General features: G+C 71.1%; 51 protein-coding genes and 3 pseudogenes. 32 read left to right on the top strand and 22 right to left on the bottom strand.

All coding sequences use genetic code 11. From position 1 onward, the window contains the following. Window positions 1-147 precede the first annotated feature (147 nt). Complete coding sequence (locus WBN91_RS24570) at window positions 148-582, bottom strand: type II toxin-antitoxin system PemK/MazF family toxin (protein WP_337726595.1); 435 nt, start codon at window positions 580-582, stop codon at window positions 148-150. Between the two features lie 105 nt (window positions 583-687). Between WBN91_RS24570 and lepA the strand changes: the two genes are divergently transcribed. After that, a complete protein-coding gene (gene lepA / locus WBN91_RS24565; protein ID WP_337726594.1) occupies window positions 688-2529 on the top strand; it encodes a translation elongation factor 4 in 1842 nt (613 codons plus the stop codon). 275 nt (window positions 2530-2804) lie between these two features. Here the strand turns inward: lepA and WBN91_RS24560 are convergent, their stop codons facing one another. Together WBN91_RS24560 and WBN91_RS24555 are read right to left on the bottom strand one after the other, a co-directional pair. Next, window positions 2805-3026 carry a hypothetical protein gene (locus WBN91_RS24560; protein WP_337726593.1) on the bottom strand — a complete coding sequence of 74 codons (222 nt, stop codon included), beginning with the start codon at window positions 3024-3026 and terminating at the stop codon, window positions 2805-2807. Between the two features lie 100 nt (window positions 3027-3126). Continuing rightward, window positions 3127-3558 carry an HD domain-containing protein gene (locus tag WBN91_RS24555; RefSeq protein ID WP_337726592.1) on the bottom strand — a complete coding sequence of 144 codons (432 nt, stop codon included), beginning with the start codon at window positions 3556-3558 and terminating at the stop codon, window positions 3127-3129. Window positions 3559-3665: 107 nt separating this feature from the next. On the opposite strand from WBN91_RS24555, the gene WBN91_RS24550 reads away from it, so the two are divergent. Next, window positions 3666-5141: a chitinase gene (locus WBN91_RS24550; RefSeq protein ID WP_337726591.1), complete on the top strand. Its 1476-nt coding sequence runs from the start codon at window positions 3666-3668 to the stop codon at window positions 5139-5141. Window positions 5142-5186: 45 nt separating this feature from the next. Here the strand turns inward: WBN91_RS24550 and WBN91_RS24545 are convergent, their stop codons facing one another. Continuing rightward, window positions 5187-6794 carry an alkaline phosphatase D family protein gene (locus WBN91_RS24545; protein WP_337726590.1) on the bottom strand — a complete coding sequence of 536 codons (1608 nt, stop codon included), beginning with the start codon at window positions 6792-6794 and terminating at the stop codon, window positions 5187-5189. A 120-nt stretch (window positions 6795-6914) separates the two neighbouring features. Here WBN91_RS24545 and WBN91_RS24540 point away from each other — a divergent pair, with 120 nt between their 5' ends. After that, the gene (locus WBN91_RS24540; RefSeq protein ID WP_337726589.1) at window positions 6915-7952 is read left to right on the top strand and encodes a nitronate monooxygenase; all 1038 of its coding nucleotides are present in this window, start codon (window positions 6915-6917) and stop codon (window positions 7950-7952) included. 27 nt (window positions 7953-7979) lie between these two features. Further along, a complete protein-coding gene (locus tag WBN91_RS24535; RefSeq protein WP_337726588.1) occupies window positions 7980-9611 on the top strand; it encodes a DUF885 domain-containing protein in 1632 nt (543 codons plus the stop codon). Here WBN91_RS24535 and WBN91_RS24530 read toward each other — a convergent pair whose 3' ends face one another. Then, on the bottom strand, window positions 9612-11069 hold the full coding sequence (locus tag WBN91_RS24530) for an amino acid permease (RefSeq protein WP_337726587.1): 1458 nt from the start codon (window positions 11067-11069) through the stop codon (window positions 9612-9614). It abuts the gene before it with no gap. Between the two features lie 51 nt (window positions 11070-11120). Further along, on the bottom strand, window positions 11121-12050 hold the full coding sequence (locus tag WBN91_RS24525; protein ID WP_337726586.1) for a DMT family transporter: 930 nt from the start codon (window positions 12048-12050) through the stop codon (window positions 11121-11123). A 71-nt stretch (window positions 12051-12121) separates the two neighbouring features. Between WBN91_RS24525 and WBN91_RS24520 the strand changes: the two genes are divergently transcribed. Next, entirely contained in the window at window positions 12122-12970 is an 849-nt protein-coding gene (locus WBN91_RS24520) for a LysR family transcriptional regulator (RefSeq protein ID WP_337726585.1), read from the top strand. On the opposite strand, the gene WBN91_RS24515 is transcribed toward WBN91_RS24520, so the two are convergent. Continuing rightward, entirely contained in the window at window positions 12960-13925 is a 966-nt protein-coding gene (locus tag WBN91_RS24515) for a zinc-binding dehydrogenase (protein ID WP_337726584.1), read from the bottom strand. The genes WBN91_RS24520 and WBN91_RS24515 overlap by 11 nt on opposite strands. 68 nt (window positions 13926-13993) lie before the next feature. Between WBN91_RS24515 and WBN91_RS24510 the strand changes: the two genes are divergently transcribed. Genes WBN91_RS24510 through WBN91_RS24500 form a run of 3 tightly spaced genes read left to right on the top strand, consistent with a single transcriptional unit; the run spans window position 13994 to window position 14986 of the window. Beyond that, window positions 13994-14221: a hypothetical protein gene (locus tag WBN91_RS24510; protein WP_337726583.1), complete on the top strand. Its 228-nt coding sequence runs from the start codon at window positions 13994-13996 to the stop codon at window positions 14219-14221. A gap of 10 nt (window positions 14222-14231) precedes the next feature. Then, a complete protein-coding gene (locus tag WBN91_RS24505) occupies window positions 14232-14717 on the top strand; it encodes a ribonuclease domain-containing protein (protein WP_337726582.1) in 486 nt (161 codons plus the stop codon). Continuing rightward, a complete protein-coding gene (locus tag WBN91_RS24500; protein ID WP_337726581.1) occupies window positions 14714-14986 on the top strand; it encodes a barstar family protein in 273 nt (90 codons plus the stop codon). Before WBN91_RS24505 ends, WBN91_RS24500 begins: the two co-directional genes overlap by 4 nt. Before the next feature lie 58 nt (window positions 14987-15044). Here the strand turns inward: WBN91_RS24500 and WBN91_RS24495 are convergent, their stop codons facing one another. Further along, on the bottom strand, window positions 15045-15821 hold the full coding sequence (locus WBN91_RS24495) for an enoyl-CoA hydratase family protein (protein WP_337726580.1): 777 nt from the start codon (window positions 15819-15821) through the stop codon (window positions 15045-15047). Window positions 15822-15882: 61 nt separating this feature from the next. Between WBN91_RS24495 and WBN91_RS24490 the strand changes: the two genes are divergently transcribed. Both WBN91_RS24490 and WBN91_RS24485 read left to right on the top strand, forming a co-directional pair. Then, on the top strand, window positions 15883-16506 hold the full coding sequence (locus WBN91_RS24490) for a type 1 glutamine amidotransferase family protein (protein ID WP_337726579.1): 624 nt from the start codon (window positions 15883-15885) through the stop codon (window positions 16504-16506). Then, a complete protein-coding gene (locus WBN91_RS24485; protein ID WP_337726578.1) occupies window positions 16503-16964 on the top strand; it encodes a MarR family winged helix-turn-helix transcriptional regulator in 462 nt (153 codons plus the stop codon). Before WBN91_RS24490 ends, WBN91_RS24485 begins: the two co-directional genes overlap by 4 nt. Here WBN91_RS24485 and WBN91_RS24480 read toward each other — a convergent pair. Genes WBN91_RS24480 through WBN91_RS24440 form a run of 9 tightly spaced genes read right to left on the bottom strand, consistent with a single transcriptional unit; the run spans window position 16961 to window position 25235 of the window. Beyond that, complete coding sequence (locus WBN91_RS24480; RefSeq protein ID WP_337726577.1) at window positions 16961-17689, bottom strand: sirohydrochlorin chelatase; 729 nt, start codon at window positions 17687-17689, stop codon at window positions 16961-16963. The genes WBN91_RS24485 and WBN91_RS24480 overlap by 4 nt on opposite strands. Next, entirely contained in the window at window positions 17686-18564 is an 879-nt protein-coding gene (locus WBN91_RS24475) for an ABC transporter permease (protein WP_337726576.1), read from the bottom strand. Before WBN91_RS24475 ends, WBN91_RS24480 begins: the two co-directional genes overlap by 4 nt. Beyond that, the gene (locus WBN91_RS24470) at window positions 18545-19330 is read right to left on the bottom strand and encodes an ABC transporter ATP-binding protein (RefSeq protein WP_337726575.1); all 786 of its coding nucleotides are present in this window, start codon (window positions 19328-19330) and stop codon (window positions 18545-18547) included. The genes WBN91_RS24475 and WBN91_RS24470 overlap by 20 nt, the downstream gene beginning before the upstream one ends. 21 nt (window positions 19331-19351) lie before the next feature. After that, window positions 19352-20434: an ABC transporter substrate-binding protein gene (locus WBN91_RS24465; RefSeq protein ID WP_337726574.1), complete on the bottom strand. Its 1083-nt coding sequence runs from the start codon at window positions 20432-20434 to the stop codon at window positions 19352-19354. Between the two features lie 23 nt (window positions 20435-20457). Next, window positions 20458-21795, bottom strand: coding sequence for a sulfate adenylyltransferase subunit 1 (locus tag WBN91_RS24460; RefSeq protein ID WP_337726573.1), 1338 nt, complete (start codon window positions 21793-21795; stop codon window positions 20458-20460). A 2-nt stretch (window positions 21796-21797) separates the two neighbouring features. Beyond that, a complete protein-coding gene (gene cysD, locus WBN91_RS24455) occupies window positions 21798-22703 on the bottom strand; it encodes a sulfate adenylyltransferase subunit CysD (protein ID WP_337726572.1) in 906 nt (301 codons plus the stop codon). Then, complete coding sequence (locus WBN91_RS24450) at window positions 22700-23401, bottom strand: phosphoadenylyl-sulfate reductase (RefSeq protein ID WP_337726571.1); 702 nt, start codon at window positions 23399-23401, stop codon at window positions 22700-22702. The genes cysD and WBN91_RS24450 overlap by 4 nt, the downstream gene beginning before the upstream one ends. Further along, a complete protein-coding gene (locus WBN91_RS24445; RefSeq protein WP_015098919.1) occupies window positions 23398-23556 on the bottom strand; it encodes a hypothetical protein in 159 nt (52 codons plus the stop codon). The genes WBN91_RS24450 and WBN91_RS24445 overlap by 4 nt, the downstream gene beginning before the upstream one ends. Beyond that, on the bottom strand, window positions 23553-25235 hold the full coding sequence (locus tag WBN91_RS24440) for a nitrite/sulfite reductase (protein WP_337726570.1): 1683 nt from the start codon (window positions 25233-25235) through the stop codon (window positions 23553-23555). The genes WBN91_RS24445 and WBN91_RS24440 overlap by 4 nt, the downstream gene beginning before the upstream one ends. 289 nt (window positions 25236-25524) lie before the next feature. Here WBN91_RS24440 and hemW point away from each other — a divergent pair, with 289 nt between their 5' ends. The 6 genes from hemW to WBN91_RS24410 all read left to right on the top strand — a co-directional run bounded on the left by hemW (window position 25525) and on the right by WBN91_RS24410 (window position 31209). Continuing rightward, complete coding sequence (gene hemW / locus WBN91_RS24435) at window positions 25525-26739, top strand: radical SAM family heme chaperone HemW (protein ID WP_337726569.1); 1215 nt, start codon at window positions 25525-25527, stop codon at window positions 26737-26739. Window positions 26740-27002: 263 nt separating this feature from the next. Next, window positions 27003-28025, top strand: a complete 1023-nt coding sequence (gene hrcA, locus WBN91_RS24430) for a heat-inducible transcriptional repressor HrcA (RefSeq protein ID WP_337726597.1) — start codon at window positions 27003-27005, stop codon at window positions 28023-28025. 79 nt (window positions 28026-28104) lie between these two features. Next, window positions 28105-29253, top strand: coding sequence for a molecular chaperone DnaJ (gene dnaJ, locus WBN91_RS24425; RefSeq protein WP_337726568.1), 1149 nt, complete (start codon window positions 28105-28107; stop codon window positions 29251-29253). Beyond that, window positions 29250-29984 carry a 16S rRNA (uracil(1498)-N(3))-methyltransferase gene (locus WBN91_RS24420; protein ID WP_337726567.1) on the top strand — a complete coding sequence of 245 codons (735 nt, stop codon included), beginning with the start codon at window positions 29250-29252 and terminating at the stop codon, window positions 29982-29984. Before dnaJ ends, WBN91_RS24420 begins: the two co-directional genes overlap by 4 nt. 201 nt (window positions 29985-30185) lie before the next feature. Then, on the top strand, window positions 30186-30857 hold the full coding sequence (locus WBN91_RS24415; RefSeq protein WP_337726566.1) for an alpha/beta hydrolase family protein: 672 nt from the start codon (window positions 30186-30188) through the stop codon (window positions 30855-30857). 10 nt (window positions 30858-30867) lie between these two features. After that, window positions 30868-31209, top strand: a complete 342-nt coding sequence (locus WBN91_RS24410; protein ID WP_121222171.1) for a histidine triad nucleotide-binding protein — start codon at window positions 30868-30870, stop codon at window positions 31207-31209. Here the strand turns inward: WBN91_RS24410 and WBN91_RS24405 are convergent. Continuing rightward, window positions 31206-31985: a GNAT family N-acetyltransferase gene (locus WBN91_RS24405; RefSeq protein ID WP_337726565.1), complete on the bottom strand. Its 780-nt coding sequence runs from the start codon at window positions 31983-31985 to the stop codon at window positions 31206-31208. The genes WBN91_RS24410 and WBN91_RS24405 overlap by 4 nt on opposite strands. A 139-nt stretch (window positions 31986-32124) precedes the next feature. Here WBN91_RS24405 and WBN91_RS24400 point away from each other — a divergent pair. From WBN91_RS24400 to WBN91_RS24335, 14 genes and pseudogenes are all read left to right on the top strand, one after another. Further along, a pseudogene (locus WBN91_RS24400) lies at window positions 32125-32832 on the top strand (PhoH family protein); the annotation flags it as partial. Continuing rightward, a pseudogene (locus WBN91_RS24395) lies at window positions 32821-33597 on the top strand (PhoH family protein); the annotation flags it as partial. The pseudogenes WBN91_RS24400 and WBN91_RS24395, both read left to right, overlap by 12 nt. Before the next feature lie 312 nt (window positions 33598-33909). Next, a pseudogene (locus WBN91_RS24390) lies at window positions 33910-34275 on the top strand (PhoH family protein); the annotation flags it as partial. 5 nt (window positions 34276-34280) lie between these two features. Then, the gene (gene ybeY, locus WBN91_RS24385; protein WP_337726564.1) at window positions 34281-34847 is read left to right on the top strand and encodes an rRNA maturation RNase YbeY; all 567 of its coding nucleotides are present in this window, start codon (window positions 34281-34283) and stop codon (window positions 34845-34847) included. Between the two features lie 13 nt (window positions 34848-34860). Further along, entirely contained in the window at window positions 34861-36162 is a 1302-nt protein-coding gene (locus tag WBN91_RS24380) for a hemolysin family protein (RefSeq protein ID WP_337726563.1), read from the top strand. Continuing rightward, on the top strand, window positions 36155-36487 hold the full coding sequence (locus WBN91_RS24375; protein WP_337726562.1) for a cytidine deaminase: 333 nt from the start codon (window positions 36155-36157) through the stop codon (window positions 36485-36487). Before WBN91_RS24380 ends, WBN91_RS24375 begins: the two co-directional genes overlap by 8 nt. Then, on the top strand, window positions 36488-36811 hold the full coding sequence (locus WBN91_RS24370; protein WP_337726561.1) for a (2Fe-2S) ferredoxin domain-containing protein: 324 nt from the start codon (window positions 36488-36490) through the stop codon (window positions 36809-36811). A 50-nt stretch (window positions 36812-36861) separates the two neighbouring features. Next, entirely contained in the window at window positions 36862-37758 is an 897-nt protein-coding gene (era, locus tag WBN91_RS24365) for a GTPase Era (protein WP_337726560.1), read from the top strand. After that, the gene (gene recO, locus WBN91_RS24360) at window positions 37758-38510 is read left to right on the top strand and encodes a DNA repair protein RecO (RefSeq protein WP_337726559.1); all 753 of its coding nucleotides are present in this window, start codon (window positions 37758-37760) and stop codon (window positions 38508-38510) included. Before era ends, recO begins: the two co-directional genes overlap by 1 nt. Before the next feature lie 38 nt (window positions 38511-38548). After that, a complete protein-coding gene (locus WBN91_RS24355) occupies window positions 38549-39367 on the top strand; it encodes an isoprenyl transferase (RefSeq protein WP_337726558.1) in 819 nt (272 codons plus the stop codon). Next, window positions 39364-39801, top strand: coding sequence for a YbjN domain-containing protein (locus WBN91_RS24350; protein ID WP_337726557.1), 438 nt, complete (start codon window positions 39364-39366; stop codon window positions 39799-39801). Before WBN91_RS24355 ends, WBN91_RS24350 begins: the two co-directional genes overlap by 4 nt. After that, window positions 39801-40073 (top strand): hypothetical protein, encoded by a 273-nt coding sequence (locus tag WBN91_RS24345; protein ID WP_337726556.1) that lies wholly within the window; start codon window positions 39801-39803, stop codon window positions 40071-40073. The genes WBN91_RS24350 and WBN91_RS24345 overlap by 1 nt, the downstream gene beginning before the upstream one ends. A gap of 43 nt (window positions 40074-40116) precedes the next feature. Continuing rightward, entirely contained in the window at window positions 40117-41127 is a 1011-nt protein-coding gene (locus WBN91_RS24340) for a permease (protein ID WP_337726555.1), read from the top strand. After that, the gene (locus WBN91_RS24335) at window positions 41124-41867 is read left to right on the top strand and encodes a TIGR03943 family putative permease subunit (protein WP_337726554.1); all 744 of its coding nucleotides are present in this window, start codon (window positions 41124-41126) and stop codon (window positions 41865-41867) included. The genes WBN91_RS24340 and WBN91_RS24335 overlap by 4 nt, the downstream gene beginning before the upstream one ends. Here the strand turns inward: WBN91_RS24335 and WBN91_RS24330 are convergent. Genes WBN91_RS24330 through WBN91_RS24320 form a run of 3 tightly spaced genes read right to left on the bottom strand, consistent with a single transcriptional unit; the run spans window position 41864 to window position 42991 of the window. After that, window positions 41864-42292 (bottom strand): Fur family transcriptional regulator, encoded by a 429-nt coding sequence (locus WBN91_RS24330; RefSeq protein ID WP_337726553.1) that lies wholly within the window; start codon window positions 42290-42292, stop codon window positions 41864-41866. The genes WBN91_RS24335 and WBN91_RS24330 overlap by 4 nt on opposite strands. Further along, the gene (locus WBN91_RS24325) at window positions 42289-42684 is read right to left on the bottom strand and encodes an ArsR/SmtB family transcription factor (protein ID WP_443217789.1); all 396 of its coding nucleotides are present in this window, start codon (window positions 42682-42684) and stop codon (window positions 42289-42291) included. Before WBN91_RS24325 ends, WBN91_RS24330 begins: the two co-directional genes overlap by 4 nt. Before the next feature lie 43 nt (window positions 42685-42727). After that, on the bottom strand, window positions 42728-42991 hold the full coding sequence (locus WBN91_RS24320) for a hypothetical protein (protein ID WP_337726552.1): 264 nt from the start codon (window positions 42989-42991) through the stop codon (window positions 42728-42730). 17 nt (window positions 42992-43008) lie between these two features. Here WBN91_RS24320 and WBN91_RS24315 point away from each other — a divergent pair, with 17 nt between their 5' ends. Beyond that, complete coding sequence (locus WBN91_RS24315) at window positions 43009-43386, top strand: antibiotic biosynthesis monooxygenase family protein (RefSeq protein WP_337726551.1); 378 nt, start codon at window positions 43009-43011, stop codon at window positions 43384-43386. Here WBN91_RS24315 and WBN91_RS24310 read toward each other — a convergent pair. Then, entirely contained in the window at window positions 43346-44194 is an 849-nt protein-coding gene (locus tag WBN91_RS24310) for a tetratricopeptide repeat protein (protein ID WP_337726550.1), read from the bottom strand. The two genes, WBN91_RS24315 and WBN91_RS24310, sit on opposite strands and share 41 nt — an antisense overlap. A 103-nt stretch (window positions 44195-44297) precedes the next feature. Between WBN91_RS24310 and WBN91_RS24305 the strand changes: the two genes are divergently transcribed. Continuing rightward, window positions 44298-45683, top strand: coding sequence for a glycine--tRNA ligase (locus tag WBN91_RS24305; protein ID WP_337726549.1), 1386 nt, complete (start codon window positions 44298-44300; stop codon window positions 45681-45683). Window positions 45684-45834 lie beyond the last annotated feature (151 nt).

Genomic DNA, 45834 nt, shown 5'->3' with positions numbered 1-45834 from the left:
CCCTTCGGGCAGGCCATACGGGGATGACGGAAGAAGCCCAAGTTGGGAGGTCTGCTGCGCGAGCTACTTCGAAAAGCACGCCCTGCGGGCGTGGGGCCGAGGGAGTGTGGCCTGCGCCTCTGTCGTCCCGACTTGCGCATTGCTCGTCTAGCGCCAGCCCATCGCGCGCAGCGCGTCCACGACCAGGGAGAACCGCTCCGGCTCCAGCACCGAGCCCTCGCGGCGGATGTCGTCCTCGTCCAGTTCGAAGACGCGGTCCAGGCGCAGGTAGGAGACGCGGCCGTCGCGGTCCCAGCGGCCCGAGCCCAGCGGCAGGAAGTCGTCCAGCTCGTTCGGGCGCGGGTCCTTGCTGGTCAGCATCAGGGCCAGCAGGGCGCGGCGGTGGCGGCCGACCACCAGCAGGGGCCGGTCCTTGCCGCGGCCGGGGTCCTCCTCGTAGGGCACCCACGCCCACACGACCTCGCCCGGGTCGGCCAGGCCGTCCAGGTCGGGGGAGTACTCCAGGGTGGCCGCCACTGCCTTCGAGTAGACCTCGCGCACCGCGCCCCGGGCCGGGCGCGGGTCCTCACCGTTCGTGTACACGGCGGGGAAGCTTATGGCCTGGGTCACGTCCGGGTGGGGCGGCAGGTCGGCGTGGCATGAGATGATGGGCCGATCCCCTTTGTCCGTCCCGTGCGAGGAACCTGAGTGAGCACGTTCGCCGATCAGACGTTCACGCCTCCGGAGCTGATCCGGAACTTCTGCATCATCGCGCACATCGACCACGGCAAGTCGACCCTGGCCGACCGCATGTTGCAGCTCACCGGCGTGGTCGAGGAGCGTGCGATGCGTGCGCAGTACCTCGACCGCATGGACATCGAGCGGGAACGCGGCATCACGATCAAGGCGCAGAACGTCCGGCTGCCCTGGCAGCTCGACGGCCAGGACCACGTCCTGCACATGATCGACACCCCCGGCCACGTCGACTTCACCTACGAGGTGTCCCGGGCGCTGGAGGCGTGCGAGGGCACGGTCCTGCTGGTCGACGCCGCGCAGGGCATCGAGGCGCAGACGCTGGCCAACCTGTACCTGGCGATGGAGAACGACCTCACCATCATCCCGGTGCTCAACAAGATCGACCTGCCCGCGGCCGACCCGGACAAGTACGCCAAGGAGCTGGCCCACATCGTCGGGTGCGAGCCCGAGGAGGTGCTGCGGGTCTCGGCGAAGACCGGTCTGGGCGTCGGCGACCTGCTGGACGAGGTCGTGCGCCGCGTCCCGGCCCCGGTCGGCGACTCGGACGCCCCGGCCCGCGCGATGATCTTCGACTCGGTGTACGACACCTACCGGGGCGTGGTCACCTACATCCGCGTGGTCGACGGCAAGATCACCCCGCGCGAGCGGATCAAGATGATGTCCACCGGCGCCACGCACGAGCTGCTGGAGGTCGGCATCATCTCGCCGGAGCCCAAGCCGTCGCGCGGCCTGGGCGTGGGCGAGGTCGGCTACCTCATCACCGGCGTGAAGGACGTCCGCCAGTCCAAGGTCGGCGACACCGTGACCTGGGAGAAGAAGGGCGCGACCCAGCCGCTGGCCGGGTACCGCGAGCCCAAGCCGATGGTCTACTCCGGCCTGTACCCGGTGGACGGCTCGGACTACCCGATCCTGCGCGAGGCCCTGGAGAAGCTCCAGCTCAACGACGCCGCGCTGACCTTCGAGCCGGAGACGTCCGCGGCCCTGGGCTTCGGCTTCCGCTGCGGCTTCCTGGGCCTGCTGCACCTGGAGATCACCCGCGACCGCCTGGAGCGCGAGTTCAACCTGGACCTGATCTCCACCGCGCCCAACGTCGTGTACCGGGTCGTCATGGAGGACGGGACCGAGCACGTCGTCACCAACCCGTCCGACTGGCCCGACGGCAAGCGGGCCGAGGTGTACGAGCCGGTCACCAAGTGCACCATCATCGCGCCCAGCGACTACATCGGCGCGATCATGGAGCTGTGCCAGTCCAAGCGCGGCCAGCTGGGCGGCATGGACTACCTGTCCGAGGACCGCGTCGAGCTGCGCTACACGATGCCGCTGGGCGAGATCATCTTCGACTTCTTCGACGCCCTGAAGTCGCGCACGCGGGGTTACGCGTCGCTGGACTACGAGGAGTCGGGCGAGCAGGACGCCGAGCTGGTCAAGGTGGACATCCTGTTGCAGGGCGAGCCGGTGGACGCGTTCTCGGCGATCGTCCACAAGGACCACGCGTACGGGTACGGCACGAAGATGGCCACGAAGCTGCGCGAGCTCATCCCGCGGCAGCAGTTCGAGGTGCCGATCCAGGCGGCCATCGGGTCTCGGGTGATCGCCCGGGAGACGATCCGCGCGATCCGCAAGGACGTGCTGGCCAAGTGCTACGGCGGCGACATCACGCGGAAGCGGAAGCTGCTGGAGAAGCAGAAGGAAGGCAAGAAGCGGATGAAGATGGTGGGGCGTGTGGAGGTGCCCCAGGAAGCCTTCGTCGCCGCGTTGTCGACCGAGGATTCGGGCAAGGACAAGAAGAAGTAGCGCGCCGCCGCGGCGGGTGTGGCGGTGGGTTCGCCGCACCTGGCCCGGCGGCTTGGCGCGCGTGCTACGGGTGCGCGTGCGGGCAGGGTGCGCATGCGGGCGAATGCCGGTGCGGTCGCGGGGATGCGGTGCCGGCGCGCGGCTGGGCGGTGCGGGTGCTCGGGTGCGGCGGCGAGCGGTCGCCGTGCGGTGGTCCGGCCCGAGGTGCACGGTCCCTGACATGACGAAAGGCCTTCAGGACGCCCCTGTCCCGAAGGCCTTCACAATGCTGCCGGTCAGCTGTAGTTGCGGACCAGGCGGTCGAGCGTGTGGCGGCGGAGGATGGCTTCGATCTCCCGCGTCTCGTGCTCCGGGTGGCGGGCGAGCATCGCCTCCAGGTCCTGCCGGGCGCTCGGGGTGTCGTAAGCGGCCAACTCGCGGGACAGTTCGGCCTCGCGCTTGCGAAGCTCCCGCCGGGTGGCGAAATACGTGCGAACGGACTCCAGTGCCTTGGTCATGTCGCCTTTCAGGTCGGTCTTTCTGTATCGGTTCACCTACTATGATGCCGCATGTCAGAGCAGGTTTCGACCAGATAGCACGTGACCTTGGAGACAACTCCTACGCGAGCGTGTCGAGCAGGTGAAGGGCGCGGGCGTACTTGGCCCGCAGGCGGTCCTGGGTGGACGGATCCAGCTGTGCGATGCGGTGCGGGGAGAGGTTGTCGGCGATGTCGGCCCGCTTGACCTCCACGGCGACCGGATCGGCGACGACCCGGGTCAGGTAGTCCTCTTGCGACTCGCCGGGCAGGTGGCTGAGGGCCACGACCGTGTCGACCACGTGCGGCGGGCAGCCGGCGGCGAGCAGGTCCTGGGCGGTCACGGCGGTGTCCTCGACGACGTCGTGCAGGACGGCGGCCATCTGGGCGTGCTCGCCGGACACGGAACGCATCACGCGCAGCGGGTGCCCGATGTACGGCTTGCCGGACTTGTCGACCTGGCCGTCGTGCGCGGCGTGGGCGATGCGGACCGCGTCTTCGACTGTGAACGTCACGCGCTCATGGTCACACCCTTGACAAGGTCCAGTGGTCTAGTCCATTTTGCCAGTGGCCCACGTCACCTGCTGGGCAAGGCCGCCGACTGGACCTCATGGAGGTGGACGTGGCTTCGAGGACGAGACGCGCTCTGGGCGCGGTGCTGGCCGGTGTGCTGGCCTTCGCGGGCCTGACCCTGGTGGTGGTGGGCAGCGCGTCGGCCGCCAACCTGGTCGCCAACCCCGGCTTCGACACCGGCAACCTGAGCGGCTGGACCTGCACGGGGACCGCGAGCGCGGTCACCTCGCCCAAGCGCAGCGGCACGCACGCCCTGTCCGCGACCCCGGCGGGGTCGGACAACGCCCGCTGCTCGCAGACGGTCACCGTCCAGGCGAACACCGCCTACAAGCTGTCCGCCTGGGTGCAGGGCAGCTACGTGTACCTGGGCGTCACGGGCACCGGCAGCGGCGACAAGAGCACCTGGACGCCCGGGTCGAGCGGCTTCGGCCAGCTCTCCCTGGACTTCACCACCGGCAACACCACCAGCGTCACCGTCTACCTGCACGGCTGGTACGGCCAGCCCACCTACTACGCCGACGACGTCGCCCTGGACGGCCCCGGCACCCCGCCGACCAGCACCACCACGACGAGCACGACGACAAGCACCACGACCACAACGACGACCACCACGACCACGCCACCGGACCCGACGCTGCCCAAGCACGTCCTCACCGGCTACTGGCACAACTTCGACAACGGCTCCCGCCTGCTCAAGCTCGCCGACGTGCCGACCACGTACGACATCGTGGCCGTCGCGTTCGCGGACGCCGTCCCGGCCACCCGCGGCGCGGTCGACTTCACCCTCGACCCGACCCTGTCGAGCAAGCTCGGCGGCTACACCGACGCCCAGTTCAAGGCCGACGTCAAGACCCTCCAGGCCCGCGGCCAGAAGGTGATCATCTCCGTCGGCGGCGAGAAGGGCACCATCTGGGTCGGCGACAGCGCCTCCTCCACCGCCTTCGCCACCAGCGTCAAGTCGCTGATCGCCGAGTACGGCTTCAACGGCGTGGACATCGACCTGGAGAACGGCATCAACTCCACGTACATGTCCTCGGCGCTGCGCAGCATCAACGCGGCCGGCGGCAAGATCCTCACGATGGCCCCGCAGACCATCGACATGCAGTCGACCGGTCAGGAGTACTTCAAGCTGGCGCTGGCCGTGAAGGACATCCTCACGGTGGTCAACATGCAGTACTACAACTCGGGCACCATGCTCGGCTGCGACCAGAAGGTGTACTCACAGGGCACGGTGGACTTCCTGGTGGCGCTGGCGTGCATCCAGCTCCAGAACGGCCTGCGCCCCGACCAGGTCGGCCTGGGCCTGCCCGCCTCGCCCTCCGGCGCGGGCGGCGGCTACCAGTCGCCGGCCAACGTCAACGCGGCGCTGAACTGCCTGGCCAAGGGCACGAACTGCGGTTCGTTCAAGCCCTCGCAGACCTGGCCGGGCATCCGGGGCGCGATGACGTGGTCGATCAACTGGGACGCCTCGAACAGCTGGCAGTTCGCGAACACGGTGGCCCCGCACCTGGACACCCTGCCGTAGGAAGGGTGGTGCTCCCCCGACCAGCTCGGGGGAGCACCACACCCGTCAACGCAGCCGCTGGGTGCCCGCCGCCACCGTGAACGTGCGGGCCAGGGTCGCGGGGGAGTCGGCGCGGGACCGGTCGGCGAGGAAGTACCAGTCCATCCGGGCCCGCTCCGGTGTCACGTCCAGCACGCTGTAGCCGTGGGAGTCCAGCTCGGCCCACTTCAGGTGCCGGTTGAGCGTGGTCAGCGCCGCCTCGGCGGCCAGGGACACCGTGCGCGGCGGAGCGCCGGTCAGCTCGTCGATGTTGTCCGAGGTGACCGAGGGGACCACCAGCTCCGTCGCGACCGTCCGGCGCGTGATCGGGTACAGGGCCGCGTCGTAGGGCACCTCGAACGCCCACGACGTGTGGATGTCGCCGGTGAGGAAGACGGTGTTCTGCACGTTGTTCCGGGCCAGCGCGTCGATCAGGACCCGCCGGTCGTGCTGGTAGCCGTCCCACTGGTCGACGTTGATGGGCACGCCGTCCGCCGGCACGCCGATCAGCTCCGCCAGCGGACGCCCGATCGCCTGCGGCAGGGCCGGGACGAGGACGGGCGAGAACATCACCGGGTTGCCGACGAGCTTCCACCTGGCGTCCGAGCCGACCAGGCCGTCGCGCAGGAACGCGAGCTGGTCGGCGCCGGCGATGCTGCGGTCGGGGTCGTCGGCGCGGCCGATGTCCGTGCCGACCTGCTGGGACCGGTAGGTGCGCAGGTCCAGCATGGTCAACTCGGCGAGCGTCCCGAACCGCAGCCGCCGGTAGATCCGGCCGTCCGGGCCGGTGCGCACCGGCATCCACTCGCGGTAGGCCCGCATCGCCACGGCCCGGCGGGTCGCGTAGGCGCCCTCCGCGCCCTCGGTGTGGTTCTCCGCGCCGCCGGACCAGGCGTCGTTGGCGACCTCGTGGTCGTCGATGGTGATGATCCACGGGTAGGCGGCGTGGAGCTGCTGGAGCTCCGGGTCGGTCTTGTACTGGGCGTGCCGGACGCGGTAGTCGCTCAGGCTGAGGACTTCCCGGGCCGGCTCGTGCGGGCGCCCGTCGCCGAACTCGCCGGGGCCGTACTCGTACAGGTAGTCGCCGAGGTGGACGACGGCGTCGAGGTCGTTCCGCTCGGCGAGGTGCCGGTAGGCGGCGAACCGGCCGGACTGCCAGTTGGAGCAGGAGACCACGCCGAACCGGAGCCCGGTGACGGCGGCGGTGGCGGCGGGCGCGGTCTTGGTGCGGCCGACCGGGGAGCGCTCGCCGTCGAGGGTGAAGCGGTAGAAGTAGTGGCGGCCGGGCTGGAGGCCGGACACGTCGAGCTTCACGGTGTGGTCGCGGTCGGCGCCGGTGGTGGTGCTGCCGCGCACCACGACCCGGGTGAACGCGGCGTCCTCGGCGACCTCGTGGTCCACGGTGACGGTCGGGCCGAGGCCCGAGCCGGGGAGGGCGTCGTCGGTGGGGGTGACGCGGGTCCACAGGACGACCGCGTCGGGCAGCGGGTCGCCGGACGCGACGCCGTGGCGGAAGCGGGGCGTGGCGGCGGAGGCGGTGGTGGGCAGGGCGGGGACGGTCAGCAGGGTGACGCCGGCGATGGCGCCCAGTTTCAGGGCGTCCCGGCGGGGGTGTGTGTGCGGCACGGCGTCCATTCCAGGGCCGGTCGACGGGCGGCGGGAACCACCGGCCGGGGGAGTTCACGCGGTGTTCGCCGCGTGGATCACGTGCCGCGTCCCGGGTATTCCGCCAAATGGCGGGTTATCGTCGTTCCCATGCTGGACCGACTGGAAGTCCCCGTGATCGCCGCGCCGATGGCCGGCGGCGCGTCCACGCCCGAACTGGTCGCCGAGGTGGGCCGCGCGGGCGGTCTGGGGTTCCTCGCGGCCGGGTACCTGAGCTTGGAGGCGGTGGCTACCCGGATCAAGGAGACTATGGCGCTGACCGACAAGCCGTTCGGCGTCAACCTGTTCGTGCCGGGCGTGAAGTCCACTGTGGACGTGACGCCCTACCGCGACCGGGTCCGCTCCCAGTCCCCGGCCGAGCCGGGTGAGCCGCTCTGGGACGACGACTCCTATGCGGCGAAGCTGGAGCTGGTCATGGCGATGCGGGTCCCGGTGGTCTCGTTCACCTTCGGGTTGCCCGAGCCGCACGACGTGCACCGCCTGCACGCCGCCGGGTCGACGGTCGTCGCCACGGTCACCACGCCCGCCGAGGCCCGGCAGGCGGCGGCGGTCGGGGTGGACGCGTTGTGCGTGCAGGGGTGCGACGCCGGCGGTCACCGGGGGACCTTCGCCGACGACGGCGTGTCCCCGGGTGGTGGCGAGCTGTTCGGCGTACTGGCCGCCCTCCGCCTGGTGGGCGCCCGCGTGGACCTGCCGCTGATCGCCGCGGGCGGGCTCGTGCACGGCGCGGACGTCGCCGCCGTGCTGGCCGCCGGGGCCGTCGCGGCGCAGCTGGGGACGGCGTTCCTGTCCTGCCCCGAGGCCGGCACCGCCGCCGCCCACCGCGAGGCGCTCGCCGCCGGCACCCGCCGCACCGCGCTGACCAGGGCGTTCAGCGGACGTCCGGCGCGGGGGCTGGTGAACCGGTTCCTCACCGAGAACTCGCCGCACGCCCCGGCCGCCTACCCGGAGGTCCACCACCTGACCAAGCCGGTGCGCGCGACCGGCGACCCGGAGCTGATGTCGTTGTGGGCCGGCCAGACCTACGCGCTGGCCCGACCGGCTCCGGCCGCCGAGCTGGTGGCCCGCCTCCGGGCGGAGGCACGCGCGGCGCTGGACTCCGCCGGGATGCGGGTTCCGCCGCTGTAGCAACGCCTTTGCGGTGAGAATGACCGGATGACGACTGCGCGCGAGCTGTCCGACGAGCTGCTCACCGTCGCCTTCGACGCCGACCCGGTCGAGGCGACCCTGCGCGGGGTGCCGGGGTGGGACGACCGGCTGCCCGATCCGGGCGCCGGGGCCGCCGCCGACATCGCCCGCCGCGCGGAGGACGTCGCCCGACGCGCGCGGGTCGAAGGAGACGACCCGGTGACCCGCGCGGTGGTGGCGCAGCAGGCGGACATGGTCGCCGGTCGGGCGCGAGCCGGACTGGTCGAGCACACCCACGCCGAGGGCCTCAACGCACCGATCCCGCTGCTGCTGACCGCGTTACCGCTGGTCCGGCCGGTCGACGAGCAGGGGCGCCGCGACTACCTGACCCGCCTGGCCGCCTTCCCCGCCTACCTCGACGCCCTCGCCCGCCGCCAGCGCGACTCCCCGAAGAGACCCGTCGCGCACCTGGTGGAAGCCGCCGCCGCGCGCCTGGATCGGCACCTCGCCGACCCCGTCGACCCGCTGGCGGACCCGTTGCGTGCCACCGACCTGTACGACGAGTGCACGGCGGTCCTGGAAGCACAGGTCCGGCCTGCGTTCGCGCGCTACCGCGACTTCCTGCGCACGGAGATCGCGCCGCGCGGCCGTTCCGAGGACGAACCGGGCCTGTGCGCTCTGGATGGCGGCGCACAGCTGTACGCGGACCTGGTCCCCCTCTACACGACGACCGCCCACACCCCCGAAGAGCTGCACCGCATCGGCCTGGACCTGATCGAGGCGCTCGACCGCGAGTACGAGGAGATCGGCGCACGGGTCTTCGGCGGCCCGCTGCCGGCCCGGGAGGTCCGGAACCGCCTGCTCGCCGACCCGGCACTGCGCTGGAAGTCCGCCGAGGAGATGACCGCGCTGGCCAAGGCGACCATCGACCGCGCGGAACGCGTCGCGCCGGACTGGTTCGGCACCGTGCCCGCGGAGCGCTGCGAGGTGCGCGCGGTGCCCGAGGCGGACGCGCCCAACGCCCCGCTGGCCTACTACATGGACCCGGCGCTGGACGGTTCCCGGCCGGGCACCTACTACGTGAACACCTTCCAGGCGACCGAACGCGACCGGTTCAGCGCCGAGGCCACCGCGTTCCACGAGGGCGTGCCCGGCCACCACTTCCAGATCTCGCTGGCCCAGGCCCGCGACGACCTGCCGACCCTGCGCCGGTTCGCCTCCATCGAGTCCTACCTGGAGGGCTGGGCGCTCTACGCCGAGCGGCTGGCCGACGAGATGGGCCTCTACAGCGACGACGTGGCCCGCCTGGGCATGCTGTCGGGCGACTCGCTGCGCGCCGCCCGCCTGGTGGTGGACACCGGCCTGCACGCCCTGGGCTGGACCCGGCGGCGGGCCGTGGACTTCCTGCGGGACAACGCGGTCATGCCGGACGTGGACATCCGCTCCGAAGTGGACCGGTACATCGAGAACCCCGCGCAGGCGCTGTCGTACATGGTGGGACGACTGGAGATCCAACGCCTGCGCGGGGAGGCGGAGCGGCGCCTGGGCGACCGCTTCGACATCAGGGCCTTCCACGACCTCGTGCTCGGCGGCGGTCCGCTGCCGATGGCCGTGCTCGCCGACGTGGTCGACCGGTGGGTCGACCACGTCGGTCCCTGATCAGACCGTGTCCGATCCCTCGGGCGAGCGGTCCTTCTCCAGCACGGAGTTCCGCTTGCTGTAGGCGAAGTAGACGATCAGGCCGAGGACGAACCAGGCCGCGAACCGCAGCCACGTCTCCGGCGCGAGGAAGGTGATCAGCCAGATCGAGAACACGACACCGATGATCGGCACGATCGGCATGCCCGGCGTCTTGAACGTGCGCGGCAGGTCGGGCTGCTTGTACCGCAGCACGATCACGGCGACGCAGACGACCACGAACGCCAGCAGGATGCCGATGTTGGTCAGTTCGGCGGCCTCGGCGATGGGCAGGAAGCCCGCGATGACGGCGGACGCGATGCCCAGCACCCACGTGGTGCGCGTCGGGACGTGCTTGACCGGGTGGGTCTTGGCGAACCACCGGGGCAGCAGGCCGTCCCGGGACATCGAGTAGCCCACACGCGCCGCGCCCATGAGGAAGGTGAACAGCACGGTGGTGATGCCCAGGACCGCGCCGACCGAGATGACGATGCCCAGCGCGGGCAGGCCGATGTCGGCGAAGGCCGTGGCGAACGCGCTCTCCGAGTCGACGTCCTTGTAGTTGACCATGCCGGTCAGGACGAGGCAGGCCAGCACGTACAGCACCATCGAGATGGCCAGCGAGTAGATGATCGCCTTGGGCATGTGCCGCTGCGAGTCCTTGGACTCCTCGGCGGCGGTGGACATGGCGTCGTAGCCGAACACCGCGAAGAACACCGTGGCCGCGCCGGTCATCGCGCCGGACAGCCCGAACGGGAAGAACGGGTTGTAGTTGCCGGTGTTGATGTGGAACGCGCCGACCACGATGACCAGCAGGACGATGCCGACCTTGAGGTAGACCAGCGCGGTCTCGAACCGGGCGGCGTTCTTCATGCCCAGGTTGAGGATCCAGGCGATGAGCAGGCACAGCACGACCGCGAACAGGTTGACCTTGTAGCTGCCGGCGGCGAGGTCGCCGGTTTCCGTGCCGGGTGCGCCGAGCATCCAGACGGGCAGGTCGAGGCCGAGCAGGTTGAGCAGTTCGTTGAAGTAGCCCGAGATGCCGATCGCGACCACCGCCACGATCGCCGTGTACTCCAGCAGCAGGTCCCACCCGATGAACCAGCCGACGATCTCGCCGAGCACCGCGTACCCGTAGGTGTAGGCGGAGCCCGCCTTGGGGATCAGGCCCGCGAACTCGGCGTAGGAGAACGCCGCCGCCGCGCTGGCGATGCCCGCGACCAGGAACGAGATGAGCACGGCAGGACCGGCGGTCTTGTTGGCCACGGCGCCCGCGAGCGAGAAGATGCCCGCTCCGATGATGCCGCCGATGCCGATCGCGGTGAGCTGCCAGAGGCCCAGGGTCCTGGTGAGACCGGTCTTCTCTGCGCTGATCTGCTCGATGGGCTTGCGGCGGAACACGCCGGAGCCCTGGCCGAAGCCGCCCTGCACGGAGGTCATGCGCTTGCTCCCTCGGTGGTGTTGTGCGGCGAACCGTACGCGCGTCAACTGTCACCAGGGTTTGTTCGATCGCACCACTTGACGATCATTCTTTTGTGCGATCTCACCATTGTGTGGCTTGCGTGCCAGCACAACGCCCGCTATGACAATGGCCCCGCCCACCACGGTGTTCCAGCCGACGGGTTCGGAAAGCAGAAGTGCGCCCAGCGCGGTGGACCACACCGGAGCCACGTAGGTGACCGTCGAAGCCACCGTCGGCCCCGCCGCCCGGATCACCCCGAGGTTCAACACGTACGCCCACCCGGTCCCCGCCGCGCCCAACACCACCAGCGCGCCCACGGCGAGCCACCCGGGCCAGTGCGGCACACCCCCGACCAGCGGGGCCGCCACCATCAGTTCGCCGGTCGCGCAGATGATCTGCACGGCCGACAAGGCCGACGCCGACCCGGACCCACCCGAGAAGAACCGCCGCGTGTAGGCGTACCCCGCGCCGTAGCAGGTCGTCGCACCCAGGCACGCCAGCCCGCCGACGAGCACGTCACCGCCCACGCCGTCCCAGACGCCCAGCACCACCAGCACCCCGGCGAACCCGACCGCGAGACCGGCCAGCCGGGCCGCCGTCACCCGCTCCGCGGGCACGACGAGCATGACGAACACCAGCGTGGTGAGCGGCATCGTGGCGTTGAAGACGCCCGCCAGGACCGAGCTGACGAGCGTCTCCCCGAACGCCAGCAGCGTGAACGGCACCGCGTTCAGCAGCGTCGCCACCACCAGCGCGTGCCCCCACACCCGGCGGTCGCGCGGCAGCGGCGTCCGCGTGGCCAGGCACACCAGCACCAACGCGACCGCGCCGAAGAAGCACCGGCCGAACGCCACCCAGACCGGTGGCACGCCGGCGTCCACGGACACCTTGATCAACGCGAAGCTCGCACCCCAAATGGCGGACAAGAGCGCGAACTTCCCCACCCAACGCGTCTGCACGGGTGCAGAATCACGGCCACGACGACAATGAGTCCAACAAGCGACTCTGCTCCGGCGGATGAGGGACGCTCATGGCACTGAACTTCGCTCAACTGCGCGCGTTCCTCGCGGTGGTGGACGAGGGCGGCTTCGGCGCCGCCGCCGACACCCTGGGCATCACCCAGTCCGCCGTCTCGCACGCGGTCGCCGCCCTGGAACGCACCCTCGGCCACCCGGTCCTGCACCGCCAGGGCCGACCGGCGCCCACGGCCTTCGGCGCGGAACTGGTGACCCACGCCCGGACCGCCGTCGCCGCGTCGGCCGCGATCACCGACCTGGCCGCGCGTCGAGGCGGCCTGGCCCGGGGCACGATCAAGCTCGCCGCGCCGCCCACCGTCTGCCAGGGCCTGCTCCCGGACCTGATGTCCCGGTGGAAGGCGGAGTTCCCGCACGTCCGGATCCGGCTCTTCGAGGGCGAGGACGACGAGGTGGCCGACTGGCTGGCCAACGGGACCGTGGAGGCGGCGGTGGTCGTCGACCCGCCGCCCGGTCACGGCGTCGAGGTGGGCGAGGACGCCTTCCACGCCCTGCTGCGCGACGACCACCCGTTGGCCGGGGAGCCGGACGTGGACGTGGCCGACCTGGCGGACGACCAGTTCCTGCTGTCCTGCGGCGGGTGCGAGCGGCACGTGCGGCAGGCCCACCAGGGTCTGCCGTTCAAGCCGGTGCACCGGGTGCGCGAGCTGGGCACCCTGTTGGCGATGGTGCGGGCGGGCGTGGGCATCACCATCGTGCCCGGCCTGATCGCGGCCATGCTGCCGCCCGGCCTGGTGCTGGTGCCGCTGCGCCGCCGGGTGGTCCGCCGCCTGGTGATCAGCGGACCTCCCGGTCGCGAGTGGCACCCCGCCGTGACCGCCCTGGTCGCCTCGGTCAGCGGGTGAAGACGATCTTGCCCGCGGTCTCGCCGTCCAGCATCGCCTTGAAGCCCTCTTCGGCCTGCTCCATCGGCAGGGTGCTGCCGATCTGGGGACGCAGGCCGGTCAGGTCGCAGAACGCGAGCAGGTCGCCGAGCTCCTCGCGCGTGCCCATCGTGGAACCGACCACCCGCAGCTGGAGGAAGAACAGCCGCTGCAACTCGGCCGCGCTCGCGTCACCGCTGGTCGCGCCGGAGATGACCACGATGCCGCCCGGCTTGAGGGCCTTCATCGAGTGCGACCAGGTGGCCTTGCCGACCGTCTCGAACACCGCGTCGACCCGCTCGGGCAGGCGCGCGCCGGACTCGAACGCGGCGTGCGCGCCCAGGGACTCGGCCAGCGCCCGCTTCTCCTCGGACCGGCCGGTCACCCACACGCGGTAACCGGCGGCGCGACCGAGCTGGATGAGCGCGGTGGAGACGCCGCCCGACGCGCCCTGCACCAGCATGGTCTGGCCGGGGCGCAGGCCCGACTTCACGAACAGCATCCGGTACGCCGTCAGCCACGCCGTGCCCATGCACGCGGCTTCCTCGAACGTCAGGCCCTCCGGCTTGGGCAGCGCGTTGCGGGCCGGCACGACCACGTAGTCCGCGAAGCTGCCCTGGTACTTCTCGGTCAACAGCGTGCGGCCCGGGTCCAGCGTCTCGTCGCCGGTCCACGCCGGGTCGCCGATGACCGAGTGCAGCACGACCTCGGTGCCGTCCTCCAGCACGCCGGCGCCGTCGCAGCCGAGGGTCATGGGGAACTTGTCCGCCTTGATGCCGACACCGCGCAGGGTCCACAGGTCGTGCATGTTCAGGCTGGCGGCCTTGACGCCGACGCGGACCCAGCCGGCCGGCACCTCGGGATCGGGGCGGTCACCCACGCGCAGTGCGGCGAGGGGGTCCTGCGGGCTCGGCTCGGCTGCGTAGACGGCGAACATGCGGCGAACTTACCCAGAGGTAGGGAGTCGTGTGCGGTGAACCACGTCACGGCAGTAGGCTCGGTGGCGTGCTGGAGGCGATCGCGCAGTGGTGGGACGGGGTGGAGCTGTGGCTCGCCCAACTCCCGTTCCCGTTCCAGTTCGCGCTGGTCATGGCGGTGTTGCTGCCCACGGCACTCGGCCTGGCGCGACTGATCGACCGGGTCGTGGACCAGGCGGCGGGCCGGTTCAACCCGGTGCCGAAGGTGCCGCCGGCGGCCGAGCCCGAGAAGGTGGACGCGGGCACGCCTTCGTAGGCTGGCAGCCGTGACTCCCGCACGTCGCCTCACCGTCGCGCTGGTGGGCCTGATCGCGCTGGTCGTGATCGGCTACCTCGCGAAGGACCTCGGCGGCTCCACCGAGCCCCCACCCACGACCTCCACGTCTTCCACGTCGACCAAGGCGGCGGCCGGCTCCGGCACGGCCTCGGCGGCCAAGCCCGCCCAGGTGCCCGGGTCGGGGTCGGGCCTGCCGGTCAAGGGCCTGACCAGCCTGCCCGGCGAGGCGAAGGCGACCTGGGAGCTGATCGAACGCGGCGGCCCGTTCCCGTACCCGCGCAACGACGGCGTGACCTTCCAGAACCGCGAGAAGCGCCTGCCCGCGAAGTCCGGCGACTACTACCGCGAGTACACCGTCCCCACGCCCGGCAGCGACGACCGGGGCGCACGCCGCCTGGTGACCGGGCGCGAGAAGGAGCTCTACTACACCGGTGACCACTACGAGTCGTTCGTCGTCGTGGACGTGACGCGATGACCCACCGGCACGTGGCGCGCCCCGGCGCGCGGACCAAGAGCGCCGCGCTGGCGGCCATCGGCGAGGCGCTGGAGTTCCCCGACTACTACGGGCAGAACCTCGACGCCCTGTACGACTGCCTGACCGACCTGTCGTGGCTGCCCGAAGGCGAGCACGTCCTGGTCTGGGAGGGCGGCGACGCTTCGGTGGCGACCGTCCTGGCCGACGCCGAAACCGCCACCGCCGACGGCCCCCGCCCGTTCCGGGTGGAGTACCCGACCACCCGCTGAAACGCCCGGAACTGTCGGTACCCCGTGGGACAATGGAAGCGGGGGCCGGAGGCCGCCCCTAGTCCTCGATAGGCACCCAGTTGGGCTTGCGCTTGCCGACAAACGCCGCGATGCCCTCCTGCCCTTCCGGCCCGCCGAAGTGCCGCGCCGACAGCTCCAGCATGTCCGCGAACACCTCACCGAGGTTGCTCGACCGCTCCTGCTGCAACATCCGCTTGGTGGCCGCCAACGCATTGGGCGCGCCCAGCGCCAGCATGTCCGTGTACCGGGCGACCTCGGCGTCCAACCCCTCGGCGTCCACCGCCGAGTTGATCAGCCCGATCGTCACCGCCCGCTGAGCGTCAAAGGTCTCGCCGGTCAGGAACAGCTCGTGGGCGGCCCTAGGCAACAGCCTCGGCAGGACAGTCACCGAGATGACCGCCGGCACCACCCCGATCCGAACCTCGCTGAACGCGAACGTCGCCGACTCGACCGCCACCGCGATGTCACACGCCGCCACGATCCCCACACCACCCGCACGCGCCGGCCCGGCCAGGCGGGCGACGACCGGCTTCGGGCTGGTCCACAGCTGCTCGAGGATCGCCGGGAACTCGTTGACCCCCTGCTGCGACGCGCTCGCGCCACCCGCCTCCTTGAGGTCCATCCCCGAGCAGAACACCGGCCCGGTGTGGGTCAGGACGACCACCCGGACGGCGTCGTCGGCGGTGGCCGCCTTCAGGTGCCCGGTCAGCTCGGCACGCAGCTGCGCGGACAGGGCGTTGCGGTTGTGGGGGGAGTCCAGCGTGATCGTCGCGATGCCACGCCGCACCTCGTAGTGGACCAGCTCGTCTGCCATGCGCGCACTCTAACCAGGACGTCCGATTGACAGCACGCTGTCAACATGACAGGATACTGTCATGACAACGAAGACGGTCCACCTCGCCCTGTACCCCGCACTGGCCGACTGGGAGTTCGGCTACGCCACGGCCCGCATCAACGACCCGGCGTTCCAGAAGCAGCCCGGCCGCTACCAGGTCCGCACGGTCGCCCTGACCCGCGACCCGATCACCAGCATGGGCGGCCTGACCATCACCCCCGACCTGGCACTGGCCGACATCGACCCGACCGACAGCGCGCTGCTGCTCCTGCCTGGTGCCGACTCGTGGGCCGACGGCGGCAACGCCGAGTTCGCCCAGGCCGCGCGGCGCTGGCTGGACGCGGGCGTCCCGGTGGCGGCGATCTGCGGCGCGACCGTAGGCCTGGCCGCGGAGGGCCTGCTGAACGACCGCCCGCACACCGGCAACATGGTCGAGGAGTTGCTGCCCGTCGAGGGCTACACCGGTGCCGAGCACTACCTCCAGCAGCGAGCGGTCCGCGAGAACGGCCTGATCACCGCCGGCGCGGACAGTGCGGTGGAATTCGCCCGCGAAATCCTCGCCGAGTTGGACGTCTACGAGCCCGCCGTGCTGGAGGCCTGGTACGGCCTGTTCAGCACAGGCGACCCGCAGTGGTTCGGCAAGCTGATGGCAGCGGTGTCGTGACCATCGAGCCGCGCACTGAGGCGGGAGACGTGCTCACCGAGGTCATCATGCGCACCTTCCGCCTCTACGGCGCTTTCCTGGACGCGGCAGAGGTGATGACCAAGCCAGTCGGCCTGACAGCGGCATGGTGGCAGGTCCTGGGCGCGGTACTGCACGAGCCGCTGCCGGTATCAGGCATAGCCCGCGAAATGAGCCTGACCCGACAGAGCGTGCAACGCATCGCGGACGTCCTGGTGGAAAAGGGCTTGGCGGAATACCTCCCTAACCCAGCCCACCGCCGCGCCAAACTCTTCCGCCCCACCGAGGCCGGCTACGCAGCCGTCGAAAGCCTCCGCGCAGCCCAACACGCCTTCACCAACGCCGTCTCGGCCCAAGTGGACCTGGACGAGCTGAAGACCACGCTGAAGGTCATGCGCCAACTGGTCAAGGCCGTCGACGAGAACCCGCCGCAGGTCTAGGCGGTGTGGACGAGGTCCTCCACCAACGCGGCTTCGTAGCGGTGGAGGATCAGTTCGGCCACCTCAGGGTCCGCGCCCAGCGGGGGCGCGACCAGGTCCGTCTCCGCCAACCGCGCCACCCGATCAGGCAGGAACCCCGGGGCCAGGAACCAGGACGCCACCGCGATCCGCGAAGCCCCCCGAGCCCTCAACCGCTCAACCGCCGCAGGCACCTCCGGCGAGGCCATCGAAGCAAAAGCCGCCTCGACCCCAGCCCACCCCGCACCAGCTGCCCACCGCCGAGCAATGGCCCGCACCGCCGCATTGGCCGGCTCATGCGAAGACCCGGCCCCAGCCAACACCACACCCACCGACCGGTCGTGCGACCGCACCCCGATCGACGCCAACCGACGCAACGCCGCCGACTCCAGCAACGGCGAAGGCCCCAACACCCCGGCGATCGTCACGTCCAACGACGGCAACCGAGCCTCAGCCACAGCCCCCGGCACATCCACCCGAGCGTGAAAAGCCTTGCCCAGCAACAACGGCACGACCACGGCCGACCGATGCCCGTCCCCACGCACAGCGTGTAGCACGTCACCCAGCCGAGGCGCGGACAAGTCCAAGAACGACGCCCGCACATCCAGCGAAGGCCGCAAAGCCCGCACGACGTCCAGCAACTCGTGCACGGTCGCGGCAGAGCGCGGATCCCGGCTGCCGTGTGCAACAGCCACCAAAGCGGTCACAGTGCACCCGACAGGCCACGTGCGCGCAGCACCGCCCGCTCCAACGGTCGGAACACCAGCAGCTCGATCCCGATACCCACCAACAAGATCAGGAAGATCGCCGCGATCACCATCGAGATGTCGTTCAACGACGACCCGTTGTGCAGGTACTGCCCCAAGCCCTCACCCAGCTGCGGCGAGGTGGCGATGATCTCCGCCGCCATCAGCGACCGCCACGAGAACGCCCAACCCTGCTTCAACCCGGCCAAGTACCCCGGCAGAGCAGCGGGCAGCAGGATGTGCCGGGCCGCCGCCAACCGACCCGCCCCGAGAGCCTGCCCGACGCGCGGCAGCAGCGGCGGGATCTGGTCGACGCCGGACACCAGGCCATTCGCGATCGACGGCACCGAGCCCATCAGCACCACGAAGTAGATCGTGGACGGGGTCGCGCCGAACCACAGGATGCCCGCCGGCACCCACGCCACCGACGGCAGCGACTGCAAACCCGTCAGCAGGGACCCGATCGCCGCCCGCACCACCCGCACCTTGGCGATCAACAACCCCAACGGCGTCGCGATGAGCACCGCCGTCAGGAAGCCGAGCACCGCCCGGTGCACCGACGTCCACAGCACGTCGAGCGCCCGGCCCGTCTCGATCGCCTCGGCGACCGCCGACCACACCGACAACGGCGAGGGCAGCTGGTACTCAGGCCAGAACGCCGCCGCCCACAGCGCCTGCCACACGCCCAGCAGCAGCGCGAACGCGATCAGCGGCGGCAGGGCGGTGCGGACGAAGCGCTTGCCCAGCGACGGGCGTTGTTCCTGCGACGGCGCGTCGAGCGCGTCCAGGCCCGCGCCGACCGCCGCCAGGTCGTTGTCAAGCCGCGGCGTGGCCACTGATCACCTCTCGCAGTCGGGCGGTGATGTCCTGCACGATCGCGGGCTCGTCACCGCCGACCGTGGACCACTCGCGCACCACGCGGCCGGGCCGCGAGGACAGCAGGACGACCCGCTGGCCCAGGCGCACGGCCTCGCGCACGTCGTGGGTGACGAACACGATCGCCGTCCCGGTCTCGCGCCACACCCGCACCAGCTCCGCCTGGAGGACGTCGCGGGTGATGGCGTCCAGCGCCGCGAACGGCTCGTCCATCAGCAGCAGGCCGGGCGTGCCCTCCTCGGCGCTGCCCAGCGTGGACGCCAGCGCCCGCGCCAGGGCCACGCGCTGGCGCATGCCGCCGGACAGCTCGTGCGGGCGCTTGTGGCCGGCCTCGCCCAGCCGCACCAGTTCCAGCAGCTCGCCGGCCTTCTCCCGGCGCGCGCCGCGCTTGACTCCGGCGAGCCGCAGCGGCAGCTCCACGTTGCGCGCGGCGGTCAGCCACGGCATCAGCGCGGCCTCCTGGAACATCACGGCGGGCCGCGAGGTGGTCAGGGTGATCGACCCCGAGGTGGGCGCGTCCAGGCCCGCGACCAGGTTGAGCAAGGTCGACTTGCCGCAGCCGGACGCGCCCAGCAGGCACACGAACTCGCCCGGCGCGACCCGCAGGTCGACGCCGTCGAGGGCCGTGACCGCGTTCGGTCCGTGCCCGAACGTCTTGCGCACCGCGGACAGGGTCACAGCTGCGTCCACAGTGGACGGAACGGTGGGCTCAAGCGTGGCGGTCATGGTGTGCCTGCCTTCCCCGAGTTACTTCTTGTCCAGCCCGGCGGTGTCCACGGTCGGCTTGCCCGCCGCCGTGAGCACCTTGTTCAGCAGCGTGAAGTCCGCGAGTCCGGCGACGTCCGCGGCTTCCTTGGCGACGCCCGCGGTGACCGCGTCCTTCGCCAGCTGCGGGAACGACTTGGCCTGCGGGTCCAGCGTCAGCGCGATGTTGTCGAACGCGCGGTCCAGCACCGGCTCGCCCAGCGACTTGCCGGTCAGCTTCTTCAGGGCGTCGTTGACGATCCTCTTGGCGTCGGCCTTGTTGGTCGACGCGAAGTCCGTGGCGGCCAGGTGGCCCTTCAGCAGCGCCTCGACGGTCTGCGGGTGCTCCTTGAGGAACTGCGTGCGCACCAGCAGCACGGTGGTCGGGAACTTGCCGCCCTCCCACAGGGTCTTCTCGTCCAGCAGGACCTTCGCGCCGGCGTCGAGCACCAGCCGCGACGACCACGGCTCCGGCGCCCACGCGCCGTGCACGTCGCCCTTCTTGAACAGGTCGAGCGACTGCGCGTTCTCCGTGTTGGTGACGTTGACCTGGTCCGCGCCCGCGCCCACGGCGATCTTCTGGTCGGACAGCCACTTCTTGAAGGCCACGTCCTGCGTGTTGCCCAGCTGCGGCGTGGTGATGACCTTGCCCTTGAGGTCGTTCACCGACGTGATCTCCGGCTTGACGACCAGCTGCGCGCCGCCGGACGTGGCGCCCGCGATGAGCCGCACGGCCTCGCCGTTCGACTTGGCGTAGGCGTTGATCGCCGGGCCGGACCCGATGAACGTGGCGTCCAGCGAGCCGCCGAGCAGCGCGTTGACCGCCTCGGGGCCGGCGTTGAAGGTCTGCGTGGTCAGCTTGGTGCTGCCCAGCTCCTTGGCGAACAGGCCCTGTTCCACGCCGACCAGGGCGGCGGCGTGGGTGACGTTGGGGAAGTAGCCCAGCCGCAGCTCGGCGGCGGCGCCCTTGTCCTCGGCCGGCGCGCCGGCGGCGTCGTTGCCGCGGTCGGCCCGTGAGCAGGCGGTCAGTGCGAGGAACGCGGTCAGTACAGCCAGTGACTTCGTCAGGGTGCTGCGCTTGCTCACGGCGGCGTCGGCCTTTCTAGGGGTCAGGGACCGGGGGAAACGAGGGCGTGGCTGTCCTGGGCGGAATTCCCGCCCCCGGTACAGCTGTCCACGCCGTCCAACTCCGGCAGCGGCGCCCCGACCAGGCCTGCGGCCAGCGTGCTGCCGTCTGACGCGTCGATGACCAGGAACGCGCCCGTGCGCCGGTCGCGCGTGTAGTCGTCGACGGGGACAGGCTCGGCCGTGCGGACCGAGACCTGGCCGATCTCGTTGAGGCCCAGGGAACCGGGGCTCTCGGTGCTCGACAGCTTCTGCTCGTCGAAGCGGTTGCGCAGTTCGGTCACGATCGCCTGCACGGTCCGGGTGCCGTGCTTGACCAGCACCCGCGCGCCCGGCGTGAGCGCCTTCTCGGCCAGCCAGCACACGGTGGCCTCGAACTCGTCGGTGACCTTGGGCGCGTCACCGGAGGCGATCAGGTCGCCGCGCGAGATGTCCAGGTCGTGCGCCAGCAGCAGCGTCACGGACTGGCCCGCGGCGGCCTCGTCCAGCGGACCGTCGGCGGTGTCGATCTTCTCGACGGTGCTGCGCAGCCCGGTGGGCAGGACGGTGATCTCGTCGCCCACGCGGACCGTGCCCGCCGCCACCTGCCCGGCGTAGCCCCGGTAGTCCGGGTACTCGGCCGTGCGCGGCCGGATGACGTACTGGACCGGGAACCGGAAGGGCGCGTCGTGCGGGTCGGGCTCGACGGGCACGGTCTCCAGGTGCTCCAGCAGGGTCGGGCCGGAGTACCACGGGGTCCGCTCCGACCGCTCCACCACGTTGTCGCCGGCCAGCGCGGACACCGGGATCTCCACCACCGCGTCCTCGGGGAAGCCGAGGGCCGTGGCGTGCGCGGTGAACTCCTTGGCGATGCGGGAGAAGGTGACCTCGTCGTGGTCGACCAGGTCGATCTTGTTCACCGCGAGGACCAACCGCGGCACCCCCAGCAGCGCGAGCACGGCGGCGTGGCGGCGCGTCTGCTCCACCACACCCTTGCGCGCGTCCACCAGGAGCACACCCAGTTGCGCCGTGGACGCTCCGGTCACCGTATTACGCGTGTACTGGACATGCCCGGGTGTGTCCGCCAACACGAAAGAACGCTTCGGGGTGGCGAAGTAGCGGTAGGCCACGTCGATCGTGATGCCCTGCTCCCGCTCGGAACGCAGGCCGTCGACGAGCAGGGACAGGTCGGGGGTGGTCAGGCCGCGGTCGGCGCTGGCCCGGTGCACGGCGTCCAGCGTGTCCGCCAGCACGGACTTGGTGTCGTAGAGCAGCCTGCCGACCAGCGTGGACTTACCGTCGTCCACGCTGCCCGCGGTGGCCAGCCTCAACAGGTCGCTCATGGTTAGAAGTAGCCCTCCCGCTTGCGGTCCTCCATCGCGGCCTCCGACAACCGGTCGTCGGCCCTGGTCGCACCGCGCTCGGTCAACCGCGACGCGGCGACCTCCGCGATGACGGCCTCGATGTCCGCCGCGTCCGACTCGACCGCGCCGGTGCACGAACCGTCGCCGACGGTCCGGTACCGCACGGTCTTGTTCACGAGCTGCTCGCCGTCACGCGGGCCGCCCCACGGGCCTTCCGCCAGCCACATGCCATCGCGCAGGTACACCTCGCGCTGGTGCGCGTAGTAGATCGACGGCAATTCGATCCCCTCCCGCGCGATGTAGTGCCAGACGTCCAGCTCGGTCCAGTTGGAGAGCGGGAATACCCGCACATGTTCCCCCGGACGGTGCCTCCCGTTGTAGAGGTTCCACAATTCGGGACGCTGCCGTCGCGGCTCCCACTGGCCGAAGGCGTTGCGCAGGCTGAAAATGCGCTCCTTGGCGCGGGCGCGCTCCTCGTCACGACGTCCGCCGCCGAACACGGCGTCGAACTTGTGGTTGGTGATCGCGTCCAGCAAAGGCACTGTTTGCAAGGGGTTTCGGGTGCCGTCGGGGCGCTCGGCGAGCCTGCCGTCGTCGATGTAGTCCTGCACGCTCGCTACTTCCAGGCGCAGGTTGTACTTCTCGACGGTGCGGTCGCGGAAGTCGATGACCTCTTGAAAGTTGTGTCCGGTATCGACATGTAGGAGGGGGAAAGGAACCGGCGCGGGCCAGAACGCTTTCACCGCCAAGTGCAGCAGCAGCGTCGAGTCCTTGCCGCCGGAGAACAGGATCACCGGCCGGTCGAACTCGCCCGCGACCTCGCGGAAGATGTGGATCGCCTCGGATTCCAGGCGTCCCAACGTGTCCAGAGCTGTGCCCACGCTCATCCGTGCAACCCGCATTCCGTCTTCGAAGTACCGGCCCAGCGGCCACTGCGCGGGTCCTGACCCGGCAGCGGCTTCGACGTGCACGGGGCGCACCCGATGGACAGGTAGCCCTCCTGCACCAACGGGTTCTCCAGGATCCCGTGCTCGGCGATGTAGGCGTTGAAGCGCTCGTCCGACCACGGCGCGATCGGGTTGACCTTCACCAGCCCGTTGCGGTCGTCCCACTGCACGATCGGGGTGTTCGCCCGGGTGGGCGCGTCCACGCGGCGCACGCCGGTCACCCACGCGTCGTAGTTGGCCAGCGTGCGCTGCAACGGGATCACCTTGCGCAGCTGGCAGCAGCGGTTCGGGTCGGTCTTGTTCAGCAGCCCGAACTGGGCCTCCTGGTCGGCCACCGACTGCTCGGCCGCCGCGTTGACGATCCGCACCTCCGGGTAGACCAGGTCCACCGCGTCGCGGGTGCCGATGGTCTCGGCGAAGTGGTAGCCGGTCTCCAGGAACAGCACGTCCACGTCCGGCTTGACCTTGGTGGCCAGGTCGACCAGCACGGCGTCCTGCATGTTCGAGGCGACGATCCAGCTGTCGCCGAACGTGCGGGCGACCCACGCGAGGGCTTCCTCGGCGGTGGCGTCGGCCAGTTCCACCGAGGCGGCCTCGGCGATCACCTTCAGTTCCTCGACCCTGGTGGGGGCGGTCATCGCTGAACCTCCTGCGGAAGGTTGAGACCCACGAACTTGACGGTGAAAACACGGCGGCACGAAGCGCAGAGCCAGGAGTACGACGGCTCTTCCTGCGGACGCAGGTCCTCGTCGCCGCAGTACGGGCAGTAGAAGGGGGTCGCGCGCTCGCTCACTTGAGATCAGCCTCGTCCGCGCGGGCGACCCATTGGGCGAAGCGCTCGTCGTCCTTGCGCTGCGCCACGAAGTTGCGCACCACCCGCTCGACGTACCCGGACAGCTCGTCCGCGGTCACCTTGTGGCCGCGCAGCTTCCGGCCGAACCCGGCGTCCAGGCCCAGGCCGCCGCCCAGGTGCACCTGGAAGCCCTCGACCTGGTTGCCGTCGTGGTCGGTGACGATCTGGCCCTTGAGCCCGATGTCCGCGGTCTGGATGCGGGCGCACGAGTTGGGGCAGCCGTTGATGTGCACCGAGATCGGGGCGGTGACACCCTCGACGATGTCGGCCAGGCTCGATTCCAGCGCGGACACCAGGTCGACCGCCCGCGCCTTGGTCTCGACGATCGCGAGCTTGCAGAACTCGATGCCGGTGCACGCCATCACGCCCCGCCGCCACGGCGACGGCTCGGTCTGGAGGCCCAGCTTGGCCAGGTCCGCCTGGAGCGCCTTGACCTCGGACTCCGGGACGTCCAGCACGACCAGCTTCTGCTGCGGCGTCAACCGGACCCGGGTGGACCCGGCCCGCTCCGCCACCTTGGCCACCTCGACCAGCGTGGACCCGGTGACCCGGCCCGCGATCGGGGCCGCGCCGACGTAGAACAGGCCGTCCTTCTGCCGGTGGACGCCGATGTGGTCGCGCGGGACCTCGGGCACCTCGGGCGCCGGGCCGTCGATCAGCTTGCGCTTGAGGTACTCGTCCTCCAGCACCTGCCGGAACTTCTCCGCGCCCCAGTCGGCGACCAGGAACTTGATCCGCGCCCGGTGCCGCAGCCGCCGGTAGCCGTAGTCGCGGAAGACGCTGATCACGCCCTCCCACACGTCCGGCACCTCGTCCAGCGGCACCCACGTGCCAAGCCGCTTGGCGATCATCGGGTTGGTGGACAGGCCGCCGCCGACCCACAGGTCGAAACCGGGGCCGTGCTCGGGGTGGTCCACGCCGACGAAGGCGATGTCGTGGATCTCGTGCGCCACGTCCGGCAGGCCGGAGATCGCGGACTTGAACTTGCGCGGCAGGTTGGAGTAGCGCGGGTCGCCGATGTAGCGGCGGAGGATCTCGTCGATCGCGGGCGTGCCGTCGATCACCTCGTCCTCGGCGAGGCCCGCCACCGGCGAGCCGAGCACCACGCGCGGGCTGTCGCCGCAGGCCTCCATCGTGGTCAGGCCCGCCGCCTCCAGCTTCTGCCAGATGGTGGGGACGTCCTCGATGCGGATCCAGTGGTACTGCACGTTCTGCCGGTCGGTGATGTCGGCGGTGTCGCGCGCGTAGGTCTGGGACAGCTCGCCGATCAGCGCGAGCTGGCTGGTGGTGAGGCGACCGCCGTCGATGCGGACGCGCAGCATGAAGTACTCGTCGTCGAGCTCTTCGGGTTCCAGCGTGGCCGTGCGACCGCCGTCGATGCCGGGCTTGCGCTGGGTGTAGAGGCCGTACCAGCGGAAACGGCCACGCAGGTCGGCGGGGTCGATCGAGTCGAACCCGCGGTGCGCGTAGATGTTCTCGATCCGAGACCGGACGTTGAGCGGGTTGTCGTCCTTCTTGCTCCGCTCGTTGGGGTTCAGCGGCTCGCGGTAGCCCAGCGCCCACTGCCCCTCACCCCGGCGCTGCTTGGGGCGCGGGGGTGTCGTCGTCGGGGGGACCATCTCGTCCTCCGGGTTTCGGGGCGCTGGTGCGCGTGCGAGTCCCGGTGGATCCGTGGTGGGGGTCTCGTCAGCGCACCCGGCGCCGACGGGAACATGAGTCGGGCGCGGGCTATGCCGAGCTGCGGCACATCGCGCTGGAAACACGACGGAAGTCCACGTGGCGGCGGACCACCAGGCGCACTCCGTTCGACGTCATGGTTTGCAGCGTGCCACGCGTCCACCCCGTGGTCCACCGCCATCCGCATGGTGGGACGGGGGTCGCGGTCCTGCTAAGTGGGAGGATGGGTCCATGCCCTCCGCTCTGCCGACCGGCGACCCCGCGCCCCCGGACGGCTCACTGCCGGTGACCGCGCTGGCGGGTCTCGGCACCCGCCCGTTCGGGGTGTACGTGCACGTGCCGTTCTGCGCGACCCGCTGCGGCTACTGCGACTTCAACACCTACACCGCCGGTGAGCTGGGCACTTCCGCCTCCCCGCAGTCCTGGCTGGAGGGGTTGCGGCGCGAGTTGGACCTGGCTGCGGGCGTCCTGGGCACCCCGCCGCCGGTGGACACCGTGTTCGTGGGCGGTGGCACACCGTCACTGCTGGGGGCGTCCGGGTTGGCGGACGTCCTCGATGCGGTGAGAGCGTCCTTCGGCCTGGCGGGTGACGCGGAAGTCACTACGGAGTCCAACCCCGAGTCCACCTCGCCGGAGTTCTTCGCGGCCATCCGTGACGCTGGTTACACGCGGGTGTCGCTGGGCATGCAGTCGGCGGCCCGGCACGTCCTGGCGGTCCTCGACCGCGTCCACACCCCGGGCCGCCCGGTCGCGGCGGCCCGCGAGGCGCGGGCGGCCGGGTTCGACCACGTGAACCTGGACCTCATCTACGGGACGCCGGGGGAGACGCTCGACGACCTGCGCGCGTCCCTGGAGGCCGTGTACTCGTCGGGCGTGGACCACGTGTCGGCGTACGCGCTGATCGTGGAGGAGGGGACGGCGCTGGCGCGGCGGGTGCGGCGCGGCGAACTCCCGATGCCCGACGACGACGTGCTGGCGGACAAGTACGAGCTGATCGACACCGCCATGACCGCGCAGGGCCTGCGCTGGTACGAGGTGTCCAACTGGGCGGCCTCGGAGGCAGCCCAGTGCCGGCACAACGTCCTGTACTGGCAGGGCGCCGACTGGTGGGGTGCCGGTCCGGGCGCGCACAGCCATGTCGGCGGGGTCCGGTGGTGGAACGTGAAGCACCCGGCGAAATACGCGTCCCTGCTGGCCTCGGGGACCTCCCCGGCGGCGGGCCGGGAGCTGCTGTCCCCGGAGGACCGGCGGGTGGAGCGCATCCTGCTGGAGCTGCGCTTGGCCGTGGGCCTGCCGGTGGACGTCCTCGACGACGAGGGGCGCGCCGAGGCGAAGATCGCCGTGCGGGACGGGCTGCTGGAGGAATCGGCTTACGTCGAAGGCCGGTGCGTGCTGACCGACCGGGGCCGGCTGCTGGCCGACGCGGTGGTCCGCCGGCTCACGTGAGCCGGACGCCCGCCGATTAGCCGCTCACGCGGTAATCCAACGGCCCGTAGACCCGGTCCACCTTGTGGTCCGGCTCGGTCTCCAGGAACGGCCCGACGGGGGTCGCGTCGGACCGGACGGACTCACGCAAAGCGCTCTGAATGTGGCGGAGCACACCGCACGCTGTCCACGGCGGCCGAACCCGCACCACAGAGTTTCCCTACGACGCGTCCTACCTCCGTAAACTCGGGGTGAAGAAGGTCGTCGATGTGGAGGTGAAGCGCGTGAACGCGGACGAGCGCCGGTTCGAGGTGCTGCGCGCCATCGTCGCCGACTACGTCTCCAACCAGGAGCCCGTCGGGTCGAAAGCGCTGGTCGAGCGGCACAACCTGGGCGTTTCGAGCGCGACCGTGCGCAACGACATGGCCGCGTTGGAGGAGGAGGGGTTCATCACCCAGCCGCACACCAGCGCCGGCCGCGTGCCCACCGACAAGGGGTACCGGCTGTTCGTCGACCGGCTCAGCGACGTCAAGCCGCTGTCGTCGGCCGAGCGGCGGGCCATCCGCAGCTTCCTCGACGGCGCCTACGACCTGGACGACGTGCTGCGCCGCAGCGTGCGCCTGCTCGCCCAGCTCACCCGGCAGGTGGCGGTCATCCAGTACCCGACGCTGAGCCGGTCCACCGTGCGGCACCTGGAAGTGCTCGCCATCACACCCGCCCGGCTGATGCTGGTGCTCATCACCGACACCGGCCGGGTGGACCAGCGCAGCGTCGACCTCGGCGACGTCATCACCGAGGAGAACGTCGCCCGGATGCGGTCCCTGCTCAACGCCGCGATGGTCGGCAAGCGGCTCGCGGACGCGTCCGCCGAGGTCGCCGAGCTGCCCGACCTCGTGCCCGCCGAGCTGCGCGACGCGGTCACGCGGGTGAGCACCGTGCTGATCGAATCCCTGGTCGAGCACCCGGAAGAGCGACTGGTGCTGGGTGGCACCGCGAACCTCACCCGCAACGTGGCAGACTTCCCCGGTTCCCTGCGCCAGGTGCTGGAGGCGTTGGAGGAGCAGGTCGTGGTGCTCAAGCTGCTCGCCGCGGCCCGCGACCCCGGCACGGTCCTGGTGCACATCGGCGAGGAGAACGAGGCGGCCGAGATGCGCAGCACCTCGGTCGTGTCCATCGGCTACGGCAGCCGGGACAAGCTGCTCGGGGGCATGGGAGTGGTGGGTCCGACGCGGATGGACTACCCGGGGACGATGGCGGCCGTGCTCGCGGTCGCCGGGTACGTCGGGGAGATCCTCACCTCCAGCTGAGCCGGGAACACCGAAGGCGCACAAGACGTTTCGCAAGCGAGCGAGCGCGCGACCGCGCGCGCCCGCAGGAGGACACACGGTGGCGAGGGACTACTACGGCACGCTCGGGGTCTCCAAGAACGCGACACCCGAGGAGATCAAGCGCGCCTACCGCAAGCTCGCGCGCCAGCTGCACCCGGACGTCAACCCCAACGAGGAAGCCCGCTTCAAGGAGGTCACGGCCGCCTACGAGGTGCTGTCGGACCCCAAGAAGCGGCAGGTCGTCGACCTGGGCGGCGACCCGTTGGAGCCGGGCGGCGGCGGGATGCGCGACCCGTTCGCGGGCGCGGGGTTCGGTCTCGGCGACATCATGGACGCGTTCTTCGGCGCGGCCGGCGGTGGCCAGCGCGGCCCGCGCAGCCGGGTGCAGCCCGGCTCCGACGCGCTGATCCGGCTGGCCATGACGCTGGAGGAGTGCGCGGCGGGCGCGTCCCGGGAGCTGACCGTCGACACGGCCATCCTGTGCGACGTCTGCACGGGCAGCGGCTGCGCCGAGGGCTCGTCCCCGGTGCGCTGCGACACGTGCGGCGGGCGCGGCGAGGTGCAGTCGGTGCAGCGCTCGTTCCTGGGCCAGGTGGTCACGGCGCGGCCGTGCCCGGTGTGCCGCGGGTTCGGCGAGGTCATCCCCGACCCGTGCCGCCAGTGCGCGGGCGAGGGCCGGGTCCGGTCGCGGCGCACCATCTCGGTGCAGATCCCGCCCGGCGTCGCCGAGGGCATGCGGGTGCGGCTCGCGGGCCAGGGCGAGGTCGGCTCGGGCGGCGGACCGGCCGGTGACCTCTACGTCGAGGTCGAGGAGATCCCGCACGAGGTCTTCGAGCGCGACGGCGTGAACCTGCACTGCTCGGTGCGCATCCCGATGACCACGGCCGCGCTCGGCGCGGTCCTGCCGCTGGCCACGTTGGACGGCGAGGAGGAGCTGGAGATCGAGCCCGGCACCCAGCCGAACACGGAGCTGGTGCTGACCGGTCGCGGGATGCCGAGGCTGCGCTCCAGCGGCCGGGTGGACGGGCGGGGCGACCTGCACGTGCACCTGGAGGTCGTGGTGCCCACCAAGCTCGACGCCCGCCAGACCGAGCTGCTGCGGGAGCTGGCCACGGTGCGTGGCGAGGAAGAGCCGTCGCTGGCGCACAACGGCAAGGGCGGCGGGGGGCTGTTCTCGCGCTTGCGCTCCGGGCGCGGGCACCGGTGACGCTGCCGGTCTTCCTGGTCGCCGCGCTGCCCTCCGGGTCCGAGGCCGTCCTGGACGGTCCGGAGGGCAGGCACGCCGCCACCGTGCGCCGGTTGCGCGCGGGGGAGGAGCTGGTGCTCTCCGACGGTTCCGGCGCGCAGGTGCGCTGCGAGGTCGTCGAGGCGTCGAAGGACTCGCTGCGGCTGCGTGTGGTGGAGCGCTGGGTCGTGCCCGCGCCCGCCCTGCGGGTCGTGGTGGCGCAGGCGCTGGTGAAGGGCGACCGGGGCGAGCTGGCCGTGGAACTGGCCACCGAGGCGGGCGTGGACGGCGTGGTGCCGTGGAAAGCGTCCCGGTGCGTCACCAAATGGGACGACGGGCCGCGCGGCGCGAAAGCGTTGGAACGCTGGCGGGCGACCGCCCGGGAGGCCGCGAAGCAGGCCCGGCGCGCCCGCGTGCCGGAGGTCGCCGAACCGGTCACGACGGCCGGCTTGGTCCGTCTGGCGCAGTCGGCTGCTGTTGCATTGGTTTTGCACGAGTCGGCGTCGGACTCCGTCAGGTCGGTCGAGCTCCCCCGCGAGGGTGACGTGCTGCTCGTGGTCGGGCCCGAAGGCGGCATTGCTGAAGAAGAGCTGAAGGCATTGACGCAGGCAGGCGCGCACGTTGTGCGACTGGGTCCTACCGTTCTGCGAGCTTCGACGGCCGCCGCCGTGGCTTTGGGTGCGCTGGGTGTGCTGACCGATCGCTGGCGGTAATGGGCGTCGCGTTCTTCTGGCGAACGTCGGAAATAGGGGTTACTCTCATGGCCTGAGGGGTTGCATTGGTCTAGTCGGATTCGGCCCTTCAGAGCAGACTCGCCGGACACCTCCCCCCTCGGTCCGGCGTCGCCGCGTCGCGGTGGGGCGACCCCCAGGTCCCATCGCGACGCGGCCCCTTTTTATGTGGAGGGGTTTCTCTTGCGGCGTGTCGACTACGGCACTCATCCGAGCCAGTTCGGTGAATTGTCGTCACCGGCCGGCGGTGATTCGTTCCCCGTTGTCGTCGTCATCCACGGCGGTTTCTGGCACCAGCGCTACGGACTCGAACTCGGGCGGCCCCTGGCGGCCGATCTGGCGGCGCACGGGGTGCGGGCGTTCAACGTCGAGTACCGGCGGGTGGCCGGCGGCGGCGGGTGGCCGGAGACCGGTGACGACGTCCTGGCGGCCATAGACGCCCTTGATGCCGACGTGGTGACCCTGGGCCATTCGGCGGGCGGCCACCTGGCCGTGTGGGCGGCGGCCCGGCACCCGCGCGTGGTCGGGGCCGTGGCCCAGGCCGGTGTCCTGGACTTCCTCCAGCACCCGCAGATCACCACCCGTGCCGCCGAACTGCTCGGCGGGACGCCCGACGAGGTGCCCGCGCGGTACGCCGACGCCTCGCCCGCGGCCCTGCTGCCCATCACCAAGCCGATGGTCCTGGTGCACGGCACCGACGACGAGGACGTGCCCGTGGCGCAGAGCGAGGCCTTCGCGGCTGCGAGCGGCGCCGAGCTGGCCGTGCTGCCCGGCGTGGGTCACATGGAGTTGATCGACGTCGAGCACCCGGCGTGGACGGTCTGCCGCGACGCCGCGCTCCGGCTGGCCCGCTAGCCTGCCGGGCATGTCCTCCGACTGCCTGTTCTGCCGGATCGTCAAGGGCGAGATCCCGGCGACCATCGTCCACGAGACCGAGACGACCACGGCGTTCCGCGACATCTCGCCCCAGGCCCCGACCCACGTGGTGCTGGTGCCCAAGCTGCACTCGCCGGACGCGGTGTCCCTGGTCAAGGCCGCGCCGGGCGTCCTGGACGACCTGTTCCGCGCGGCCGGCGAGGTGGCCGAGGCGGAGGGCCTGGGCACCGGCTACCGCCTGCTGTTCAACACCGGCGAGGACGCCGGCCAGACCGTCTTCCACGCCCACCTGCACCTGCTCGGCGGACGCAAGCTCGGCGCCCTCGCCTAACCCAGCGCCTGCATCACCGGCGCCCACAGGCGGTCACGGGCGCCGGTGAACTCCCCACGCACCATCAGGTCCACCTCGAACCGCTGCGGCATGCCGTGCTCGGTCAACCAGGCCGCCAGCTCCGGGTCCCGCACGTCCACCCGCGCCGGACCCTCGGCCACGTCGCTGATCAGCGCCTTCGCCTCCGCCAGGGAGCCCGCGACGACCGGGCCGACCACCAGCCGGTTCGTGTTGAGCCAGGAGCCGACGAACCCGTCCGGCGACACCCGCACCTCCCGCGCGAAGTCGAAGTACTCCGCCCACATCGCCGACCGGTCCGCGCCGAACACCTTCGCGTCCTCGGCCACCAGCCGCTCCCGGTCGGTCACCGGCTCGCTCACCCCCGCCGCCGGCACGTCCAACGTGCCGAAGTGGGCGGCGACCATCCCGACGGACCGGAACCCGAGCTTCTCGTAGAGCGGCTTGCCGAACTGGGTCGCGAACAACGACGCCACGGGCGTCCCGGCGGCCTCCAGGGCGTGCTCGACCAGCCGCCGCCCCAGGCCGCGCCCGCCGTGCGAGGACGCCACCAGCACCATGCTCACCGCCGCGTGCTCGTCACCGAACCGGGTGATGATCGTCGTCCCGACCAGGCGCGGGCCGTCGACCAGCCCGAAACCGGCGCCGACCCGCAGCAGGAACTCCCACTTGGTGTGTTCCGGCGGCCAGCCCCGGTCGGCGGCGAGGGTGACGCAGGCGGGCACGTCGGCCAAGGTCAGGGTGCGCACAACGGTCACACCGACGAGTACACCCGACCCGTCCACCCGGTTTCTTACTCCGGTGCGGACTGTCGGTGCAGGCGGCTAGCATCGAGTGCGGTAGGTCAAGTTCACCACGAGTTCGGCGCGAGCGCGCAGGAAGCAGGCCCGAGGCCACGTGGCCGACACCGCAGACACCACGCCGCAGGCAGGCCCTGCGGCCGACGCCCAGTCCAAGTTCGCCGTGCCCGACGGCGCGGTGCTCGCCCTGCTCGGGTCGCGCGACGAGAACCTCCGGCTCGCCGAGGAACTGCTCGACGCCGACGTCCACGTGCGCGGCAACGAGATCACCCTCTCCGGCAAGCCCGCCGACGTGGCGTTCGCGGAGCGCGTGTTCTCCGAGCTGGTGACCCTGGCCAACCGCGGCCAGGAGGTCGGCCCGGACACGGTCCGCCGCACGGTGGCCATGCTGTCCGCGGGCACCGGCGAGTCGCCCGCCGAGGTGCTGAGCCTGGACATCATCTCCCGCCGCGGCCGGACGATCCGGCCGAAGACGCTGAACCAGAAGCACTACGTCGACGCGATCGACAAGAACACGGTCGTGTTCGGCATCGGCCCGGCGGGCACGGGCAAGACGTACCTGGCGATGGCGAAGGCCGTGCAGGCGCTCCAGGCCAAGCAGGTCAACCGCATCATCCTGACCCGGCCGGCGGTCGAGGCGGGCGAGCGGCTGGGCTACCTGCCGGGCACCCTGTACGAGAAGATCGACCCGTACCTGCGCCCCCTGTACGACGCGCTGCACGACATGGTCGACCCGGAGTCGATCCCGCGCCTGACCCAGGCCGGCACGATCGAGGTCGCGCCCCTGGCTTACATGCGTGGCCGCGCGCAGCCCGTCGACACGAAGGTCCTCACGCCCGGGGGTTTCCGCCCGATCGGCGAGTTGCAGGTCGGCGACCTGGTGATCGGCTCGAACGGCGAGCCGACCCCGGTGCTGGGCGTGTACCCGCAGGGCGAGAAGGACATCTACCGGGTCACCGCCCAGGACGGCGCGTCCACCCTGTGCTGCGGCGACCACCTGTGGACCGTCCGCACGGCTTCCGACCGCCGCCGGAACAAGCCGTGGCGGGTGCTGGAGACGAAGGAGATGATCGGCAACCTCCGCGCGGCACACGCCCGCCGGTACGAGTTGCCGATGCTCAGCGCACCGGTGTGCCACCCGGAGCAGGACGTCCCGCTGGACCCGTACGCGCTCGGCCTCCTGCTCGGCGACGGCTGCCTGACCGGCAAGACCACCCCGAGCTTCGCCACCGACGACCTCGACCTCGCCCGCGCGCTGGAGGAAGCCATCCCCGGCGTCGAAGCGCGCTGGAAGGGCGGCGTCGACTACACGCTCAACCGCGTCCGCTCGGCCGGCGATGTGATCACGCTGGAGAACCCGGTCACGGCCGCGCTGCGGGAGCTGAAGCTGGTCGGCACGCGGTCGGGGACGAAGTTCGTCCCGGAGGTCTACCTGCGCAACAGCGCCGAGGTGCGCCTCGCGGTGCTCCAGGGTCTGCTGGACGCCGACGGCGGCCCGGTGACCCAGCTCGGCCGCACGTGCCGCGTCCAGTACGCGACTACCTCGCCGTGGCTGCGTGACGACGTGGTCGAGCTGGTTCGCTCCCTCGGTGGTGTCGCGTACGTGCGCTGCCGCCCGGCCAGTGGCCGCAAGCCCGGGTTCGCGGGTGGTCGGCCGGTGCACTACCGCCACGACGCGTACGTGCTCGACATCCGGCTGCCGGAGGGCGTCGAGCCGTTCCGCCTCGCTCGCAAGCGCGCCAAGTACCGCGCGACCGGCGGCGGTCGGCCGATGCGGTTCATCGACAGCATCGAGCCGGCCGGGCGTGCGGAAGCGGTGTGCATCCAGGTCGCGGCGGCTGACTCGCTGTACGTGACCGAGGACCACCTGCTCACGCACAACACGCTCAACGACGCCTTCATCATCCTCGACGAGGCGCAGAACACCACGCCCGAGCAGATGAAGATGTTCCTCACCCGGTTGGGCTTCGGCTCCAAGATCGTGGTGACCGGCGACATCACCCAGGTCGACCTGCCCGGCGGGCAGCGGTCCGGGCTGAAGGTCGTCAAGGACATCCTCGAAGGCGTGGACGACGTCCACTTCTCCATCCTGACCAGCAACGACGTGGTCCGCCACCGGCTGGTCGCGGACATCGTGGACGCCTACGAGAAGTGGCAGGTCGAGCAGGACGAACGCGACCTCGGCCAGGACCGGCAGAGCCACGCCGGACCCGGTGCGAGGTCCCGGGGGCACCGGCGGGGACGATAGGCGCCGTGAGCATCGAGATCGCGAACGAGTCGGGCGTGGCGGTGGACGAGCCGTCCATCGTCGCCGCCGCCCGATTCGCGCTGGACCGCATGGGTGTCAGCCCGCTGGCGGAGCTGTCCGTCCTGCTGGTGGAGCTGGACGTGATGGCCGACCTGCACCAGCGCTGGATGGACCTGCCCGGCCCGACCGACGTCATGGCCTTCCCGATGGACGAGCTGGACTCGGCCCGCCGCCCCGACGCGACGGGCCTGGGTCCGGCGCTGCTCGGGGACATCGTGCTGTGCCCCGAGTTCGCCAAGGACCAGGCCAAGAAGGCGGGCCACAGCCTGCTGGACGAGCTGCACCTGCTGACCGTGCACGGCGTGCTGCACCTGCTGGGCTACGACCACGCCGAGCCCGCGGAGGAGCGCGAGATGTTCACCCTCCAGAACCGCATCCTGGGCGACTTCCGCACGGCGACCGCCGAGGCCGAGCGCAAGTCGGCCCAGCGCGAGGCGGACTCCAAGCTGCTCGGGGCGGTGGGCCTGGAGGACTCCGACGAGACCTCCGGCAGGCCCGACCCCGACGCCTGACCCGGGGGCCGTGGTGAGCGGGGACTCCACCAGCCTCATCGTCCTGGCCGTGGCCCTGGTGCTGGCGGCGGGCGTGTTCGCGGGCGCGGACGCGGCGCTGGGCACCGTGTCGCGGGCGCGGGTCGAGGCGTTGCTGCGGCAGGGCCGGGCGGGCGCGCGGCAGTTGATCCAGGTGCTGGCCGACCGGCCGCGGCACGTCAACCTGCTGCTGTTGCTGCGGCTGGGCTGCGAGCTGTCGGCGACCGTTCTGGTGACCGTGGTGTGCCTGCGGTCGATCGAGACCGGCTGGGTGGCCGTGCTGGTCGCGGGCCTGAGCATGCTGGTGGTGTCGTACGTGCTGGTCGGCGTCGGCCCGCGCACGTTGGGCCGGCAGCACCCGTACGCGGTGAGCCTGCTGGCCGCCGGGCCGATCCGGGTGCTCGGGCGCGTGCTCGGTCCGTTGTCGCGGCTGCTGATCCTGGTCGGCAACGCGATCACGCCGGGCAAGGGCTTCCGCGAGGGCCCGTTCTCCTCGGAGGTCGAGCTGCGCGAGCTGGTCGACATGGCGCAGGAGCGCGGCGTCGTGGACGAGGACGAGCGCGAGATGATCCACTCGGTGTTCGAGCTGGGCGACACCATCGCGCGCGAGGTGATGGTGCCGCGCACGGAGATCGTGTGGATCGAGCAGGCGAAGTCGGTGCGGCAGGCGCTGGCGCTGTCGTTGCGCACCGGGTACACGCGGGTGCCGGTGATCGGCGAGAGCGTGGACGACATCGTCGGCGTGGTGAACCTGAAGGACCTGGTGCGGCGGACGCTGGCGGCGGAGCCGAACGGGACCGTGGTCGCCGACGTGATGAAGCCGGCGTCGTTCATCCCGGACTCGAAGCCGATCGCGGACCTCCTGCGCGAGATGCAGCTGTCCCGCAACCACCTGGCGATCGTGGTGGACGAGTACGGCGGCACGGCGGGCCTGCTGACGATCGAGGACATCCTGGAGGAGATCGTCGGCGAGATCACCGACGAGTCCGACACCGACGACCGGCCGCCGGTCGAGCACCTGGCGGACGGTTCGGTGAGGGTGAGCGCGCGGCTGCCGGTGGACGACCTGGACGCGCTGTTCGGCACCGAGTTGGACGACCACGAGGTGGAGACCGTGGGCGGCCTGCTGGCGCAGCGCCTGGGCCGGGTGCCGCTGCCCGGCACGGAGGCGGAGATCGCGGGCCTGCGCATGCGGGCCGAGGGCGGCAAGGACGAACGCGGGCGGATGCGCATCACGACGGTGCTGGTCCGCCCGGTGCTCGACGCAGACGACGACGAGGGGACCCCCGGTGAGTGAGCTAGACCCCGAGGACCAGAAGATCATCACCCTGGCGAGGTCGGCCCGCGCCCGCACGGGCGCTCTCGAAGGTGCCGCCGTCCGCGACACCGACGGCCGCACCTATGCCGCCACGACGGTCGCCCTGCCTTCCCTGAAGCTGACTGCTCTCCAGGCGGCGGTCGCGGCGGCCGTGTCCAGCGGGGCGGAGGGCTTGGAGGCGGCGGCCGTGGTGACCGGCGCTTCGGAGTTGGACGAGGCCTCGGTGTCCGCGGTCCGCGACCTGACGGCGTCCGCTCCCGTGCTGCGCGCCGACGCGTCCGGTGCGCTCGTCGAGACCGTCTGAATGCGCAACTACGTCACGGTGTGCCGCGGCTGCTGCTGCGGCACCACCAAGAAGCACCCCGACTACGACCACGAGGCCCAGCTCCAGCGCTTGCAGGAGGTGGCGGCCCAGTCCGGCGGCACGGTCCGCCTGCGCGTCGCCGACTGCCTGGACGCGTGCGAGAACTCGAACGTGATCGTCGTGAAGCCCGCCGGGGCCAAACCGGTGTGGCTGGGCTTCGTCCTGCACGACGCGATCATGGACGACCTGGAGAAGTGGCTGCGCAACGGCGGCCCGCTGCCGCAGGTCCTCGAACTCAACCGGATCACGCCCCCCAAGGCGTAGTGGCACAGGGGTGGTCCGGCGGGTTTCCCGGGCACAGGGACAATGGGGGGATGGATGGTTACCGCTCCGGGTTCGCGTGCTTCGTCGGCCGGCCCAACGCAGGCAAGTCGACGCTGACCAACGCGCTGGTGGGGACCAAGGTCGCGATCACCTCCAGCAAGCCCCAGACGACCCGGCACACCATCCGGGGCATCGTGCACCGCGAGGACGGCCAGCTCGTGCTGGTCGACACCCCCGGCCTGCACCGCCCCCGGACGCTGCTCGGCCAGCGCCTGAACGACCTGGTCCGCGAGACCTGGTCGGAGGTGGACGTCGTCGGGTTCTGCGTGCCGGCCGACCAGAAGGTGGGGCCGGGGGACAAGTTCATCGCCGCCGAGCTGGAGAAGATCGCCAAGCGCACCCCGGTCATCGGGATCGTCACCAAGACCGACCTGGTCAGCCAGCAGCAAGTGGCCGAACAGCTGCTCGCGCTCCAGGGTGTGATGGAGTTCGCCGACCTCATCCCGGTCTCCGCGCAGAGCGGCTACCAGGTGGACGCCCTGTCCGACCTGCTGGTCGGCAAGCTCCCCGAGGGGCCTGCGCTCTACCCGGACGGCGAGCTGACCGACGAGCCCGAGCAGACGCTGGTCGCCGAGCTGATCCGCGAGGCCGCGCTGGAGGGCGTGCGGGACGAGCTGCCGCACTCCATCGCGGTCGTGGTGGAGGAGATGCTGCCCCGCGAGGGCCGGGACGACCTGGTGGACATCCACGCCAACGTGTTCGTGGAGCGCCCCAGCCAGAAGGCGATCATCCTGGGCCACCGGGGCGAGCGGCTCAAGCAGGTCGGCATCACCTCCCGCCGGCACATCGAGAAGCTGCTGGGCACCCGCGTGTACCTGGACCTGCACATCAAGATCGCCAAGGACTGGCAGCGCGACCCGAAGCAGCTCCGTAGACTCGGGTTCTGATGGCCAACCTGTACCGGGACACGGGCGTGGTCCTCCGGGTGCAGAAGCTCGGCGAGGCGGACCGGATCATCACCCTGCTCACCCAGAAGCACGGCAAGGTGCGCGCGGTCGCCAAGGGCGTGCGGCGGACGTCGTCGCGGTTCGGCGCGCGGCTGGAGCCGTTCGGGCACGTGGACGTCCAGTTCTACCCGGGCCGGTCGCTGGACGTGGTGACCCAGGTGCAGACCCTCGACGCCTTCCACGTCGACCTGGTGGACGACTACCAGCGGTACACGGCCGCGTGCGCCGTGCTGGAGACCGCCGACCGGCTCACCGCCGAGGAGGGCGAACCCGTCCTGCGGCTGTACCTGCTGGTCACGGGCGCTTTGCGAGCCCTCGCCGCCAAGGAGCGGGACCCGTCGCTGATCCTCGACGCGTTCCTCATGCGGGCGATGGCGTTCGCCGGCTGGGCGCCCGCGGTCGACGAGTGCGCCCGCTGCGGCGACCCCGGCCCGCACCGCGCGTTCAACGTGCACGCGGGCGGCCTGGTGTGCCACAACTGCCGCCCGCCGGGCAGCGCCCAGCCCAACCAGGACACCCTCCGGCTGCTGGGCGCGCTGCTGCACGGCGACTGGGACGTCGTGGACGGCATCCCGGGCGGTCCGCGCCGCGAGGCCAGCGGCCTGGTCGCCGCGCACCTCCAGTGGCACCTCGAACGGCAGTTGCGCTCGCTGCCGTTGGTCGAGCGCAAGGCTCCGCTGGCCGACGGATAGCCTGCCGCAGTCCCCATCTGAGACCCGAGAGGACCCCCATGCTCCGCCGACGGCGGGTCGAACGCGTGCAGCGCGTTCCCAAGCCCCCGGAACCGCACCCCTCCGGCGCCACGCCGCCGGTGATCCCGGCCGAGTTCGTGCCCCAGCACATCGCGATCGTGATGGACGGCAACGGGCGGTGGGCCAACCAGCGCGGGCTGTCCCGCATCGAGGGGCACAAGCGCGGCGAGGCCGTCGTCGTCGAGGCCGCCAAGGGCGCCATCGAGATGGGCGTGAAGTGGCTGTCGCTGTACGCGTTCTCCACGGAGAACTGGCGGCGCAGCCCCGAGGAGGTCCGCTTCCTCATGGGGTTCAGCCGCGACGTCATCCACCACCGCACCGACGAGCTGGACGAACTGGGCGTCCGGGTGCGCTGGGCGGGGCGGCGGCCGAGGCTGTGGCGCAGCGTCATCAAGGAGCTGGAGGTCGCCGAGGAGCGCACGAAGGACAACGACGTGCTCAACCTCGCGATGTGCATCAACTACGGCGGCCGGGCCGAGATCGGCGACGCGGCGCGGGAGATCGCGCGGCTGGCGGCGGAGGGCAAGCTCAACCCGGAGAAGGTCGACGAGCGGACCATCAACCGGTTCCTGTACCAGCCGGAGATGCCGGACGTGGACCTGTTCATCCGCCCGTCGGGCGAGCAGCGCACGTCGAACTTCCTGCTGTGGCAGTCGGCGTACGCGGAGCTGGTGTTCCAGGACATCCTGTGGCCCGATTTCGACCGCCGGGACATGTGGAACGCGTGCGAGGCGTACGCCCGGCGCGACCGCCGCTTCGGCGGCGCGGTGGACAAGCCGGAAGAGGAGACCGAGTGACTGCCGAAGACCCCGCGGACGCCGCCGTGACCGCGGAGCTGCTCACGGGCGCCCGCGAGGCGCTGGAGCTGTTCCACGAGGTGCACGTCGACGACGACGGCGCGCTGAGCTTCCGGCACGGAGATGTGCCCTGCGCGGTGCAGGCCATGCGGCTGGCCGAGGGCCTGACCGTGCTGAGCCTGACCTGCGTGGTGGCCTGGGACCTGCCGGAGAACCGCGACCTGGCTGTGTCCGCCGCCGAACGGGCCGGTCAGGGCCTGTTCGGCACGCTCGGTGTGGTGCACACCGAGCGCGGGATGGACGTGACCCTGCGGTACGCGTTCCCCGCGGAAGGTCTCAAACCCGAACCGCTGAGCACCCTGCTCATGCTGGTCGTGTCGACGGCGTCCCAGCTGCGCGCGGAGCTGCTGGCGAACGCGGAGGGCGGTGCCTGATGGGCGGCGTGGTGGTGTACGAGCCGGACGACGACTCCGAGGTCGAGGGCTTGCCCTGGGCGATCACGTTCGAGGCGTCGGCGGGCGAGGAGTGGGCGTCGTTCGTGTGCGGCCCGTACGAGCGGGACGAGGCCGTGGCGCTGGCCGAGGAGGTCATCGCGGAGGGCCGGGGCGTGTCGGCGGTCGTGGAGCCGCTGCTGCCGGTGCAGTCGTCGATGGACGTGCTGTCGACCATCGCGGAGCTCCGCGAGGATGTCGAAAACCCGACGTAGGTCGGGATAGGCGGCGCGGCGCGGTCCTGGCATCATCTCGGAAGTGACAATCACTGGCGAGATCCGCGGATCGCGCCCGCGCCGCACCCCGCCGAGGCTGCGCGTCACCTCGCTGGAAGTGCTCTGCGTGGTGCTCGTCGTGGCCCTGGTGTTCCAGGACTGGCTGGTGTCCGCCTTGGACGCCCCCGTCCTGCGCACCGCGTCCACGGTGTTCGTCGCGGTGTGCGTGCAGGCGTTGCCGTTCCTCGTGCTCGGCGTGCTGATCAGCGGCGCGATCGCGGCCTTCGTCCCGGCTTCGACCCTGCGGCGGCTGCTGCCCCGCAAGACGGCGCTGGCCGTGCCCGTCGCCGGTGTCGCCGGGGTGGCGCTGCCGGGCTGCGAGTGCGCTTCGGTGCCCGTCGCCCGTCGGTTGATGCAGCAGGGCGTGGCCCCGGCGGTGGCGCTGTCGTTCCTGCTGGCGGCTCCGGCCGTGAACCCGATCGTGCTGGTCTCGACGGCGGTGGCGTTCCGCGACGCGCCCCTGATGGTGCCCGCGCGGTTCCTGGGTTCCCTGCTGACGGCCGTGATCATGGGTTGGCTGTGGGTCCGCTTCGGCAAGGCCGAGTGGATCGCCGAACGCGCCCTGCGCCGCTTGCCGGACAACGACGGCACGTCCCGCTGGGTGGTGTTCGCCGAGACCGCGCGGCACGACCTGGTCGAGGCCGGCGGGTTCCTGGTGCTCGGCGGCGTCTTCGCGGCGGCGTTCAACGTGCTGGTGCCGGCGGCGTGGATGGAGACCCTGGGCGCGCAGCTCGTGCTGGGCATCCTGGTGATGGCCCTGCTGGCCGTGGTGCTGGCGCTGTGCAGCGAGGCGGACGCGTTCGTGGCGGTGTCCATGTCCGCGCTGCCGCTGCTGCCGAGGCTGGTGTTCCTGGTGGTCGGCCCGGCCGTGGACGTGAAGCTCATCGCCTTGCAGGCGGGCACGTTCGGCCGGTCCTTCGCGGCGCGCTTCGCGCCGGTGACGTTCGTGGTGGCGATCGCGAGTGCGTTGGCGGCGGGAGCGGTGTTCCTATGAGGCGGGAAACGCAGAACATCCTGTTGGTGCTGCTGGGCGGGGCTCTGCTCAAGCTGGCCTTGAGCGGCACCTACCTGCGGTACGTCAAGGAGTCCCTGCAACCGTGGCTGGTGGTCACGGGCGGGGTCATGATCGTGCTGGCGGTCGTGTCGATCGCCCGGGACCTGAAGGCGAGCCGCGAGGCCGCGTCGGAGGGCCATGTCGAGCACGGGGGCCACGTCGGGCACGAGGGGCACGAGCACGGGACTTCGCGCAGCCCGTGGATGCTCCTGCTGCCGGTGCTGGCGGTCTTCCTGATCAGCCCGCCCGCCCTGGGCGCGGACACGGTCAACCGCTCGGACCGCAACGCCGCCCAGGAGTCCAAGGCGAGCAACGGCTTCGCGGCACTGCCGTCCGACGCCGTCGTGCCGCTGACGATCAGCGAGTTCGTCACCCGGACGGCCTGGGACGACTCGGGCTCGCTGAACGACCGGACCGTTCGGCTGACCGGGTTCGTGGTGCGCAAGGAGCAGAACACGTACCTGGCTCGGCTCACCATCTCGTGCTGCGCGGCCGACGCGGCCCCGGTGAAGACGTTGATGGTGGGTCAGGACTTCACCGGTCTGCCGAACGACCAGTGGGTCGAGGCGACGGGCAAGGTCGTGCCGGGGTCGGCGACCAAGGACAACGCCTACGTGCCTACCTTCACCGTCGAGTCCCTGACCCCGATCACCACGCCGGAGGACACCTACGAGGGCTAGGGCTTGGCGTGGGTGCAGCAGTCGGCGCAGGTGCCGAAGATCTCGACCGTGTGGCTGACCTCGGAGAAGCCGTTCTCCGCCGCCACCCGGTCCGCCCACTTCTCCACGGCCGGGCCCTCCACCTCGACCGTCCGCCCGCACGACCGGCACACCAGGTGATGGTGGTGGTGGGCGGAGCAGCGGCGGTAGATGGCCTCGCCCGAGTCGGTGCGCAGGACGTCGACCTCGCCGGCGTCCGCCAGCGACTGGAGGGTCCGGTACACGGTGGTCAGGCCGATGCCCTCACCGCGCTTGCGCAGCTCCTCGTGCAGCTCCTGGGCCGAGCGGAACTCCTCCAGCGAGTCGAGCAGCTTGGACACGGCGGTCCGCTGCTTGGTGGACCGCAACCCCGGCACGTTCGTGTTGGGGCGCTCGCTCGTCGTCACAGTTCCTCCGTCCCGAGTCCTCCTGAGTTGATACCACGAGGGCCTTCGTCGACATGGGCCACGGCGTCCACCACGATGTGCGCCAGGTGCTCGTCGACCAGCCGGTAGACGACCTCGCGGCCGTGGCGCTCGCCGTGCACCACGCCGGCCGCCTTCAGCACCCGCAGGTGCTGGCTGATCAGGGGTTGGGCCACGCCCAGGGCCTCCACCAGCTCGTGCACGCACCGGTCCGCTTCCCGCAGCTGGAGCACGATCGCGATGCGGACGGGGGCGGCGAGGGCGCGCAGCAGGTCACCGGCGGCGGACAGGGTGTGCGCGGGCTTGTTCGGGACCGGCTCGGCCCCGCCCCGCGTGGGGGAGTGCACGTGATCGCCCCGCACTTCGACCGTCACGGCGCCTCCCACGTGGTATGGATTTTCACCACCAATACTACGGTCAGAGCACCGACAGGGTGACGAGCACGAGCACCGCGATCACCAACAGGCGCAGCACGCGGGCGCTGGGCTCCAGATAGCGCCAGGTCACGGCCAGCAGGGTCGCCACGCCCACCACCAGCAGTCCGAGCAGGGTCGCCCCCACCGGGCCGCGCACCCACACACCCACCCCGAACAGGGCCAGGACCAGCAGGAACACCGCCGGCGCGGGCACCTTCGCCAACGGGCCGCGGCCGGGGATCAGGGTCCGCTTGAAATCCGCCACCGTGGCATCCTTGCACCGTGCTGCTCGTGTGCAGGTTCACCGTCCCCGAAACCGACGTGCCGGCGTTCCACCGCCGCGCCACCAGGGCCCTGGAGTTGCTCACGGCGCAACCCGGCTGCCGGGGCGGTCAGGTGGCCCGGTCGCTGGACGAACCGGAGCTGTTCGTGCTCACCGTGTCGTTCGACTCGGTCGTGGCCTACCGGCGGGCGCTGTCGCCGTTCGAGGTGCGCGAGCACGTCGTGCCGCTGCTGTCCGAAGCCCTGCCCGAGGCCGCCGCGTTCGAGCCGCTGCTGGTGGCCGACGGCGGATCCGTCGAGGTCAGGACCAGTCTGCTGGCCTCGGACGCGGGCACGGTCAGGCTGGGAGAGGCGGCGGGGCCGGCGGTGCCGCGCTAGCCAGTTCGTGCAGCCGTTCGACCCGGTCGGGCGGCTGGTGGGCGTCGAGCAGCTCCAGCGCCTTGGTCGCCTGCTGCGCGGCCTCCACGTGCCACCCGAGCGCCGCGTAGTCCTCGGCCAGCTCCTCGTGGAACCAGCCGTCCGGCGGGCTGACCGCGACGGCGTGCCCCATCAGCTCGGCCGCCTCGGCGGGACGGCCCAGCGCGCGCAGCGTCTTGGCCACCGCGTACCGGGCGATCTCGACCTCGTGCACCTCGTCGGAGGTCTCCTCGCGGGCGGCCAGTGCCACCCGGAACGCCTCCAGCGCCTGGTCGAACCGGCCGGCCTCGTAGTGCGCCCAGCCCAGGTTGTTCAGCAGCGGACCCACCCAGTACCGGACCTGCGGGTCCTCCGACGCCGACGCGATCTCCACGCCCCGCGCGGTCCACTCCTCGACGTTGTCCACCAGCGCCGCCATGTGCGCGGCGTCGGCGGCCAGGAACTCCTCGCCCAGGTGCCCGGCGAGCACGAACGCCGCCACGAACAGCGGCAGCGCCTCCTCCGGCGCGCCCGCCGAGCGCAGCAGCCTGCCGCGTTCCAGGAACACCCGGACCCGCCCCGCCGAGTCCGGCGCCGCCAGCGCCTCCGCCTCGGCCAGCAGCTGCTGCCCGGCCGCGGTGTCGCCGCGCAGCCCCTCGACCCGCGCCAGCTGGGTCAGCACCTCGGCCCGCTCCGCGTCACCCACCGGTTCCGCCAGCCGGGCGCGGAAGCGCGCCTCCGTGCCCGGGAGGTCGGAGAAGTCCCACATCACGCGCAACTCGTCCGCCATGTCCGCAGCGTAGGCACAGGTGGGGGCTGGTCGCCCGATGGGGCGCGCCGCGCGGGGACTAGGCTTCAAGGCCCGTGTGTCCCGCCCCTTCTATGGAGTGTCCGTGGCAGCCGATCGCATCGAGACCGTCGTCAGCCTGTGCAAGCGCCGCGGGTTCGTGTACCCGTGCGGCGAGATCTACGGCGGCACCAGGTCGGCATGGGACTACGGGCCGCTGGGCGTGGAGCTGAAGGACAACATCAAGCGGCAGTGGTGGAACACCGTCGTCCGGGGCCGCGAGGACGTCGTCGGCCTGGACTCGTCGGTGATCCTGCCGCGCGAGGTGTGGATGGCCTCCGGGCACGTCGAGGCGTTCGTGGACCCGCTGATCGAGTGCAACTCGTGCCACAAGCGGTTCCGCCAGGACACCCTGGTCGAGGAGTACGCCGAGCGCACCGGCAAGGAAGTCGCCGAGGGCGACGTCTCCGACGTGCCGTGCCCCAACTGCGGCACCCGCGGCCAGTACACCGAGCCGAAGATGTTCAACGGCCTGCTCAAGACCCACCTCGGCCCGGTGGAGACCGAGGAGGGCCTGCACTACCTCCGCCCGGAGACCGCGCAGGGCATCTTCACCAACTTCCTGAACGTGCAGACCACGTCCCGTCGCAAGCCGCCGTTCGGCATCGGCCAGATCGGCAAGAGCTTCCGCAACGAGATCACGCCGGGCAACTTCATCTTCCGGACGCGCGAGTTCGAGCAGATGGAGATGGAGTTCTTCGTCGAGCCGGGCACCGACGAGGAATGGCACCAGTACTGGATCGACGAGCGCACCCGCTGGTACACCGACCTGGGCATCTCCAAGGAGAACCTGCGGCACTACGAGCACCCGGCGGAGAAGCTGTCGCACTACTCGAAGCGCACGGTCGACATCGAGTACCGCTTCCAGTTCGGCGGCCAGGAGTGGGGCGAACTGGAAGGCATCGCGAACCGGACGGACTACGACCTGTCCACCCACTCGAACCACTCGGGCGTGGACCTGTCCTACTTCGACCAGGCCACCAACTCCCGCTACCGCCCGTTCGTGATCGAACCGGCAGCAGGCGTGGGCCGTCCGATGATGGCGTTCCTGCTGGAGGCCTACACCGAGGACGAGGCCCCCAACGCCAAGGGCGGCGTGGACAAGCGCGTGGTCCTGCGCCTGGACCGCAGGCTCGCCCCGGTGAAGGCAGCCGTCCTACCGCTCTCACGCAACGCCGACCTGTCCCCGAAGGCAAAGGACCTGGCCCAGGCCCTCCGCAAGCACTGGAACATCGAATTCGACGACGCCGGCGCCATCGGCCGCCGCTACCGACGCCAGGACGAGATCGGCACCCCGTTCTGCGTGACGGTCGACTTCGACACCCTGACCGACCACGCGGTGACGGTGCGGGAACGGGACACCATGTCGCAGGAGCGGGTGTCGATGGACCAACTGGAGTCCTACCTGGCCGCCCGCCTGATCGGCTGCTGACCCACCCCCACACCGCACTGCAAGCTCCACGAAGCCACCGCGCGGCAGCCTCCACCGGCCGCCGCGCGGTGGCTTTTTCACGAAGCTGCCGCGCGGCACACCTCTGCCTGGGCTTCTTGCTTGTGTCATCCCCGTATGGCCTGCCCGAAGG

The organism is Saccharothrix sp. CCNWYY140 (genome assembly GCF_037401995.1).
GTDB lineage: Bacteria > Actinomycetota > Actinomycetes > Mycobacteriales > Pseudonocardiaceae > Actinosynnema.
The sequence above is the reverse complement of the archived record's forward strand: the minus strand, read 5'-3'. Positions and strand labels throughout refer to the sequence as shown.

What these genes read in the sequence shown, in the direction of transcription:
- WBN91_RS24440 (WP_337726570.1), bottom strand. Translation starts at nt 25,235, where the DNA reads ATGGTCCCCCCGACGACGACACCCCCGCGCCCCAAGCAGCGCCGGGGT.
- hemW (WP_337726569.1), top strand. Translation starts at nt 25,525, where the DNA reads ATGCCCTCCGCTCTGCCGACCGGCGACCCCGCGCCCCCGGACGGCTCA.
- WBN91_RS24535 (WP_337726588.1), top strand. Translation starts at nt 7,980, where the DNA reads ATGACGACTGCGCGCGAGCTGTCCGACGAGCTGCTCACCGTCGCCTTC.
- WBN91_RS24355 (WP_337726558.1), top strand. Translation starts at nt 38,549, where the DNA reads ATGCTCCGCCGACGGCGGGTCGAACGCGTGCAGCGCGTTCCCAAGCCC.
- WBN91_RS24500 (WP_337726581.1), top strand. Translation starts at nt 14,714, where the DNA reads ATGACCCACCGGCACGTGGCGCGCCCCGGCGCGCGGACCAAGAGCGCC.
- WBN91_RS24335 (WP_337726554.1), top strand. Translation starts at nt 41,124, where the DNA reads ATGAGGCGGGAAACGCAGAACATCCTGTTGGTGCTGCTGGGCGGGGCT.
- WBN91_RS24495 (WP_337726580.1), bottom strand. Translation starts at nt 15,821, where the DNA reads ATGGCAGACGAGCTGGTCCACTACGAGGTGCGGCGTGGCATCGCGACG.
- cysD (WP_337726572.1), bottom strand. Translation starts at nt 22,703, where the DNA reads ATGAGCGTGGGCACAGCTCTGGACACGTTGGGACGCCTGGAATCCGAG.
- WBN91_RS24460 (WP_337726573.1), bottom strand. Translation starts at nt 21,795, where the DNA reads ATGAGCGACCTGTTGAGGCTGGCCACCGCGGGCAGCGTGGACGACGGT.
- WBN91_RS24520 (WP_337726585.1), top strand. Translation starts at nt 12,122, where the DNA reads ATGGCACTGAACTTCGCTCAACTGCGCGCGTTCCTCGCGGTGGTGGAC.
- recO (WP_337726559.1), top strand. Translation starts at nt 37,758, where the DNA reads ATGGCCAACCTGTACCGGGACACGGGCGTGGTCCTCCGGGTGCAGAAG.
- WBN91_RS24345 (WP_337726556.1), top strand. Translation starts at nt 39,801, where the DNA reads ATGGGCGGCGTGGTGGTGTACGAGCCGGACGACGACTCCGAGGTCGAG.
- WBN91_RS24410 (WP_121222171.1), top strand. Translation starts at nt 30,868, where the DNA reads ATGTCCTCCGACTGCCTGTTCTGCCGGATCGTCAAGGGCGAGATCCCG.
- WBN91_RS24545 (WP_337726590.1), bottom strand. Translation starts at nt 6,794, where the DNA reads ATGGACGCCGTGCCGCACACACACCCCCGCCGGGACGCCCTGAAACTG.
- WBN91_RS24530 (WP_337726587.1), bottom strand. Translation starts at nt 11,069, where the DNA reads ATGACCTCCGTGCAGGGCGGCTTCGGCCAGGGCTCCGGCGTGTTCCGC.
- WBN91_RS24450 (WP_337726571.1), bottom strand. Translation starts at nt 23,401, where the DNA reads ATGACCGCCCCCACCAGGGTCGAGGAACTGAAGGTGATCGCCGAGGCC.
- WBN91_RS24470 (WP_337726575.1), bottom strand. Translation starts at nt 19,330, where the DNA reads ATGACCGCCACGCTTGAGCCCACCGTTCCGTCCACTGTGGACGCAGCT.
- era (WP_337726560.1), top strand. Translation starts at nt 36,862, where the DNA reads ATGGATGGTTACCGCTCCGGGTTCGCGTGCTTCGTCGGCCGGCCCAAC.
- WBN91_RS24490 (WP_337726579.1), top strand. Translation starts at nt 15,883, where the DNA reads ATGACAACGAAGACGGTCCACCTCGCCCTGTACCCCGCACTGGCCGAC.
- WBN91_RS24540 (WP_337726589.1), top strand. Translation starts at nt 6,915, where the DNA reads ATGCTGGACCGACTGGAAGTCCCCGTGATCGCCGCGCCGATGGCCGGC.
- WBN91_RS24560 (WP_337726593.1), bottom strand. Translation starts at nt 3,026, where the DNA reads ATGACCAAGGCACTGGAGTCCGTTCGCACGTATTTCGCCACCCGGCGG.
- WBN91_RS24515 (WP_337726584.1), bottom strand. Translation starts at nt 13,925, where the DNA reads ATGTTCGCCGTCTACGCAGCCGAGCCGAGCCCGCAGGACCCCCTCGCC.
- WBN91_RS24310 (WP_337726550.1), bottom strand. Translation starts at nt 44,194, where the DNA reads ATGGCGGACGAGTTGCGCGTGATGTGGGACTTCTCCGACCTCCCGGGC.
- WBN91_RS24370 (WP_337726561.1), top strand. Translation starts at nt 36,488, where the DNA reads ATGCGCAACTACGTCACGGTGTGCCGCGGCTGCTGCTGCGGCACCACC.